At 44.9% G+C, this 57,671-nt stretch carries 58 protein-coding genes and 1 pseudogene (1 of these 59 running past the window's edge); 46 read left to right on the top strand and 13 right to left on the bottom strand.

Going from position 1 to position 57,671, the window contains the following annotated elements; genetic code table 11:
* From spoIIIAG to spo0A, 16 genes are all read left to right on the top strand, one after another.
* Positions 1 to 390, top strand: partial view of a stage III sporulation protein AG gene (gene spoIIIAG / locus MHB62_RS12025; RefSeq protein WP_014477307.1) — the 3' portion only. It extends 300 nt beyond the left edge of the window; 390 of the gene's 690 nt are visible here — the last part of the coding sequence; the start codon falls outside the window, past its left edge; it ends in the stop codon at positions 388 to 390.
* Positions 391 to 1,047, top strand: a complete 657-nt coding sequence (gene spoIIIAH, locus MHB62_RS12020) for a stage III sporulation ratchet engulfment protein SpoIIIAH (protein WP_003230250.1) — start codon at positions 391 to 393, stop codon at positions 1,045 to 1,047.
* Between the two features lie 154 nt (positions 1,048 to 1,201).
* Positions 1,202 to 1,681: an acetyl-CoA carboxylase biotin carboxyl carrier protein gene (gene accB / locus MHB62_RS12015; RefSeq protein ID WP_003230252.1), complete on the top strand. Its 480-nt coding sequence runs from the start codon at positions 1,202 to 1,204 to the stop codon at positions 1,679 to 1,681.
* An 11-nt stretch (positions 1,682 to 1,692) separates the two neighbouring features.
* Positions 1,693 to 3,045: an acetyl-CoA carboxylase biotin carboxylase subunit gene (gene accC / locus MHB62_RS12010; protein ID WP_003230253.1), complete on the top strand. Its 1,353-nt coding sequence runs from the start codon at positions 1,693 to 1,695 to the stop codon at positions 3,043 to 3,045.
* A gap of 20 nt (positions 3,046 to 3,065) precedes the next feature.
* Positions 3,066 to 3,473 (top strand): fatty acid biosynthesis protein YqhY, encoded by a 408-nt coding sequence (gene yqhY / locus MHB62_RS12005; RefSeq protein WP_003230254.1) that lies wholly within the window; start codon positions 3,066 to 3,068, stop codon positions 3,471 to 3,473.
* Between the two features lie 263 nt (positions 3,474 to 3,736).
* Positions 3,737 to 4,132: a transcription antitermination factor NusB gene (gene nusB / locus MHB62_RS12000; RefSeq protein WP_003230256.1), complete on the top strand. Its 396-nt coding sequence runs from the start codon at positions 3,737 to 3,739 to the stop codon at positions 4,130 to 4,132.
* 11 nt (positions 4,133 to 4,143) lie between these two features.
* Positions 4,144 to 4,995 carry a bifunctional methylenetetrahydrofolate dehydrogenase/methenyltetrahydrofolate cyclohydrolase FolD gene (gene folD, locus MHB62_RS11995; protein ID WP_003230259.1) on the top strand — a complete coding sequence of 284 codons (852 nt, stop codon included), beginning with the start codon at positions 4,144 to 4,146 and terminating at the stop codon, positions 4,993 to 4,995.
* Positions 4,996 to 5,132: 137 nt separating this feature from the next.
* Positions 5,133 to 6,479 (top strand): exodeoxyribonuclease VII large subunit, encoded by a 1,347-nt coding sequence (xseA, locus tag MHB62_RS11990; protein ID WP_003246103.1) that lies wholly within the window; start codon positions 5,133 to 5,135, stop codon positions 6,477 to 6,479.
* A complete protein-coding gene (locus MHB62_RS11985; RefSeq protein ID WP_003226409.1) occupies positions 6,476 to 6,730 on the top strand; it encodes an exodeoxyribonuclease VII small subunit in 255 nt (84 codons plus the stop codon). Before xseA ends, MHB62_RS11985 begins: the two co-directional genes overlap by 4 nt.
* Positions 6,720 to 7,610, top strand: a complete 891-nt coding sequence (locus MHB62_RS11980) for a polyprenyl synthetase family protein (protein ID WP_003230262.1) — start codon at positions 6,720 to 6,722, stop codon at positions 7,608 to 7,610. Before MHB62_RS11985 ends, MHB62_RS11980 begins: the two co-directional genes overlap by 11 nt.
* Positions 7,611 to 7,784: 174 nt before the next feature.
* Positions 7,785 to 9,686 (top strand): 1-deoxy-D-xylulose-5-phosphate synthase, encoded by a 1,902-nt coding sequence (dxs, locus tag MHB62_RS11975; RefSeq protein ID WP_003245985.1) that lies wholly within the window; start codon positions 7,785 to 7,787, stop codon positions 9,684 to 9,686.
* On the top strand, positions 9,683 to 10,528 hold the full coding sequence (locus MHB62_RS11970; RefSeq protein ID WP_003230264.1) for a TlyA family RNA methyltransferase: 846 nt from the start codon (positions 9,683 to 9,685) through the stop codon (positions 10,526 to 10,528). Before dxs ends, MHB62_RS11970 begins: the two co-directional genes overlap by 4 nt.
* A gap of 97 nt (positions 10,529 to 10,625) precedes the next feature.
* The gene (argR, locus tag MHB62_RS11965) at positions 10,626 to 11,075 is read left to right on the top strand and encodes an arginine repressor ArgR (protein WP_003230265.1); all 450 of its coding nucleotides are present in this window, start codon (positions 10,626 to 10,628) and stop codon (positions 11,073 to 11,075) included.
* Positions 11,076 to 11,111: 36 nt separating this feature from the next.
* Positions 11,112 to 12,842, top strand: coding sequence for a DNA repair protein RecN (gene recN / locus MHB62_RS11960; protein WP_029317928.1), 1,731 nt, complete (start codon positions 11,112 to 11,114; stop codon positions 12,840 to 12,842).
* 174 nt (positions 12,843 to 13,016) lie between these two features.
* On the top strand, positions 13,017 to 14,297 hold the full coding sequence (gene spoIVB / locus MHB62_RS11955; RefSeq protein WP_032722092.1) for a SpoIVB peptidase: 1,281 nt from the start codon (positions 13,017 to 13,019) through the stop codon (positions 14,295 to 14,297).
* 275 nt (positions 14,298 to 14,572) lie between these two features.
* Entirely contained in the window at positions 14,573 to 15,376 is an 804-nt protein-coding gene (gene spo0A, locus MHB62_RS11950; RefSeq protein WP_003226427.1) for a sporulation transcription factor Spo0A, read from the top strand.
* Positions 15,377 to 15,840: 464 nt separating this feature from the next.
* Here spo0A and MHB62_RS11945 read toward each other — a convergent pair whose 3' ends face one another.
* Together MHB62_RS11945 and MHB62_RS11940 are read right to left on the bottom strand one after the other, a co-directional pair.
* Positions 15,841 to 16,959 (bottom strand): NADH-dependent flavin oxidoreductase, encoded by a 1,119-nt coding sequence (locus MHB62_RS11945; protein ID WP_032722090.1) that lies wholly within the window; start codon positions 16,957 to 16,959, stop codon positions 15,841 to 15,843.
* Between the two features lie 72 nt (positions 16,960 to 17,031).
* A complete protein-coding gene (locus MHB62_RS11940) occupies positions 17,032 to 17,184 on the bottom strand; it encodes a hypothetical protein (protein ID WP_003230276.1) in 153 nt (50 codons plus the stop codon).
* Between the two features lie 307 nt (positions 17,185 to 17,491).
* Between MHB62_RS11940 and MHB62_RS11935 the strand changes: the two genes are divergently transcribed.
* The 9 genes from MHB62_RS11935 to prpB all read left to right on the top strand — a co-directional run bounded on the left by MHB62_RS11935 (position 17,492) and on the right by prpB (position 26,100).
* Positions 17,492 to 17,785: a lipoprotein gene (locus tag MHB62_RS11935; RefSeq protein ID WP_003230284.1), complete on the top strand. Its 294-nt coding sequence runs from the start codon at positions 17,492 to 17,494 to the stop codon at positions 17,783 to 17,785.
* Between the two features lie 14 nt (positions 17,786 to 17,799).
* Complete coding sequence (locus MHB62_RS11930; protein ID WP_010886565.1) at positions 17,800 to 18,420, top strand: N-acetylmuramoyl-L-alanine amidase; 621 nt, start codon at positions 17,800 to 17,802, stop codon at positions 18,418 to 18,420.
* Between the two features lie 78 nt (positions 18,421 to 18,498).
* Entirely contained in the window at positions 18,499 to 19,230 is a 732-nt protein-coding gene (locus MHB62_RS11925; protein WP_015714234.1) for a glycerophosphodiester phosphodiesterase, read from the top strand.
* A 126-nt stretch (positions 19,231 to 19,356) separates the two neighbouring features.
* Positions 19,357 to 20,538 carry an acetyl-CoA C-acetyltransferase gene (locus MHB62_RS11920; RefSeq protein ID WP_003230291.1) on the top strand — a complete coding sequence of 394 codons (1,182 nt, stop codon included), beginning with the start codon at positions 19,357 to 19,359 and terminating at the stop codon, positions 20,536 to 20,538.
* Positions 20,539 to 20,562: 24 nt separating this feature from the next.
* Positions 20,563 to 21,426, top strand: a complete 864-nt coding sequence (locus tag MHB62_RS11915) for a 3-hydroxybutyryl-CoA dehydrogenase (protein ID WP_003230294.1) — start codon at positions 20,563 to 20,565, stop codon at positions 21,424 to 21,426.
* A gap of 27 nt (positions 21,427 to 21,453) precedes the next feature.
* Positions 21,454 to 22,593 (top strand): Acyl-CoA dehydrogenase, encoded by a 1,140-nt coding sequence (locus MHB62_RS11910; RefSeq protein WP_003245999.1) that lies wholly within the window; start codon positions 21,454 to 21,456, stop codon positions 22,591 to 22,593.
* Positions 22,594 to 22,626: 33 nt separating this feature from the next.
* A complete protein-coding gene (gene mmgD, locus MHB62_RS11905; RefSeq protein WP_003230298.1) occupies positions 22,627 to 23,745 on the top strand; it encodes a citrate synthase in 1,119 nt (372 codons plus the stop codon).
* Between the two features lie 14 nt (positions 23,746 to 23,759).
* Complete coding sequence (locus MHB62_RS11900; RefSeq protein ID WP_003230300.1) at positions 23,760 to 25,178, top strand: bifunctional 2-methylcitrate dehydratase/aconitate hydratase; 1,419 nt, start codon at positions 23,760 to 23,762, stop codon at positions 25,176 to 25,178.
* Positions 25,179 to 25,194: 16 nt separating this feature from the next.
* Positions 25,195 to 26,100, top strand: a complete 906-nt coding sequence (prpB, locus tag MHB62_RS11895) for a methylisocitrate lyase (RefSeq protein WP_003230302.1) — start codon at positions 25,195 to 25,197, stop codon at positions 26,098 to 26,100.
* A 41-nt stretch (positions 26,101 to 26,141) separates the two neighbouring features.
* Here prpB and MHB62_RS11890 read toward each other — a convergent pair whose 3' ends face one another.
* On the bottom strand, positions 26,142 to 26,378 hold the full coding sequence (locus MHB62_RS11890) for a DUF2627 domain-containing protein (RefSeq protein ID WP_003230304.1): 237 nt from the start codon (positions 26,376 to 26,378) through the stop codon (positions 26,142 to 26,144).
* Between the two features lie 152 nt (positions 26,379 to 26,530).
* On the opposite strand from MHB62_RS11890, the gene MHB62_RS11885 reads away from it, so the two are divergent.
* The 8 genes from MHB62_RS11885 (at position 26,531) to bfmBB (ending at position 36,602) form a co-directional block, all read left to right on the top strand.
* Entirely contained in the window at positions 26,531 to 28,609 is a 2,079-nt protein-coding gene (locus MHB62_RS11885) for a sigma-54-dependent Fis family transcriptional regulator (protein ID WP_015714230.1), read from the top strand.
* A gap of 124 nt (positions 28,610 to 28,733) precedes the next feature.
* Positions 28,734 to 29,633: a phosphate butyryltransferase gene (gene yqiS / locus MHB62_RS11880; protein ID WP_015714229.1), complete on the top strand. Its 900-nt coding sequence runs from the start codon at positions 28,734 to 28,736 to the stop codon at positions 29,631 to 29,633.
* 11 nt (positions 29,634 to 29,644) lie between these two features.
* Positions 29,645 to 30,739 (top strand): branched-chain amino acid dehydrogenase, encoded by a 1,095-nt coding sequence (gene bcd / locus MHB62_RS11875; protein WP_003230309.1) that lies wholly within the window; start codon positions 29,645 to 29,647, stop codon positions 30,737 to 30,739.
* Between the two features lie 18 nt (positions 30,740 to 30,757).
* Positions 30,758 to 31,849, top strand: coding sequence for a butyrate kinase (gene buk, locus MHB62_RS11870; RefSeq protein ID WP_003230311.1), 1,092 nt, complete (start codon positions 30,758 to 30,760; stop codon positions 31,847 to 31,849).
* Between the two features lie 20 nt (positions 31,850 to 31,869).
* Positions 31,870 to 33,294, top strand: a complete 1,425-nt coding sequence (gene lpdA, locus MHB62_RS11865) for a dihydrolipoyl dehydrogenase (protein WP_015714228.1) — start codon at positions 31,870 to 31,872, stop codon at positions 33,292 to 33,294.
* Between the two features lie 21 nt (positions 33,295 to 33,315).
* The gene (gene bfmBAA, locus MHB62_RS11860) at positions 33,316 to 34,308 is read left to right on the top strand and encodes a 3-methyl-2-oxobutanoate dehydrogenase subunit alpha (RefSeq protein ID WP_015251748.1); all 993 of its coding nucleotides are present in this window, start codon (positions 33,316 to 33,318) and stop codon (positions 34,306 to 34,308) included.
* A gap of 13 nt (positions 34,309 to 34,321) precedes the next feature.
* The gene (gene bfmBAB, locus MHB62_RS11855; RefSeq protein ID WP_004398638.1) at positions 34,322 to 35,305 is read left to right on the top strand and encodes a 3-methyl-2-oxobutanoate dehydrogenase subunit beta; all 984 of its coding nucleotides are present in this window, start codon (positions 34,322 to 34,324) and stop codon (positions 35,303 to 35,305) included.
* Positions 35,306 to 35,327: 22 nt separating this feature from the next.
* Positions 35,328 to 36,602: a branched-chain alpha-keto dehydrogenase complex dihydrolipoyllysine-residue (2-methylpropanoyl)transferase gene (gene bfmBB, locus MHB62_RS11850; protein ID WP_032722087.1), complete on the top strand. Its 1,275-nt coding sequence runs from the start codon at positions 35,328 to 35,330 to the stop codon at positions 36,600 to 36,602.
* A gap of 54 nt (positions 36,603 to 36,656) precedes the next feature.
* On the opposite strand, the gene bmrR is transcribed toward bfmBB, so the two are convergent.
* From bmrR to MHB62_RS11835, 3 genes are all read right to left on the bottom strand, one after another.
* The gene (gene bmrR / locus MHB62_RS11845; protein ID WP_003230325.1) at positions 36,657 to 37,493 is read right to left on the bottom strand and encodes a multidrug efflux transcriptional regulator BmrR; all 837 of its coding nucleotides are present in this window, start codon (positions 37,491 to 37,493) and stop codon (positions 36,657 to 36,659) included.
* Positions 37,494 to 37,565: 72 nt separating this feature from the next.
* Entirely contained in the window at positions 37,566 to 38,735 is a 1,170-nt protein-coding gene (gene bmr / locus MHB62_RS11840; RefSeq protein WP_003230328.1) for a multidrug efflux MFS transporter Bmr, read from the bottom strand.
* A gap of 100 nt (positions 38,736 to 38,835) precedes the next feature.
* On the bottom strand, positions 38,836 to 39,729 hold the full coding sequence (locus MHB62_RS11835) for a diacylglycerol kinase family lipid kinase (RefSeq protein ID WP_032722084.1): 894 nt from the start codon (positions 39,727 to 39,729) through the stop codon (positions 38,836 to 38,838).
* Positions 39,730 to 39,889: 160 nt separating this feature from the next.
* Here MHB62_RS11835 and brxB point away from each other — a divergent pair, with 160 nt between their 5' ends.
* The 6 genes from brxB to MHB62_RS11805 all read left to right on the top strand — a co-directional run bounded on the left by brxB (position 39,890) and on the right by MHB62_RS11805 (position 44,438).
* Positions 39,890 to 40,327 carry a bacilliredoxin BrxB gene (gene brxB / locus MHB62_RS11830; protein ID WP_003226477.1) on the top strand — a complete coding sequence of 146 codons (438 nt, stop codon included), beginning with the start codon at positions 39,890 to 39,892 and terminating at the stop codon, positions 40,325 to 40,327.
* Between the two features lie 267 nt (positions 40,328 to 40,594).
* Positions 40,595 to 41,362, top strand: a complete 768-nt coding sequence (artP, locus tag MHB62_RS11825; RefSeq protein ID WP_004398706.1) for an arginine ABC transporter substrate-binding protein ArtP — start codon at positions 40,595 to 40,597, stop codon at positions 41,360 to 41,362.
* Positions 41,363 to 41,442: 80 nt separating this feature from the next.
* Positions 41,443 to 42,102 carry an arginine ABC transporter permease ArtQ gene (gene artQ / locus MHB62_RS11820; protein WP_003230340.1) on the top strand — a complete coding sequence of 220 codons (660 nt, stop codon included), beginning with the start codon at positions 41,443 to 41,445 and terminating at the stop codon, positions 42,100 to 42,102.
* Positions 42,095 to 42,817, top strand: coding sequence for an arginine ABC transporter ATP-binding protein ArtR (gene artR / locus MHB62_RS11815; RefSeq protein WP_003230342.1), 723 nt, complete (start codon positions 42,095 to 42,097; stop codon positions 42,815 to 42,817). The genes artQ and artR overlap by 8 nt, the downstream gene beginning before the upstream one ends.
* 70 nt (positions 42,818 to 42,887) lie before the next feature.
* Positions 42,888 to 43,856 carry an aromatic acid exporter family protein gene (locus tag MHB62_RS11810; protein WP_032722082.1) on the top strand — a complete coding sequence of 323 codons (969 nt, stop codon included), beginning with the start codon at positions 42,888 to 42,890 and terminating at the stop codon, positions 43,854 to 43,856.
* A 51-nt stretch (positions 43,857 to 43,907) separates the two neighbouring features.
* Positions 43,908 to 44,438, top strand: coding sequence for a L,D-transpeptidase (locus MHB62_RS11805; RefSeq protein WP_017696449.1), 531 nt, complete (start codon positions 43,908 to 43,910; stop codon positions 44,436 to 44,438).
* A 19-nt stretch (positions 44,439 to 44,457) separates the two neighbouring features.
* Here MHB62_RS11805 and prli42 read toward each other — a convergent pair whose 3' ends face one another.
* Positions 44,458 to 44,550, bottom strand: a complete 93-nt coding sequence (gene prli42, locus MHB62_RS11800) for a stressosome-associated protein Prli42 (protein ID WP_003226489.1) — start codon at positions 44,548 to 44,550, stop codon at positions 44,458 to 44,460.
* 89 nt (positions 44,551 to 44,639) lie between these two features.
* On the opposite strand from prli42, the gene mce reads away from it, so the two are divergent.
* The 3 genes from mce to MHB62_RS11785 are packed head-to-tail and all read left to right on the top strand — an operon-like array spanning position 44,640 to position 47,711.
* Entirely contained in the window at positions 44,640 to 45,062 is a 423-nt protein-coding gene (gene mce, locus MHB62_RS11795; RefSeq protein ID WP_004399095.1) for a methylmalonyl-CoA epimerase, read from the top strand.
* Positions 45,055 to 46,578 carry an acyl-CoA carboxylase subunit beta gene (locus MHB62_RS11790; RefSeq protein WP_074794484.1) on the top strand — a complete coding sequence of 508 codons (1,524 nt, stop codon included), beginning with the start codon at positions 45,055 to 45,057 and terminating at the stop codon, positions 46,576 to 46,578. The genes mce and MHB62_RS11790 overlap by 8 nt, the downstream gene beginning before the upstream one ends.
* 17 nt (positions 46,579 to 46,595) lie before the next feature.
* Positions 46,596 to 47,711: a tripeptidase T gene (locus MHB62_RS11785; RefSeq protein WP_003230352.1), complete on the top strand. Its 1,116-nt coding sequence runs from the start codon at positions 46,596 to 46,598 to the stop codon at positions 47,709 to 47,711.
* A 40-nt stretch (positions 47,712 to 47,751) separates the two neighbouring features.
* Here MHB62_RS11785 and MHB62_RS11780 read toward each other — a convergent pair whose 3' ends face one another.
* The 3 genes from MHB62_RS11780 to mifM all read right to left on the bottom strand — a co-directional run bounded on the left by MHB62_RS11780 (position 47,752) and on the right by mifM (position 49,807).
* Positions 47,752 to 48,480 carry a YqjF family protein gene (locus MHB62_RS11780; protein ID WP_003230354.1) on the bottom strand — a complete coding sequence of 243 codons (729 nt, stop codon included), beginning with the start codon at positions 48,478 to 48,480 and terminating at the stop codon, positions 47,752 to 47,754.
* Positions 48,481 to 48,661: 181 nt separating this feature from the next.
* Positions 48,662 to 49,489 (bottom strand): membrane protein insertase YidC, encoded by an 828-nt coding sequence (locus MHB62_RS11775; protein ID WP_003230359.1) that lies wholly within the window; start codon positions 49,487 to 49,489, stop codon positions 48,662 to 48,664.
* A gap of 30 nt (positions 49,490 to 49,519) precedes the next feature.
* A complete protein-coding gene (mifM, locus tag MHB62_RS11770) occupies positions 49,520 to 49,807 on the bottom strand; it encodes a membrane protein insertion/folding monitor MifM (protein ID WP_010886563.1) in 288 nt (95 codons plus the stop codon).
* Positions 49,808 to 49,879: 72 nt separating this feature from the next.
* Between mifM and MHB62_RS11765 the strand changes: the two genes are divergently transcribed.
* Together MHB62_RS11765 and gndA are read left to right on the top strand one after the other, a co-directional pair.
* Positions 49,880 to 51,124 carry a DNA polymerase IV gene (locus MHB62_RS11765; RefSeq protein ID WP_004398755.1) on the top strand — a complete coding sequence of 415 codons (1,245 nt, stop codon included), beginning with the start codon at positions 49,880 to 49,882 and terminating at the stop codon, positions 51,122 to 51,124.
* 109 nt (positions 51,125 to 51,233) lie between these two features.
* Positions 51,234 to 52,643: an NADP-dependent phosphogluconate dehydrogenase gene (gndA, locus tag MHB62_RS11760; protein ID WP_003230365.1), complete on the top strand. Its 1,410-nt coding sequence runs from the start codon at positions 51,234 to 51,236 to the stop codon at positions 52,641 to 52,643.
* A gap of 124 nt (positions 52,644 to 52,767) precedes the next feature.
* Here the strand turns inward: gndA and zwf are convergent, their stop codons facing one another.
* Entirely contained in the window at positions 52,768 to 54,237 is a 1,470-nt protein-coding gene (gene zwf / locus MHB62_RS11755) for a glucose-6-phosphate dehydrogenase (protein WP_014480196.1), read from the bottom strand.
* A gap of 226 nt (positions 54,238 to 54,463) precedes the next feature.
* Between zwf and rnz the strand changes: the two genes are divergently transcribed.
* Complete coding sequence (rnz, locus tag MHB62_RS11750; protein ID WP_004398681.1) at positions 54,464 to 55,387, top strand: ribonuclease Z; 924 nt, start codon at positions 54,464 to 54,466, stop codon at positions 55,385 to 55,387.
* 81 nt (positions 55,388 to 55,468) lie between these two features.
* Positions 55,469 to 55,619 (top strand): annotated as a pseudogene (gene rpmG, locus MHB62_RS11745) (50S ribosomal protein L33).
* Between the two features lie 43 nt (positions 55,620 to 55,662).
* Here the strand turns inward: rpmG and MHB62_RS11740 are convergent.
* On the bottom strand, positions 55,663 to 56,424 hold the full coding sequence (locus MHB62_RS11740) for an alpha/beta fold hydrolase (protein ID WP_003230373.1): 762 nt from the start codon (positions 56,422 to 56,424) through the stop codon (positions 55,663 to 55,665).
* Between the two features lie 109 nt (positions 56,425 to 56,533).
* Positions 56,534 to 57,550, bottom strand: a complete 1,017-nt coding sequence (gene namA, locus MHB62_RS11735) for an NADPH dehydrogenase NamA (protein ID WP_003230377.1) — start codon at positions 57,548 to 57,550, stop codon at positions 56,534 to 56,536.
* Positions 57,551 to 57,671: the final 121 nt, after the last annotated feature.

Here is a 57,671-nt window from a genome sequence, read left to right as displayed (position 1 = left end):
GAAAATCAGCTGAAAGAAATTCTTGAAACAATCATTGGTGTGGACGATGTCTCGGTTGTCGTGAATGTAGATGCAACGTCGCTGAAAGTATACGAAAAAAACAAATCAAACAAAAATACAACCACTGAAGAAACTGACAAAGAAGGCGGAACAAGAAGCGTTACAGACCAAACATCGGAGGAAGAAATCGTCATGATCAAAAACGGCGATAAAGAAACACCTGTCGTCGTCCAAACGAAAAAACCTGATATACGCGGTGTACTCGTTGTTGCTCAAGGAGTGGACAACGTTCAAATAAAACAAACCATTATCGAAGCGGTGACACGGGTCCTGGATGTTCCAAGCCACCGGGTTGCGGTTGCCCCTAAAAAAATAAAGGAGGATTCATAAATGCTTAAAAAACAAACCGTTTGGCTATTAACAATGCTCAGTCTTGTCGTGGTGTTAAGCGTCTACTATATCATGTCGCCGGAAAGCAAAAACGCCGTGCAGATGCAAAGTGAAAAAAGCGCGTCTGACAGCGGAGAGGTCGCAACTGAAAAAGCGCCTGCCAAGCAAGACACGAAGGAAAAAAGCGGTACAGAAACTGAAAAAGGAAAAGAAGATGGAACAAAGGGAACGAAAGATTCATCAGCAGACAAGGAAACATCCGCTGAAGCCAGTGAAAAAGGAACTGTTGTTACGGAAACAGCCGATGATGATTTGTTTACAACGTACCGTCTTGATTTAGAAGATGCCAGAAGCAAAGAAAGAGAAGAGCTGAATGCCATTGTGTCAAGCGATGATGCAACAGCCAAGGAGAAAAGCGAAGCATACGATAAAATGACGGCTCTCAGTGAAGTGGAAGGAACAGAAAAACAGCTGGAAACGCTGATTAAAACACAAGGTTACGAGGATGCGCTTGTTAATGCTGAAGGAGATAAAATCAATATTACAGTCAAATCAGACAAACACTCCAAATCGAAGGCGACAGCCATTATAGACCTTGTGGCAAAAGAAATCAAAACAATGAAAGATGTCGCTGTCACATTTGAACCCTCTAAATAAGAATGAGGGAAAAAAGCCCGCTAAACAAGCGGGCTTTTTGCGTTGCTGTCATATTAGAGTTGAATTCAAAAGTCCGCTCCTGTAAGATGAACATAGTATGTACTTTTAGTAGTAACCTATAAAAAAGAAATTTCATACATAGGAGTGCGATTGAATGTTAAATATCAAAGAAATCCACGAGCTGATTAAAGCAATTGACGAGTCTACAATTGACGAATTCGTATATGAAAATGAAGGTGTATCCTTAAAACTGAAAAAACACGAAGCAGGCACGGTTCAAGTCATGCAGCAGGCACCGGCAGCACCTGTACAAGCACAGGCTCCGCAGGCAGTTCAGCCGCAAGCGCAGCAAGCAGCGGCACCTGCCCAAGAAGCACCAAAGCAAGATGAGAATCTGCATAAAATCACTTCACCAATGGTAGGAACATTTTATGCTTCTTCATCACCGGAAGCTGGCCCGTATGTAACAGCCGGTTCAAAAGTAAATGAAAACACAGTTGTCTGCATTGTAGAAGCGATGAAGCTTTTCAACGAAATCGAAGCAGAAGTGAAAGGCGAAATCGTTGAAGTATTAGTAGAAAACGGCCAGCTGGTCGAATACGGACAACCTCTATTTCTTGTAAAAGCGGAGTAAGGAGACTTAACATGATTAAAAAGCTATTGATCGCCAACAGAGGAGAAATTGCTGTCAGAATCATCAGAGCCTGCAGAGAGCTCGGAATTGAGACTGTCGCTGTTTATTCAGAAGCTGATAAAGATGCCCTTCATGTTCAAATGGCCGATGAAGCTTTTTGTATCGGACCGAAAGCATCAAAAGACAGCTATTTAAACGTTACAAATATTGTGAGTGTTGCAAAGCTGACTGGCACGGACGCCATTCATCCGGGATACGGATTTTTAGCTGAAAATGCTGATTTCGCTGAATTATGTGAAGAAGTGAATGTCACGTTTGTCGGCCCGAGCGCTGACGCCATTTCAAAAATGGGAACAAAAGACGTTGCGCGGGAAACGATGAAACAGGCCGGCGTGCCAATCGTACCGGGTTCACAGGGAATTATAGAAAATGTGGAAGAAGCGGTTTCGCTTGCTAATGAAATTGGGTATCCTGTAATTATAAAAGCCACCGCAGGCGGAGGCGGAAAAGGAATTAGGGTTGCCCGCACTGAAGAGGAATTGATTAATGGCATTAAGATTACACAGCAGGAAGCGGCAACTGCATTTGGGAATCCAGGTGTATACATCGAAAAATACATAGAAGATTTTCGCCACGTTGAGATCCAAGTGCTTGCTGATAACTACGGAAATACGATCCATTTGGGCGAACGCGACTGCTCGATCCAAAGACGCCTGCAAAAGCTTTTGGAAGAATCACCATCTCCTGCCCTTGATTCAGAAATCAGGGAGCAAATGGGAGATGCAGCGGTAAAGGCTGCAAAAGCGGTTGGCTATACAGGTGCTGGAACAGTTGAATTTATCTATGACTACAATGAACAGCGCTATTACTTCATGGAAATGAACACCAGAATTCAGGTGGAGCACCCAGTCACAGAAATGGTGACGGGAACTGACCTGATCAAGGAACAAATCAAAGTGGCATCAGGAATGGAACTGAGCCTCAAGCAAGAAGATGTTGAATTTGAAGGCTGGGCCATCGAATGCCGAATCAACGCAGAAAACCCAAGTAAAAATTTCATGCCGTCACCTGGTGAAATTAAAATGTACCTGCCTCCTGGCGGTCTTGGTGTCCGTGTCGATTCAGCTGCGTACCCTGGCTATTCCATCCCACCGTACTATGACAGCATGATTGCAAAGGTAATCACATACGGAAAAACGAGGGATGAAGCGATTGCCCGCATGAAGCGCGCATTGAGCGAATTCGTCATCGAAGGCATTGAGACAACAATCCCTTTCCATTTAAAACTGCTTGAACACGAAACATTTGTGAGCGGAGAGTTTAATACGAAATTTTTAGAAACATATGATGTAATGGGCTCATAATTTTTACGGAGGTGAATTGAATGAAAGACAACAGCTTGCTTAAAATGGATCACGAAGATACGCATTTGGGTAAGGTTGAGATTGCACCGGAGGTCATTGAGGTCATTGCCGGCATTGCAGCATCAGAAGTTGATGGGGTTGCCGAAATGCGCGGAAACTTTGCGACAGGCGTCGTCGAGCGCTTTGGCAAAGTGAATCATGGCAAAGGTGTCAAAGTCGACCTAGCGGATGACGGAATTACGATCGATGTATACTGTGTCGTTACATTTGGCGTTTCGATTCCGAAAGTTGCAGCATCCGTTCAGGAAAACATTCGTCAAACCTTATTAAATATGACGTCTCTTTCGATTAACGAGATCAATATTCACATCGTCGGCATTCAATTTGACACAAAAGCCCAAGAAGTCCAAATCGACGAAGAAATGTAAATGGCTTAACACGAAACCAAGGGGAGGGCGGCCCTTTGGTTTTTTTACACGTTACCCTTTATTTCAAAGCATGAAGAAAGCCGGCTTACATAGCCGAGTTTCTTCATGAACGTGAAATCCGAATAATCATATTAAGGTGTGTGAAAATATTCGGTAATAGGGTAAAAAAACCTTGATTTCAATATGCGGATACGAAAAAAATATGTTATGATCTCTTTGTGGCTTAACGACAAGCGGATAAAGAGGATCAAAGGAGAAAGAAAATGAAAAGAAGAACAGCAAGAGAAAAAGCTTTGCAGGCACTATTTCAAATTGATGTCAGCGATATTGCAGTGAATGAAGCCATAGAACACGCACTGGATGAAGAAAAAACAGATCCTTTCTTTGAACAGCTTGTACACGGGGTATTGGAACACCAAGACCAGCTGGATGAAATGATCTCCAAGCATCTGGTGAATTGGAAGCTCGATCGGATTGCCAATGTTGACCGTGCGATTTTGCGCCTGGCAGCATATGAAATGGCATATGCCGAAGACATTCCGGTGAATGTCTCCATGAACGAAGCGATTGAGCTGGCAAAACGGTTTGGTGATGACAAAGCGACAAAGTTTGTAAACGGGGTTCTTTCTAACATTAAATCTGATATTGAACAATCATAGGAGGAAAGAAAATGACTGCAACAATCATCGACGGAAAAGAAACGGCTAGAGAAAAACGCGAACAATTGGCAAAAGAGGTAGAAGAGCTTAAAAAGCAAGGCGTCACTCCCGGACTGGCGGTTATTTTGATTGGAGATGATCCTGCTTCTCACTCTTACGTGCGAGGAAAGAAAAAAGCGGCAGAAACAATGGGAATGAATTTCAAGCTCGATCAATTTGACAGCAGCCTCACAGAAGCTGAACTGCTTTCCATTATTGATCAATATAACCAAGACCCTGAGTTTCATGGCATTCTCGTTCAGCTTCCGCTCCCAGACCATATTTCTGAAAAAGCGGTGATCGAACGTATCTCCCCTGATAAAGATGTAGACGGTTTTCATCCGTTAAACGTAGGGAAAATGCTGCTTGGCGAAGATACGTTTCTTCCTTGCACGCCTCATGGAATTGTTGAGCTTTTGAAGAAAACCAATATTGACCTTTCCGGTAAAGAGGTTGTTGTAGTCGGCCGAAGCAACATTGTCGGCAAACCTGTCGGCCAGCTTTTATTAAATGAAAACGCGACGGTTACTTACTGTCATTCAAGAACAGAAAATATTACTGAACATACGAAAAAAGCGGACATCCTGGTGGTGGCAGTCGGCAGAGCCAACTTCATCAGTGCAGACCAGATCAAAGAGGGCGCTGTTGTCATTGACGTCGGCGTTAACCGTCTGGAAAACGGAAAGCTTTGCGGAGACGTTGAATTTGAAGGGGCAAAGGAAAAAGCGTCCTTCATCACGCCGGTTCCGGGCGGAGTAGGTCCGATGACCATCACGATGCTTGCGCATAATACTGTTAAATCTGCGAAACGTACGTTATCATAGATAATTGGAGATATTCACAGGCGAAATGTTTACCCGCCTTGAATATGAGCACGATACCCGCTTCTTCAGGCTCCTAAAGCCAGAGCGGGTTTTCTTTAGTTATGGTGCAGGAATGCTTAGGAGAGGAGTTTTTAGACATGGGTGAAGCAGCGTATGTGACCGTCTCAGCGCTGACAAAGTATATAAAACGAAAATTCGATGTAGATCCTCACCTTGAAAATATTTGGATTAAAGGCGAATTGTCGAATGTAAAGATACACACACGAGGGCATATTTATTTCACTTTAAAAGACGAAAACGCAAGAATGCAGTCGGTGATGTTCGCGAGACAAAGCGAGCGTCTGCCTTTTAAACCTGAAAACGGAATGAAAGTGCTGGTAAGAGGCGGAATTTCCGTATATGAACCGAGCGGAAACTATCAATTATATGCCAAAGAAATGCAGCCTGACGGGGTTGGAGCGCTTTATTTAGCGTACGAAGAATTAAAAAAGAAGCTTGCCGGAGAAGGTTTATTTGACGACCGCTACAAAAAACAAATCCCCGCATTTCCAGCCACAATCGGGGTTGTGACATCTCCAACGGGTGCCGCTGTCAGAGACGTTATTACAACTCTAAAAAGAAGATATCCCCTTGTAAAAGTCATTGTTCTTCCAGCGCTCGTACAAGGTGAAAATGCGAGCAGATCCATCGTTACGCGCATTGAAGAGGCAAATGAAAAAGAGATTTGCGACGTATTAATTGTCGGGAGAGGCGGCGGTTCGATAGAAGAACTGTGGGCATTCAATGAAGAAATTGTAGCACGCGCCATCTTTGCTTCCAATATTCCGATTATATCGGCAGTCGGACATGAGACGGATTTTACGATTAGTGATTTTGTCGCCGATATCAGAGCTGCGACGCCGACAGGAGCAGCTGAGATTGCTGTGCCTCATACCACTGATTTAATCGAACGGACAAAAACAGCGGAAGTCAGAATGACAAGAGCAATGCAGCAGCATCTCGGCCAGAAAAAAGAACGGATACAAACGCTGCAATCGTCCTATGCCTTTCGTTTTCCAAAGCGTTTGTATGCGCAAAAAGAGCAGCAGTTTGACCTCGCGTACCAGCAGTTTCAAGCACAGCTGACCGCTCTTTTAGATCGGAAAAGCAGACAGCTGGAGCGTGAAACGTACAGATTAGAGGCATTGCATCCTCATGAACAGCTGAAACAAGCGAGAACACGATACCAGGAACAAACAAATCAGCTGAGAAAAAATATGAATATCCAAATGAAGCAGCTGCATTCCCAATTTCAAACCGTTCTTGGCAAGCTGAATGCACTAAGTCCTCTTCAAGTGATGGAAAGAGGATACAGCTTGGCTTATAAAGAAGATAAACTCATTAAAAGTGTCAGTCAAATAGAAGAGCAGGACCGGCTTGAAATCAAGCTGAAGGATGGCGTGCTGACCTGTGAAGTATTAGAAAAGAGAGGGGAAGAAAAATGACAGACGTGAAAAAAAATGAAAACATGACATTTGAAGAAGCGATGAAAGGGCTTGAGAGCATTGTATCAAAGCTTGAAGAGGGAGATGTGCCTCTAGAGCAAGCCATTAACTATTTCCAAGAAGGCATGGCTCTGTCAAAAATGTGCCATGAAAAGCTGCAAAAAGTCGAAAAGCAAATGGACTTCATTTTAAAAGAAGACGGCGAACTGGCACCTTTCAGTGTTCAGGAGGAAGACGAAGGTGACAAATAAATTAACGAGCTTTCTGGCGGACCGGAAAAAAACAATTGAAAATCAGCTTTCTGTCTATACAGAAAAGCTTGATATGCCGGACTCATTAAAGAAATCTATGCTATATTCTCTACAGGCCGGCGGAAAGCGGTTGCGGCCTCTGATTGTACTGGCTGTTTTAAATGCATATGGAAAAAGCGAAAAAGACGGCATTCCGGTGGGCTGTGCTGTCGAAATGATTCACACGTATTCGTTAATTCATGATGATCTTCCATGCATGGATGATGACGATTTGCGCCGCGGGAAGCCGACAAACCATAAAGTGTTTGGTGAAGCGACGGCAGTATTAGCGGGTGACGGGCTGCTCACAGAAAGCTTTAAGCTGATTACCTCCCACGTGTCAGACGAGGTGTCAGCAGAAAAGCGCCTGCGGCTTGTGAATGAACTGATTTCAGCGGCAGGCACCGAAGGCATGGTCGGTGGGCAAGTAGCTGATATGGAAGCGGAAAACCGACAAGTCACGCTTGAAGAGCTCGAATCCATTCATGAACGGAAAACTGCCAAGCTCCTTGGCTTTTGTGTAATCGCCGGTGCTATTTTGGCTGATGCGCCTGAGGAAGACATTGAAACACTGCGTACCTTCAGCAGCCACATTGGAATCGGATTTCAAATCAGAGACGATATTTTAGATTTAGAAGGCAGTGAAGAGAAAATCGGCAAACGTGTCGGCTCAGATACCACAAATGACAAATCGACATACCCGTCGCTTCTTTCATTGGAAGGGGCCAAACATAAATTGGATGTTCATATAAAAGAGGCGAAGCGATTGATCGGCGGACTCTCTCTTCAAAAAGACCTTTTATATGAGCTTTGTGATTTAATTGCGGCAAGAGATCACTAAAACGATCCTAATTTGAAGCGGCTGCACGAGATATGGTAAAATGTAAGCAGTTTATATGAAAAATGAAAAGGAAAAGCGCGTTTGTCTTTTTTTATGTCTGAGATTATTGTCAGCTCGGCATGCAAAAGACATGTATCATTGCAGAAATTCATGCTGAAAGTGAGTTGATCCGCTTTGGATCTTTTATCAATACAGGACCCGTCGTTTTTAAAAAACATGTCCATTGATGAATTAGAGAAATTAAGTGATGAAATCCGTCAGTTTTTAATTACAAGTTTATCCGCTTCCGGCGGCCACATCGGCCCAAACTTAGGTGTCGTAGAGCTTACTGTTGCCCTGCATAAGGAATTTAACAGCCCGAAAGACAAATTTTTATGGGATGTAGGCCATCAGTCGTATGTCCATAAGCTGCTGACAGGACGCGGAAAAGAATTTGCGACGCTTCGCCAGTACAAAGGGCTTTGCGGATTTCCAAAGCGGAGTGAAAGCGAGCACGATGTTTGGGAAACCGGGCACAGCTCGACTTCTCTGTCAGGCGCGATGGGAATGGCAGCTGCCCGTGATATTAAAGGAACGGATGAATATATTATTCCGATCATTGGTGACGGCGCGCTGACTGGCGGTATGGCGCTCGAAGCCCTTAACCACATCGGCGACGAGAAAAAAGACATGATTGTCATCCTTAATGATAATGAAATGAGTATTGCGCCAAACGTCGGTGCCATTCACTCTATGCTCGGACGGCTCCGCACTGCGGGGAAATACCAGTGGGTCAAAGATGAGCTTGAATACTTATTTAAAAAGATTCCGGCAGTTGGGGGCAAGCTTGCCGCCACGGCGGAACGGGTCAAAGACAGCCTGAAATACATGCTCGTCTCCGGAATGTTTTTCGAGGAGCTCGGTTTTACGTATTTGGGCCCAGTGGACGGACATTCTTATCATGAGCTGATTGAGAATCTTCAATACGCCAAAAAAACGAAAGGCCCTGTTCTTCTGCACGTCATTACGAAAAAAGGGAAGGGGTACAAACCGGCTGAGACCGATACGATTGGGACATGGCATGGTACCGGACCATATAAAATTAATACCGGTGACTTTGTAAAGCCGAAAGCCGCAGCTCCTTCGTGGAGCGGTCTTGTCAGCGGAACTGTGCAGCGAATGGCGCGCGAGGACGGACGCATTGTAGCCATTACGCCGGCTATGCCTGTCGGTTCAAAGCTTGAAGGCTTCGCAAAGGAATTCCCTGACCGGATGTTCGACGTAGGAATCGCAGAACAGCATGCCGCAACGATGGCGGCAGCTATGGCAATGCAGGGTATGAAGCCGTTTTTGGCGATTTACTCAACCTTCCTGCAAAGGGCATATGACCAAGTTGTTCATGACATCTGCCGCCAAAACGCCAATGTGTTTATTGGAATTGACCGTGCAGGACTCGTTGGCGCTGATGGAGAGACACATCAAGGCGTGTTTGATATTGCGTTTATGCGCCACATTCCAAACATGGTCTTAATGATGCCGAAAGACGAAAATGAAGGCCAGCACATGGTTCATACAGCACTTAGCTATGACGAAGGCCCGATAGCGATGCGTTTTCCGCGCGGAAACGGACTCGGCGTAAAAATGGATGAACAGTTGAAAACGATTCCGATCGGTACGTGGGAGGTGCTGCGTCCAGGGAACGATGCTGTCATCTTAACATTCGGCACAACAATCGAAATGGCGATTGAAGCAGCCGAAGAGCTGCAGAAAGAAGGCCTTTCCGTGCGCGTTGTGAATGCGCGTTTTATTAAGCCGATTGATGAAAAGATGATGAAGAGTATCCTAAAAGAAGGCTTGCCAATTTTAACAATTGAAGAAGCGGTCTTAGAAGGCGGTTTCGGAAGCTCGATTTTAGAATTCGCTCATGATCAAGGTGAATATCATACTCCGATTGACAGGATGGGTATACCTGATCGGTTTATTGAACACGGAAGTGTAACAGCGCTTCTTGAGGAAATTGGACTGACAAAACAGCAGGTGGCAAATCGTATTAGATTACTGATGCCGCCAAAGACACACAAAGGAATTGGATCATGACGTCAAAGAAAGAACGATTAGATGTATTATTAGTGGAAAGAGGGCTGGCGGAAACGCGTGAAAAAGCCAAAAGAGCCATTATGGCGGGGATCGTCTATTCAAACGAAAACCGCTTGGACAAGCCTGGAGAAAAAATTGACCGCGACCTTCCGTTAACTGTCAAAGGAAACCCGCTGAGGTATGTGAGCAGGGGCGGCTTAAAGCTCGAAAAAGCGTTGAAGGAATTTCCCGTCTCTGTCAAAGATAAAATTATGATTGATATTGGCTCCTCCACCGGCGGTTTTACGGACTGCGCTTTGCAAAATGGAGCTAAACAGTCATACGCTGTGGATGTAGGCTATAATCAGCTTGCATGGAAGCTTAGACAGGATGAACGGGTCGTCGTGATGGAACGGACGAACTTTCGTTATGCAACACCGGCAGACTTTACAAAGGGCATGCCGGAGTTTGCCACAATTGATGTGTCCTTTATTTCACTGCGGCTCATCCTGCCTGTCCTAAGGACTTTGCTCGTACCGGGCAGCGACTGCATGGCTTTAGTTAAGCCTCAGTTTGAAGCGGGACGGGAATCCGTCGGCAAAAAAGGGATTGTCAGAGATCCTAAAGTGCATGCTGATGTGCTCAAGCGAATGATCAGTTTTTCTGCCGCTGAAGGCTATATCTGTAAAGGCTTGTCATTTTCTCCAATCACGGGAGGAGACGGAAATATTGAGTTTCTCCTTCATTTGCATTGGCCGGGAGAGGGACAGGAAGGCCAGGAGCTGCCGGAAGAAGAGATCATGCGCGTTGTAGAAGAAGCACATAAGACGTTAAAAGAAAAAAAAGCAGATGTACCGGAATAATAGGGCGCTATTATTCCTTTTTTCTGCATTCATGTACAATGTGCAGAGAATCATATAACATAAAAGAACAGATAAGCTTGGAAATAGAGGTGCTTACATGAACAAAGGCCAGAGGCATATTAAAATCAGAGAGATCATTACAAGCAATGAAATCGAAACGCAGGATGAATTGGTCGACATGCTAAAGCAGGATGGATACAAAGTAACGCAGGCCACGGTATCACGGGATATTAAAGAACTTCACCTTGTGAAAGTGCCTACGAATAATGGTTCTTACAAATACAGTCTTCCGGCGGACCAGCGTTTCAATCCGCTGTCAAAGCTAAAGCGGGCATTGATGGACGCATTTGTGAAAATAGACTCAGCAAGCCATATGATTGTGCTGAAAACGATGCCGGGCAACGCCCAGGCAATCGGGGCGCTGATGGACAATTTGGACTGGGATGAAATGATGGGGACCATTTGCGGAGATGATACGATTTTAATTATTTGCCGGACTCCTGAAGATACAGAAGGCGTAAAAAATAGGCTCCTTGAACTGCTGTAACAGAAAATCTAACAAAGATAAGAGGTGTAATGCTGTTTGTTAGCTGAACTATCGATTAAAAACTTTGCCATTATTGAGGAACTGACGGTTTCTTTTGAACGCGGGCTTACGGTTTTAACAGGAGAAACCGGAGCCGGCAAATCCATCATCATAGATGCCATTTCTCTTTTAGTCGGAGGCCGCGGATCATCTGAATTTGTTAGATATGGGGAAGCAAAAGCCGAACTTGAAGGGCTGTTTCTGTTGGAGAGCGGCCATCCTGTTTTAGGCGTATGCGCTGAGCAGGGAATCGACGTTTCAGACGAAATGATCGTCATGAGAAGGGATATCAGCACGAGCGGGAAAAGCGTTTGCCGTGTCAATGGCAAGCTTGTCACGATTGCTTCGCTAAGAGAGATCGGCAGGCTTTTATTAGATATTCACGGGCAGCACGATAACCAGCTGTTAATGGAAGACGAAAATCATCTCCAGCTTTTGGACAAGTTTGCCGGGGCCGAAGTGGAAAGCGCGCTCAAAACGTATCAGGAAGGGTACCAGCGGTATATGAAGCTGCTCAAAAAGCTTAAGCAGCTTTCTGAAAGCGAACAGGAAATGGCCCATCGTCTTGATCTTATTCAATTTCAGCTCGAAGAAATCGAATCGGCAAAGCTTGAGCTTAACGAAGATGAACAGCTCCAAGAAGAGCGCCAGCAAATTTCAAACTTTGAGAAGATATATGAGTCGCTGCAAAATGCATATAACGCGCTTCGCAGTGAGCAGGGCGGATTGGACTGGGTTGGAATGGCATCAGCGCAGCTTGAAGATATATCTGATATAAACGAACCGCTGAAAAAAATGTCTGAAAGTGTTTCGAACTCCTACTATTTGCTTGAGGATGCCACATTTCAGATGAGAAATATGCTGGATGAGCTTGAATTTGATCCGGAACGCCTGAACTATATTGAGACGCGACTTAATGAAATCAAACAGCTGAAACGAAAATACGGTGCCACTGTTGAAGACATTTTGGAATATGCTTCTAAAATTGAAGAAGAGATTGACCAAATTGAAAACAGGGACAGCCACCTTCAAAGCTTGAAAAAGGAGCTTGACTCCGTCGGCAAAGATGTCGCAGTGGAAGCGGCAAATGTGTCACAAATCCGAAAAACATGGGCGAAAAAGCTGGCTGATGAGATTCATCGGGAATTAAAAAGCCTGTACATGGAAAAATCAACTTTTGATACGGAATTTAAGGTCAGAACAGCGTCACGCAATGAAGAGGCGCCGCTTGTAAACGGCCAGCCCGTTCAGCTGACTGAACAAGGGATTGACCTGGTGAAGTTTTTAATTTCAACCAATACAGGCGAGCCGCTGAAATCCCTTTCGAAAGTCGCTTCAGGTGGAGAGCTGTCACGGGTGATGCTTGCCATAAAAAGCATTTTTTCCTCACAACAGGATGTGACATCGATCATTTTTGACGAGGTTGATACCGGTGTAAGCGGCAGGGTCGCACAGGCAATTGCTGAGAAGATCCATAAGGTGTCAATAGGATCACAAGTGCTGTGCATTACACACCTGCCTCAGGTGGCTGCCATGGCCGATACGCATCTTTATATTGCGAAGGAGTTAAAAGACGGCAGAACGACGACACGTGTCAAGCCGCTCTCTAAGCAGGAAAAGGTAGCGGAAATCGGGCGCATGATTGCAGGTGTCGAAGTAACCGACTTAACGAAACGCCATGCGAAAGAACTTTTAAAACAAGCGGATCAAGTCAAAACAACTGGGTAAGCTGCGCGAGAAGCGCAGCTTATTTTTTTCGTGCACATCCATTCGTTCATCAGTATATCCAATGTTTTTCTTCATATGACAGTTATAAATAAGCCGTCAGAAGGCAAAATTAAATGATGTAGCAGCAAGTCATAAAGAAGGTGTGGGATAGGAGCGAGGAGAGTGAAGTAGTGAATGCCCGATAACATCAGAAAAGCAGTAGGTTTAATTCTCCTTGTTTCGTTATTAAGTGTAGGTTTATGCAAACCGCTAAAAGAATATTTACTGATTCCAACGCAAATGAGAGTATTTGAAACCCAAACACAAGCGATTGAAACGAGTTTATCGGTAAACGCTCAGACATCAGAATCCTCAGAAGCGTTTACAGTAAAGAAAGATCCGCATGAAATCAAGGTGACGGGCAAAAAATCAGGTGAGTCAGAATTGGTATATGATCTTGCCGGATTTCCAATTAAAAAAACAAAAGTGCATGTTCTTCCTGATTTAAAAGTTATACCTGGCGGACAATCAATCGGTGTAAAACTTCATTCCGTCGGTGTTCTTGTCGTCGGATTTCATCAAATCAATACAAGTGAAGGCAAAAAATCTCCGGGAGAAACGGCAGGAATTGAAGCGGGCGACATCATTATTGAGATGAATGGACAGAAAATTGAAAAAATGAATGATGTAGCCCCATTTATTCAAAAGGCTGGGAAAACTGGTGAATCTTTAGACTTACTGATCAAACGTGATAAACAGAAAATCAAAACGAAGCTGATCCCAGAAAAGGATGAAGGAGAAGGCAAATACAGAATCGGGTTATATATCAGAGATTCTGCTGCTGGCATCGGCACTATGACCTTTTATGAACCGAAAACAAAAAAATACGGAGCACTTGGCCACGTGATTTCCGATATGGACACAAAGAAACCAATTGTAGTGGAGAATGGAGAAATCGTTAAATCCACTGTAACATCAATTGAAAAAGGGACAGGCGGTAATCCGGGAGAAAAACTGGCGCGATTTTCCTCAGAACGCAAAACGATCGGGGATATTAACAGAAACAGCCCGTTTGGGATTTTCGGCACACTGCATCAGCCGATTCAAAACAACATATCAGATCAAGCATTGCCGATTGCGTTTTCTACCGAAGTCAAAAAAGGGCCGGCTGAAATTTTAACGGTTATTGATGATGACAAAGTAGAAAAATTCGATATTGAAATCGTCAGCACAACGCCGCAAAAATTCCCTGCGACAAAAGGAATGGTGTTGAAAATTACCGATCCAAGACTGTTGAAAGAAACAGGAGGCATCGTACAGGGGATGAGCGGAAGCCCGATCATTCAAAATGGAAAAGTGATCGGTGCTGTCACCCATGTATTTGTAAATGACCCGACAAGCGGCTACGGTGTTCATATTGAATGGATGCTGTCAGAAGCAGGAATCGATATTTATGGAAAAGAAAAAGCAAGCTGACTGCCGGAGTTTCCGGCAGTTTTTTTATTTTGATCCCTCTTCACTTCTCAGAATACATACGGTAAAATATACAAAAGAAGATTTTTCGACAAATTCACGTTTCCTTGTTTGTCAAATTTCATTTTTAGTCGAAAAACAGAGAAAAACATAGAATAACAAAGATATGCCACTAATATTGGTGATTATGATTTTTTTAGAGGGTATATAGCGGTTTTGTCGAATGTAAACATGTAGCAAGGGTGAATCCTGTTAACTACATTTGGGGAGGAAGAAACGTGGAGAAAATTAAAGTTTGTGTTGCTGATGATAATCGAGAGCTGGTAAGCCTGTTAAGTGAATATATAGAAGGACAGGAAGACATGGAAGTGATCGGCGTTGCTTATAACGGACAGGAATGCCTGTCGCTGTTTAAAGAAAAAGATCCCGATGTGCTCGTATTAGATATTATTATGCCGCATCTAGACGGACTTGCGGTTTTAGAGAGGCTGAGGGAATCAGATCTGAAAAAACAGCCGAATGTCATTATGCTGACAGCCTTTGGGCAGGAAGATGTCACGAAAAAGGCCGTCGATTTAGGCGCGTCCTACTTTATTCTCAAACCGTTTGATATGGAAAACCTTGTCGGCCATATCCGCCAGGTCAGCGGAAATGCCAGCAGTGTGACGCATCGTGCGCCATCATCGCAAAGCAGTATTATACGCAGCAGCCAGCCTGAACCAAAGAAGAAAAATCTCGACGCGAGCATCACAAGCATTATCCATGAAATCGGCGTCCCAGCCCATATTAAAGGCTATCTCTATCTGCGCGAAGCAATCTCAATGGTATACAATGACATCGAATTGCTCGGCAGCATTACAAAAGTCCTCTATCCGGACATCGCCAAAAAATTTAACACAACCGCAAGCCGTGTAGAAAGAGCGATCCGCCATGCAATTGAAGTGGCATGGAGCAGAGGAAACATTGATTCCATTTCCTCGTTGTTTGGTTATACTGTCAGCATGACAAAAGCTAAACCTACCAACAGTGAATTCATTGCAATGGTTGCGGATAAGCTGAGGTTAGAGCATAAGGCTTCTTAAACATGAGCTTATTAAGTGGTCATTAAATCAAACGTCTTTTATTTATTAGTTTGCGCTGATAAATAGGAGGCGTTTTGTTTTGGGGACATTTGTAGTATGGGAGAAGAATATTAAGTATCCGCATATAGTAAAGGATAGGTTTGAAAAGTAAGGAAAGCAAATGGCGGTATTACCTGCACTCTTGGTCCATTCATACATCTTATAGGATCACGAAGCATGATCGACCCTAGATGTGTCCGTTATAAAATGAAACCTTTCTCCTGCAAAATCGTAAGTAAGGCGTATTCATGTAAAAAGGAGACGTACGAATGAAAAAGAAAAAAGCAAGAAAGCGTGAGGGGTTTTTCCTGGATTTTCTTTTCGAAGTTGGTGGGGAGCTCTTTCTTTTGCTGTTTAGATGTGTACACAAACTATTTATATAAAGGGAAAAAAGACTGCCGAATCGTTTCGGCAGTCTTTGCACATTAATCTTTATAAGGCACCCAGCCTTGTGTGTTCACAATTGCTTGCCATAGCGGTTCAGGCAAATGATATTTTTCTTTATCTGTGCCTTTGATCACTGTTTCGATTTGCTTTTCACGGCCTTCTTTTACTTTTACCGTCCAGTTAGGGTCAACTAGAATTTCGCGTCCCATAGCGACCAGTGGAATACCGTTTTCGATGACGGCAAGCGCGTCATCAGCGGAATGGATGGAACCGACGGCGATCAGCGGCACTTTGTTTCCGACACGTTCATTCAATAAGTCCATGCGTGTGCGAGTCGGATCTGCACCGCGGCGCGCTTTTGAGTTCACGTCCATCAGTGAGATATGAAGATAATCCAATTCTTTATCCCCTAAAGCATCAACAAGCGTATAAGTTTCAGTCATTGTCAATCCCGGTGTCTCAGGTTCTTCCGGAGACAGGCGGTAGCCGACTAAGAATGCACCCTTCGCATGTTCTGAAGCGGCTTTTTTCACTTCATCGACAATAGCGAGCGGGAAGGCTAATCGTTTTTCATCGCTTCCTCCCCAGCGATCCGTGCGCTGGTTGGTTTTCGGAGAATAAAACTGCTGAATTAAGTAGCCGTTTGCACCGTGAATTTCGACACCGTCAAAGCCGGCTTCAATGGCGCGTATTGTCGCTTCTCCAAACGCCTTCACAATGTTTTCCACTTCTTCTTCTGTTAATGCGCGAGCAATTTGTTTGCCGTTATCAAACACGTCACTTGGCCCCACAACATCCTGTTGAGGAACGAGCTCAGACGGGCACTCAATACCGCCGTGATGAATTTGTACAACAGCTTTAGCGCCTTGTGCCTGAATGGCTTGTGCTAACTTTTTTAAACCTGGAATGTTGGAATCGTCATGGATGGCCGGCTGCCCGGGGAATGCTTTTCCGTCCGGTGTAACATTTGCGCAGGCTGTAATCACCATTCCCATCTCTTTTGAACGGGGGATGATGTAGTCGAGCTCCGCTTCAGATATTGTACCGTCTTCATTAGAAGCGTAATGAGTCATCGGTGCTACTGCGATCCGGTTGTTGATTGTAACGCCGCTTTTAAACGTAAATGGTTCAAAAAGTGGCTTATACTTAGGATTCATTTGATCATCTTCTTTCGTTTGGATTCGCACATATTCTAGCCTATATGTAAAAATTAATGCAATTGATCTGCTTTACCGACTGAATATCTTGAGTGCAGAGTGATGTTTTGGCCGCTCTTTTTCGGGGCCTTTGTAGCCGCCACTGATTTGGTGGCCGATGGAGCATGTGATGACAGCTGCCGCCAGCAGCAGAACGAATTTTTTCATGGCTTTAACTTCTTTCAATAAAGTAAATATCCTTTAAAAGGTTACGCTTGGCTGACCCACCCGTCAAACGATTTGCTCACCCTATTCTCAAATTTTTTAAAATGAATAAAAAGTTGCTTCTTTCCGCTAATTTTTTCTAATTGGCGCCTCAATTAGAGCCATCCTCATAGACAAATCTGCTCGTTATCTTTCTAACAACAGGAAATGATCGGGTCGTATAGCCCTTTTGAAAATCATGGAACTTGCTCGCCTGCATTCGCGTTGTCTTTACAAATTCTCCATTCTGGTCAAAGATAAAAGCCAAACATCAGGAAGAGGTGGTCATGTGAAACAAACGGTTCTTTTGCTGTTTACTGCGCTCTTTCTTTCGGGGTGCAGTGTTGCAAGTGCGGATGACTCAGTGCCGAGGTTTACCGAAGAGGGAAAATACATTGGCTCGGCTGATCCTCATACGATTGCGGTTTCTCTTAATGGAGAAGAAACCATGATACAAGTTCCGAAGGATAAACGTGATGAATGTGAATCACTGCCAGATCAGACACATGTCCTGGTGAAATATACAAAGAAGGATAATGGAACTTTACAGCTGGAAGATATTCAGCTGCGAAAGAACTCGTGACCGGAGGGAGTAAGTTGAGAATGTTATGGAGGAGCTTGGCGCTGTGCGGATTGGCTTTGACGCTCGCGCCTTGTGCACAGGCAGCAGAGCCGATAGAAGGGAAAACAGTGTATATTGATGCCGGACACGGCGGTGAAGACAGTGGAGCGGTCGGAAACGGGCTCTTTGAAAAGGATATTAATTTGGCTGTCTCAGAGCATGTGACAGACAAACTAAAAGAGGAGGGAGCCAATCCTGTTGCATCCCGGTCTGACGATCATTTTCTGACCTTGGAGGAAAGAGTGGCTAAGGCAAGTGCCAATCAGGCTGACCTTTTTGTCAGCATTCATGTGAATTCAGGGGTTGCTTCAGCTTCAGGAACAGAAACGTATTTTCAATCTGATTATGAAGGGGAGAACAGCCGGCGTCTGGCATCCGATATTCAGTCACAGCTCGTTTCTTCCTTACAAACGAGAGACAGGGGCGTGAAAGAATCAGACTTTTACGTCATTACATATTCACAAATGCCAAGTGTGTTGGCGGAGCTTGGGTTTATCACGAACAGCTCTGACGCGGACAAGCTGGGAAGTGAAGAATACCAGCAAAAGGCCGCAGATGCGATTGTCAATGGCATTGATTCTTATTATGATCAGTAGATTGATACAGCCTTAATCCTAGAGTGGAGCCGACAAAATAAGTATAATGGAGAAAACTTTAGGGTTTGAGGTGAAACGATGACAAAGATTTTTGCCCACCGGGGGGCATCAGGTCAATTTCCCGAAAATACAATGCTTGCATTTGAAAAAGGAATTGAAGCCGGAGCGGATGGGATAGAGCTTGATGTACAGCTGACGAAAGACGGACGCATTGTTGTAATTCATGATGAAAGACTTAATCGCACGACATCACTTAAAGGATTCGTGAAGGATACAGCCTATGATGAGGTAAAGACTGCGAATGCGGCCGCTGGTCACGATCAAGCGTACAGCGATATAAAAGTGCCGCTGCTAGAAGATGTGCTCTCGTGGGCGGTAAAAAAGGATTTTCTCATCAACATTGAATTAAAAAACAGCGTGATCCGCTATGAGGGAATGGAAGAAAAAGTGCTGGAGGCAGTGAAGCGATTTAATGTAGAGGACAGAGTCATCCTATCCACGTTTAATCATGACAGCTTGGCGCTGTGCGCCCGGCTTGCACCGCATATCGAACGGGCAGTATTAACTTCAGATGTGCTTTATCAGGCAGATCGATATATCGCGTCTATTCCGGCTTCCGGCTATCACCCGAAGTTAAACAGCCCAGGGGTCACAGATGAAGTACTGAAGAAAATGAGGAACGGTTTGATTAAGGTAAGGCCGTATACAGTCAATCGTCCGGAAGATATGAAGCGTCTCATTGAAGCGGGAGCAGACGGCATGTTTACCGACTTTCCAGAAAAGGCTTCGGCATTGCTGAAAAATGAATAGTTGTTAGAAGGAGGCTGTTTGACGCAGCCTTCTTTTTTCATTCATTCATGCCCGTTTCAAAGCATACATTCATAGAAGACAACTAGAAATTGTAAGCGCTGTCTATCTTCTGAATGAGGTGAAACCATGAGGAAAACAGTCATTGTAAGTGCTGCAAGAACTCCATTTGGCAAATTCGGCGGAGTTTTGAAAGAGGTGAAAGCTGCTGAGCTTGGGGGCATTGTGATGAAGGAGGCGCTGCAACAGGCTGGAGTCTCTGGAGATGATGTAGAAGGAAACGTCATGGGCATGGTTGTCCAGGCCGGCTCAGGGCAGATACCTTCCCGTCAAGCTGCCCGTCTGGCGGGAATGCCTTGGAGTGTGCCGTCAGAAACACTGAATAAAGTCTGTGCTTCCGGCCTTCGCGCTGTCACTTTATGTGATCAAATGATTCGGGCGCAGGATGCGGACATACTTGTTGCGGGGGGGATGGAAAGCATGAGCAATATTCCGTATGCCGTTCCCGCCGGGCGCTGGGGAGCACGGATGGGGGACGGCGAGCTTAGGGACTTAATGGTGTATGACGGATTAACGTGCGCATTTGACGAGGTGCACATGGCTGTTCACGGAAATACAGCTGCCAAGGAATATGCAATCTCACGAAGAGAGCAGGACGAATGGGCGTTGAGAAGTCATGCAAGGGCAGCTAAGGCCGCCGATGAAGGGAAGTTTCAGGATGAAATTGTTCCCGTCAACTGGATCGGTCGAAAAGGAAAACCAAACGTTGTTGATAAAGATGAAGCGATTCGCCGTGACACAAGTCTGGATCAGCTCGCAAAACTTGCTCCGATTTATGCAAGTGACGGTTCTATCACAGCCGGCAATGCTCCTGGAGTCAATGACGGAGCCGGCGCGTTCGTGCTGATGTCTGAGGAAAAAGCTGCTGAGCTTGGCAAACGGCCTCTGGCTACAATTCTTGGTTTTTCAACTACGGGAATGCCAGCGCACGAGCTGGCGGCAGCGCCAGGGTTTGCTATTAACAAGCTCCTGAAAAAGAATGGTTTAACTGTCCAAGATATTGACTTGTTTGAAGTAAATGAAGCTTTTGCTTCAGTTGTTTTGACATGTGAAAAAATCGTAGGTTTCGATCTTGAAAAAGTAAATGTGAATGGCGGTGCGATCGCGCTCGGCCACCCGATCGGCGCGAGCGGTGCGAGAATTCTCATGACGCTTGTTTATGAATTAAAGCGACGGGGAGGGGGTCTGGGCGTTGCCGCTATTTGCAGCGGGGCAGCACAGGGAGACGCCGTCTTAGTGCAGGTTCATTAAAACATGATGAAAAAGGGGATTTGAATGGAAATCAAACAAATCATGGTAGCTGGCGCAGGTCAGATGGGGAGCGGAATTGCTCAAACAGCCGCCGACGCGGGCTTTTATGTGCGGATGTATGATGTGAATCCAGAGGCCGCGGAGGCAGGATTGAAACGGCTGAAGAAACAGCTGGCCCGTGATGCTGAGAAAGGAAAAAGGACCGAGACGGAAGTGAAGAGCGTAATCAACCGCATTTCGATTTCTCAAACGCTTGAGGAGGCAGAGCATGCGGACATTGTGATTGAGGCTATCGCAGAAAACATGGCGGCAAAAACTGAGATGTTTAAAACACTTGATCGCATTTGCCCGCCTCATACGATTTTGGCCAGCAATACATCTTCCTTGCCTATTACAGAAATCGCTGCTGTAACAAACCGGCCTCAACGGGTTATTGGCATGCATTTTATGAATCCCGTCCCTGTAATGAAGCTGGTAGAAGTGATTCGAGGCTTGGCTACATCAGAAGAAACGGCCTTAGATGTTATGGCATTAGCGGAAAAGATGGGGAAAACAGCGGTAGAAGTCAATGATTTTCCTGGGTTTGTTTCCAACCGTGTGCTTCTTCCAATGATTAATGAAGCCATCTATTGCGTGTATGAGGGAGTGGCGAAGCCGGAGGCAATAGATGAAGTGATGAAGCTGGGCATGAATCATCCGATGGGTCCGCTTGCATTAGCGGATTTTATCGGACTGGATACGTGTTTATCAATTATGGAAGTCCTTCACTCAGGCCTTGGCGATTCCAAATACCGTCCTTGCCCGCTGCTCCGCAAGTATGTCAAAGCAGGCTGGCTTGGCAAAAAGAGCGGACGCGGTTTTTATGACTATGAGGAGAAGACTTCCTGAAGTCTATTCCATCCGGGGGTGGCCGAGTTGCATGTAACCCAAGAGCAAGTCATGATGCGAAAAATGGTGCGTGATTTTGCACGAAAAGAAATTGCTCCCGCTGCGGAAATCATGGAGAAAACGGACGAATTTCCCTTTCAGCTGATCAAAAAAATGGGTAAACACGGACTGATGGGAATACCGGTGCCGGAACAATACGGCGGTGCTGGAGCGGACGTTGTTTCTTATATTTTGGCAATTCATGAGATTTCTAGAATCAGCGCGGCTGTCGGCGTGATTCTCTCCGTTCATACCTCAGTCGGCACGAATCCGATTCTGTATTTCGGCAACGAAGAACAGAAGATGAAATATATACCAAATCTCGCGTCAGGAGACCATTTGGGCGCATTTGCACTAACGGAGCCTCACTCGGGGTCGGATGCCGGGAGCCTCCGCACAACAGCAATCAAAAAGAACGGCAAATACCTATTAAACGGATCGAAAATATTCATAACGAATGGCGGAGCAGCTGATATCTATATCACATTTGCTTTAACAGCTCCAGATCAAGGCAGGCACGGGATTTCGGCTTTTATTGTTGAAAAAAACACACCCGGTTTTACCGTTGGAAAAAAAGAAAGAAAGCTGGGGCTTTATGGCTCCAATACTACGGAACTGATTTTTGATAATGCAGAAGTGCCTGAAGCCAATTTGCTTGGCAAAGAGGGGGATGGCTTTCACATTGCCATGGCGAATTTAAATGTCGGCCGGATCGGCATTGCGGCACAGGCCCTCGGAATTGCAGAGGCGGCTCTTGAGCATGCCGTTGATTATGCGAAGCAGCGAGTGCAATTTGGAAGGCCGATTGCAGCCAATCAAGGCATATCATTTAAGCTGGCTGATATGGCGACTAGAGCTGAGGCGGCAAGACATCTTGTCTACCACGCTGCAGACCTTCATAACCGCGGCCTAAACTGTGGAAAAGAAGCGTCTATGGCTAAACAATTTGCTTCCGATGCAGCCGTAAAGGCGGCGTTAGACGCCGTTCAAATTTATGGGGGATATGGCTATATGAAGGATTATCCAGTTGAGCGCCTGCTTCGCGATGCAAAGGTGACGCAAATTTATGAAGGGACGAACGAGATTCAAAGACTGATTATTTCCAAGTATTTGCTTGGCGGAACCTGATAGACAAAAAACGCAAAAACGGAGGTTGAGGATATGGAGGAGAAACAGCATTATTCTCCAGGGTTGGACGGTGTGATTGCGGCAGAAACTCATATTTCTTATCTTGACACGCAGTCCAGCCAGATTTTGATAAGAGGCTATGATTTAATAGAACTTTCTGAAACAAAAAGCTATCTGGAGCTTGTCCATTTATTGCTGGAGGGCAGGCTGCCAGAAGAAAGTGAAATGGAAACGCTGGAACGTAAAATAAACAGTGCCTCAAGCCTGCCTGCTGATCATCTCCGTCTGCTTGAGCTGCTCCCTGAGGACACTCATCCAATGGATGGTCTGCGTACCGGCCTGTCGGCACTTGCTGGCTATGATCGGCAAATTGATGATCGGTCTCCTTCCGCAAACAAAGAACGCGCCTATCAGCTTCTTGGGAAAATGCCTGCCCTCACTGCTGCCAGCTACAGGATCATTAATAAGAAAGAACCGATTCTTCCGCTTCAAACCCTATCCTACAGTGCGAATTTTCTCTACATGATGACAGGGAAATTGCCGTCTTCATTGGAAGAACAGATTTTTGACCGGTCGCTCGTCCTGTACAGTGAGCATGAGATGCCGAATTCAACCTTTGCGGCCAGGGTCATTGCATCTACACATTCAGATCTTTATGGGGCTTTGACTGGGGCTGTCGCTTCCCTGAAAGGGAATCTTCACGGAGGAGCAAACGAAGCTGTGATGTATTTGCTTTTGGAGGCAAAAACGACATCTGATTTTGAGCAGCTTTTGCAAACAAAACTGAAAAGAAAAGAAAAAATCATGGGCTTCGGCCACCGGGTGTATATGAAAAAAATGGACCCGAGAGCACTCATGATGAAAGAGGCGCTGCAGCAATTATGCGATAAAGCCGGTGACCATCGTTTATATGAGATGTGCGAAGCGGGTGAGCGGCTGATGGAGAAGGAAAAAGGGCTTTACCCGAATTTGGATTACTATGCTGCCCCAGTGTATTGGATGCTCGGCATACCGATTCCTTTATATACGCCGATCTTTTTCAGCGCGAGAACGTCCGGTTTATGCGCCCATGTGATCGAACAGCATGCCAATAATCGGCTCTTCCGTCCCCGTGTCAGTTACATGGGCCCGCGATATCAAACAAAATCATGAAAGGAGCTGGTAGAATGCCGAAAACGGATCGTGTTATCGAAGAAATCACAGACTATGTGCTTGAGAAAGAGATTACTAGTGCCGAAGCGTATACAACAGCGGGGCATGTATTGCTGGATACCCTGGGCTGCGGAATCTTGGCGCTACGGTATCCGGAATGCACAAAGCTGCTTGGCCCGATTGTTCCAGGAACGACTGTGCCGAATGGAAGCAAAGTGCCGGGAACGTCATATGTTCTCGATCCTGTGAGGGCAGCGTTTAATATTGGCTGCATGATTCGCTGGCTCGATTACAACGATACGTGGCTGGCGGCGGAGTGGGGGCATCCATCCGATAACTTGGGAGGAATCCTTGCCGCTGCTGATTATGTATCAAGAGTGAGGCTGTCTGAAGGAAAAGAGCCGTTAACGGTACGCGACGTACTTGAGATGATGATCAAAGCACACGAGATCCAAGGTGTGCTGGCGTTAGAAAACAGCTTAAATCGAGTTGGCCTTGACCATGTGCTGTTTGTCAAAGTTGCGACAACTGCTGTTGCAGCAAAGCTTTTGGGCGGCGGAAGAGAAGAAATCAAAAATGCGCTTTCGAATGCATGGATTGACAATGCAGCATTGAGGACATACCGCCATTCACCGAATACAGGCTCGCGTAAATCATGGGCGGCAGGAGATGCAACGAGCAGAGGTGTTCATTTGGCGCTGATGTCGTTAAAAGGGGAAATGGGTTATCCGACAGCCTTGAGTGCACCGGGTTGGGGGTTCCAAGACGTTTTATTCAATAAGAAAGAGATCAAGCTTGCCCGTCCGCTCGACGCTTATGTCATGGAAAATGTGTTATTTAAAGTGTCTTATCCTGCGGAATTTCACGCCCAGACAGCGGCGGAGTCCGCCGTCATTCTTCACCCGCAGGTAAAGAACCGGATTGACGAGATTGACCGAGTTGTCATCAGAACGCATGAATCAGCTATCCGAATCATTGATAAAAAAGGCCCGCTCCACAATCCGGCAGACCGTGATCACTGCCTCCAATACATTACAGCAATCGGTTTGCTTTTTGGTGATATCACCGCACAGCATTATGAAGCTGAAACAGCGAGTGATCCGAGGATAGATAAACTTCGTGATAAAATGGAAGTGACTGAAAATAAAACATATACCGAGGATTATTTAAAACCTGATAAACGTTCCATCTCAAATGCCGTTCAGGTTCATTTTAAAGACGGAACGAGCACGGAAATGGTGGAATGTGAGTTTCCCCTCGGCCATCGTTTTCGAAGAGAGGAAGCAGTGCCGAAACTGCTGGAAAAGTTTTCTGACAATCTCAAAACCCATTTTCCTGATAAACAGCACAAACACATTTATGAGCGCTGTACCAGCTATGAGACATTACAAACGATGCGCGTAAATGAATTCGTAGACATGTTCTGCATGTAAAAGGGGGATTTGTTTCATGTCGTGGATCGTCAATAAGCAATCGTCACAAGAGGAGCTTGCCGGGCGTTTCCGCAAGCTGATGTCAGCACCGGACATTCTTCAAATTCCCGGCGCCCATGACGGGATGGCCGCTTTGCTTGCGAAAGAAGCCGGTTTTTCTGCTATTTATTTGTCCGGTGCTGCCTATACAGCCAGCAGGGGGCTGCCTGATTTAGGGATCATCACATCGGCAGAGATAGCTGAACGGGCCAAAGATCTTGTGCGTGCAGCTGATCTGCCTCTGCTTGTGGATATCGATACGGGATTTGGCGGTGTCTTAAATGCCGCCCGAACAGCCCGGGAGATGCTTGAAGCAAGGGTAGCAGCCGTTCAAATAGAAGACCAGCAGCTCCCAAAAAAATGCGGACATTTAAATGGCAAACAGCTAGTTCCGATAAAGGAAATGGCGCAAAAAATAAAAGCCATTAAACAAGCGGCACCCTCCCTTATTGTTGTTGCCCGTACTGATGCCAGGGCGCAGGAAGGGCTTGCTGCCGCAATAAAACGTTCAGAGGCTTACATTGAGGCGGGAGCGGACGCAATTTTCCCGGAAGCGCTACAGGCGGAGAATGAATTCCGCCAGTTTGCTGAGCGTATCCCCGTTCCGCTCCTTGCGAATATGACTGAATTTGGGAAAACGCCATATTATCGTGCCGATGAATTCGAAGATATGGGGTTTCACATGGTGATATATCCTGTCACCTCGCTTCGAGCGGCGGCAAAAGCTTGTGAGCGGATGTTTGGTTTGATGAAGGAGCACGGCTCACAAAAAGAAGGACTTCATGATATGCAGACACGAAAAGAACTGTACGATACGATTTCTTATTATGACTATGAAGCGTTAGATAAAACGATTGCCAAGACCGTTTTGCCTGACGAATAATGCAACAAAAAAAGCCGGAGCATTCTCCGGCTTTTTTTCAGCTATCGTTTTCTGAATCGCGGGCTGACTTGATTGCGTTTTCTGTCTCTGTATAAAATGAACCCGGCCAGCACATAGAGGCCGATCGCAAAAAAGATGAATCCTGACAACCCTTGGAGCCAAAGAGCTGAAAATGGCTTGATTGTATGACCGAAAAGTGTATCTCTCATCAGTTTAATGCCTAAAGCAGAAATAGCCCCGGGGATGACTAATATTAAAAGCGCAAGAAGTCGGCTCATCTTCAGAAAACCCCTTTATCTTTTCATTTCCTTTATTGTCCAGCGGAAAAAATATTTTGTCAAGAGAAGAAAACGTGGTAACATAGGGTTGTGCAAATTATTGCAACGGAATAAATAGGTATGCAAATTTTTTCATACAAAGGGGTATCGGGATGCAAAAGGTACTGATAGTAGGTGCCGGCAAAAGGGGAACGGCGTTATTACATATTCTGATTAAAACAGCCATCATAGATATAATTGCCGTAGTTGACAAAGACTCCGAGGCGCCGGGATTGAAAGAAGCAGAACAGTATGGGATTGCCGTTTCATCTGATTGGAAACCTTACATACAACAAAAACCGGATATCGTCATTCATACTACCGGCGATCAAGCCGTGTTTGACGAGCTCCTTCAAAGAAAGCATGAAGATACCATTGTCATGCCGGGAAAAATGGCATACATCGTTTTTCAGCTGATGGAAGAAAAGCAGCACCTGATTCAAATGCTAAAAGAGCAAACCTATAAATATGACAGAATTTTTAATTCCACCCATGATGGAATGATTTTTATTGATATCAATGAAGAAATCATTCTCTTTAACCATATGGCCGAAAAAATGGTCGGGAAAAAACGTGAGGAAGTCATTGGGCGCCCAATAAAAGAAGTGATTCCGAGCACTAAGATGCCGCGGATTTTAAAAACAAGAGTGCCTGAATACAACCAGAAGCAGCTGTTAGGCGATCATTTGCAAATTGTGACCACAAGGCTGCCGATTATTGATGAAGGCGGACGTCTGCTCGGGGCTCTTTGTGTGTTTAAAGATATCACTGATGCGGTCGAGCTGGCAGAGGAAGTGACCAACTTAAAGCAGGTCCGTACGATGCTGGAGGCGATTATTCAATCCTCCGATGAGGCGATTTCTGTCGTTGATGAAAACGGCATCGGCCTGCTAATCAATAAAGCGTATACGAAAATGACGGGGCTTTCTGAAAAAGAAGTCATCGGCAAGCCTGCAAACACTGATATTTCCGAAGGCGAAAGCATGCATTTAAAGGTGCTTGAAACAAGACGTCCTGTCCGCGGTGTCAGAATGAAGGTCGGCCCGAATGAAAAAGAGGTCATCGTTAATGTAGCACCGGTGATTGTGGACGGGATTTTGAAAGGCAGCGTCGGCGTGATTCACGATGTTTCCGAAATTAAAATGCTGACAGCGGAGCTTAATCGCGCCAGACAAATTATTCGCACGCTTGAAGCGAAATACACGTTTGACGACATTATCGGCAAAAGCGAGCAAATGCTGGTTGCGCTTGAGCAGGCGAAGCTCGGTGCGAAAACACCGGCAACCATCTTGCTGCGCGGGGAATCAGGAACAGGAAAAGAACTGTTCGCCCATGCCATCCATAACGAAAGTGACCGGAAATACAATAAATTTATTCGCGTGAATTGTGCAGCCCTTTCTGAAAACCTGCTCGAATCAGAATTGTTCGGCTATGAGGATGGCGCGTTTTCAGGAGCGAAGCGCGGCGGTAAAAAGGGTTTATTTGAGGAAGCAAATAACGGCAGTATTTTCTTAGATGAAATCGGTGAGCTGACACAAAATATGCAGGCCAAATTGCTACGCGTCCTTCAAGAAAAGGAAATCGTCAGAGTGGGCGGCACGAAAGCGATCCCTGTCAACGTCAGAGTGATCGCGGCGACAAATGTAAATATTGAAAAGGCGATGGCGGACGGAACGTTCCGGGAAGACCTGTATTACCGGATCAACCGCTATCCGATCTCCATCCCGCCTTTGCGTCAGCGGTTGGAGGACATTGAAGCACTGAGCGTCAGACTTATCCAAAAGATCAACCGGGATTACGGCAGGAATGTAAAAGGGCTCTCACAGCAAGCCTTGCGCGCCTTATCTGCCTACCATTGGCCTGGGAATGTCCGGGAGCTTGAAAATGTCCTTGGACGAGCCATGATTTTTCTGAATCCGCATATGGAATGGATTGAAAAAGATCACTTGCCTGTATTCGAACTTGAGCAAAAAGAAAATGACACAGACCAGGGAACAGGTTTTGATTTTCCGGATATTGAAGGCGAAAAGCTGTCTGTCGCAGTAGAAAAATTTGAAGCACATTTGATCCAGCAAACGCTTGAAAAGCATCATTTTAACCGGACAAAAACAGCAAAAGCTCTCGGTGTCAGCATTCGGAACTTATATTACAAAATGGATAAATATGGCCTTGCAAATGAAGGCATGCAATAATTTGCAGAATAAACGCAAACATCTGCACGAATGTTTCAATATACCTGGTATGACAGCACCCTTAAGAGCTGGCATGGAACTTGCATAATAAAAGGCGGAGTCGAAACAAGAAAGGTGGTAACAGATGAAGCTGAAAGATTTAATCGGCAAAGCGTCGATACACAAAAATAAGACCATTGCGGTTGCTCATGCTGAGGATGAGGAAGTGATCCGGGCTGTAAAGCTGGCAGCCGAGCACCTATCTGCCCGTTTCTTGTTAACGGGCGACAGCACAAAACTGAACGAGCTGACATCATTCATGCAAGGGCATCAAGTGGAAATCGTCCATGCCGATACTCCTGAGGAATCGGCGAAATTAGCGGTTCGTGCTGTGCATCATAAAACAGCGGACGTTTTAATGAAAGGCAATGTGCCGACTTCTGTTTTGCTTAAAGCGGTATTGAACAGACAGGAGGGGCTTCGGTCAGCAAGTGTCCTTTCTCACGTGGCTGTATTCGATATACCGGATTTTGACCGGCTGATGTTTGTGACAGATTCGGCAATGAATATTGCTCCTTCGCTGGAAGAGCTTCGGCAGATTTTGCAAAATGCCGTTCATGTGGCCCATGCAGTGGGGAACAATATGCCAAAAGCAGCTGCCCTTGCAGCGGTCGAAACGGTGAACCCAAAAATGGAAGCAACCGTGAATGCAGCTGCTCTAGCTCAAATGTACAAAAGGGGACAGATCAAAGGCTGCATTGTTGATGGACCGCTTGCTTTGGATAACGCAGTTTCACAAATTGCCGCGGCTCAGAAAAAAATTTCGGGAGACGTAGCGGGCAACGCAGATATCCTTCTCGTCCCAACAATTGAGGCCGGCAATATTTTATATAAATCACTGATTTATTTTGCCAAGGCCAGCGTGGCGGCTGTCATTACAGGAGCAAAAGCACCGATTGCTTTAACAAGCAGAGCGGACTCTGCTGAAAATAAACTGTATTCCATTGCGCTGGCAATATGCGCATCTGAAGAATACACACATTAGGAGGAACGAACATGGAACTTTTTAAATATATGGAGAAATACGATTACGAACAATTGGTATTCTGCCAGGATGAACAATCTGGATTAAAAGCGATTATCGCGATTCATGATACAACGCTTGGTCCGGCGCTTGGCGGAACGAGAATGTGGACATATGAAAATGAAGAAGCGGCAATTGAAGATGCGCTCAGATTGGCTAGAGGCATGACCTATAAAAACGCGGCGGCCGGCTTAAACCTTGGCGGCGGAAAAACAGTCATTATCGGCGATCCGCGCAAAGACAAAAATGAAGAAATGTTCCGCGCGTTTGGCCGCTATATTCAAGGGCTGAACGGCAGATACATCACGGCTGAAGATGTGGGCACAACGGTCGAGGATATGGATATCATTCATGATGAGACAGACTATGTCACAGGGATTTCTCCTGCTTTCGGCTCTTCTGGAAATCCGTCCCCAGTCACAGCGTACGGGGTGTACAGAGGAATGAAGGCAGCAGCTAAAGCTGCTTTCGGAACCGACTCTCTTGAAGGAAAAACCATTGCTGTACAGGGTGTTGGGAACGTAGCCTATAACCTTTGCCGCCACCTGCATGAAGAAGGAGCAAACTTAATCGTTACGGATATCAACAAACAATCTGTACAGCGTGCAGTTGAAGATTTTGGCGCCCGTGCGGTAGATCCTGATGACATTTATTCACAAGACTGCGATATTTATGCGCCGTGTGCCCTTGGTGCGACTATTAACGACGATACCATTAAACAGCTGAAGGCGAAAGTGATCGCAGGTGCGGCTAACAACCAATTAAAAGAGACACGCCATGGTGATCAAATTCACGAAATGGGCATCGTTTATGCACCGGATTACGTGATTAACGCGGGTGGTGTCATCAACGTGGCAGATGAGCTTTACGGCTATAATGCAGAACGTGCATTGAAAAAAGTTGAAGGCATTTACGGCAATATCGAGCGTGTACTTGAGATTTCTCAGCGTGACGGCATTCCTGCATATTTAGCGGCTGACCGCTTAGCAGAGGAACGGATTGAACGCATGCGCCGCTCAAGAAGCCAGTTTTTGCAAAACGGCCACAGTGTATTAAGCAGACGTTAAGAAATTGATCTGGAGGTTATGAAAGTGCTACATGACGAAAAACGCATTCTCACAATTAATCCAGGCTCAACTTCAACGAAAATCGGTGTTTTTCATAACGAAAGAAGCATTTTTGAAAAAACATTGAGACACAACATAGAAGAGCTGCAGCGATTTGACCGAATTATTGATCAGTATGAATTTCGTAAAAACCATATTCTCGAAACGCTTCATGAACAGGGAATCAATATTTCAAAGTTTGATGCAGTCTGCGCAAGAGGCGGCCTTCTCCGGCCAATTGAAGGCGGGACCTACGTAGTGAATGATGAGATGATTGAGGATTTGAAAAGCGGCTACGCCGGTCAGCATGCTTCTAATCTCGGCGGCATTATCGCGCGGGAAATCGCTGACGGCCTGAATATCCCTTCGTATATCGTCGACCCTGTTGTCGTAGACGAAATGTCAGTGCTTGCGAAAGTTTCAGGCATGCCTGAAATTGAAAGGAAAAGCATTTTCCATGCGTTAAACCAAAAAGCTGTCGCTCGTAAAGCGGCAGCCTCCCTTGGCAAACGATATGAGAACATGAAAATGATTATTACCCATATGGGCGGAGGTATTACAATTGGCGTCCATGACCGCGGGCGAGTGGTGGATGTCAATAACGGCCTGCACGGCGAGGGACCATTCAGTCCTGAACGAGCAGGAACAGTGCCTGCGGGAGATCTTGTTGATCTATGTTTTTCAGGGGAATATACAAAAGAAGAAATCATGAAAAAGCTTGTTGGCACCGGCGGACTTTTAGGCTATCTCGGTACAAATGATGCAGTAAAAGTGGAACAGATGATTCAAGGGGGCGATGAAAAAGCCCGCTTCATTTATGATGCCATGGCATATCAGGTAGCAAAGGAAATCGGGGCAGCCAGCGCGGCGTTAAAAGGCGAAGTTGAAGCGATTGTGCTGACGGGAGGCCTTGCGTACGGAAAAAGCTTTGTTTCTGCTATCAGATCATACATAGATTGGATTTCAGACGTTTTAGTTTATCCGGGTGAAAATGAACTGCAGTCTCTTGCCCAAGGGGCGCTAAGAGTATTGCAGGGCGAAGAGCAATCCAAACAATATCGTATTGAATAGACAGACAGGAGTGAGTCACCATGGCAACTGAGTATGACGTAGTCATTCTGGGCGGCGGTACCGGCGGTTATGTTGCGGCCATCAGAGCCGCTCAGCTCGGCTTAAAAACAGCCGTTGTGGAAAAGGAAAAACTCGGGGGAACATGTCTGCATAAAGGCTGTATCCCGAGTAAAGCGCTGCTTAGAAGCGCAGAGGTATACCGGACAGCTCGTGAAGCCGATCAATTCGGAGTGGAAACGGCTGGCGTGTCCCTCAACTTTGAAAAAGTGCAGCAGCGTAAGCAAGCCGTTGTTGATAAGCTTGCAGCGGGTGTAAATCATTTAATGAAAAAAGGAAAAATTGACGTGTACACCGGATATGGACGTATTCTTGGACCGTCAATCTTCTCTCCGCTGCCGGGAACAATTTCTGTTGAGCGGGGAAATGGCGAAGAAAATGACATGCTGATCCCGAAACAAGTGATCATTGCAACAGGATCAAGACCGAGAATGCTTCCGGGTCTTGAAGCGGACGGTAAGTCTGTACTGACTTCAGATGAGGCGCTCCAAATGGAGGAGCTGCCACAATCAATCATCATTGTCGGCGGAGGGGTTATCGGTATCGAATGGGCGTCTATGCTTCATGATTTTGGTGTGAAGGTAACGGTTATTGAATACGCGGATCGCATATTGCCGACTGAAGATCTAGAGATTTCAAAAGAAATGGAAAGTCTTCTTAAGAAAAAAGGCATCCAGTTCATAACAGGGGCAAAAGTGCTGCCTGACACAATGACAAAAACATCAGACGATATCAGCATACAAGCGGAAAAAGACGGAGAAACCGTTACCTACTCTGCTGAGAAAATGCTTGTTTCCATCGGCAGACAGACAAATATCGAAGGCATCGGCCTAGAGAACACCGATATTGTTACTGAAAATGGCATGATTTCAGTCAATGAAAGCTGCCAAACGAAGGAATCTCATATTTATGCAATCGGAGACGTAATCGGTGGCCTGCAGTTAGCTCACGTTGCTTCACATGAGGGAATTATTGCTGTTGAGCATTTTGCAGGTCTCAATCCGCATCCGCTTGATCCGACGCTTGTGCCGAAGTGCATTTACTCAAGCCCTGAAGCTGCCAGTGTCGGCTTAACAGAAGACGAAGCAAAGGCGAACGGGCATAATGTCAAAATCGGCAAGTTCCCATTTATGGCGATTGGAAAAGCGCTTGTATACGGTGAAAGCGACGGTTTTGTCAAAATCGTGGCGGACCGAGATACAGATGATATTCTCGGCGTTCATATGATCGGCCCGCATGTCACCGACATGATTTCTGAAGCGGGTCTTGCCAAAGTGCTGGACGCAACGCCGTGGGAGGTCGGGCAAACGATTCACCCGCATCCAACGCTTTCTGAAGCAATTGGAGAAGCAGCGCTTGCCGCAGATGGCAAAGCCATTCATTTTTAAAAGCATAAAGGAGGGGCTTGAATGAGTATAAACCGACATCAAGCACTAGGGCTGACTGATCAGGAAGCCGTTGATATGTATAGAACCATGCTGTTAGCAAGAAAAATCGATGAAAGAATGTGGCTGTTAAACCGTTCTGGCAAAATTCCATTTGTAATCTCTTGTCAAGGACAGGAAGCAGCACAGGTAGGAGCGGCTTTCGCACTTGACCGTGAAATGGATTATGTATTGCCGTACTACAGAGACATGGGTGTCGTGCTCGCGTTTGGCATGACAGCAAAGGACTTAATGATGTCCGGGTTTGCAAAAGCAGCAGATCCGAACTCAGGAGGCCGCCAGATGCCAGGACATTTCGGACAAAAGAAAAACCGCATTGTGACGGGATCATCTCCGGTTACAACGCAAGTGCCGCACGCAGTCGGTATTGCGCTTGCGGGACGTATGGAGAAAAAGGATATCGCAGCCTTTGTTACATTCGGGGAAGGGTCTTCAAACCAAGGCGATTTCCATGAAGGGGCAAACTTTGCCGCTGTCCATAAGCTGCCGGTTATTTTTATGTGTGAAAACAACAAATACGCAATCTCAGTGCCTTACGATAAGCAAGTCGCATGTGAGAACATTTCCGACCGTGCCATAGGCTATGGGATGCCTGGCGTAACTGTGAATGGAAATGATCCGCTGGAAGTTTATCAAGCGGTTAAAGAAGCACGCGAAAGGGCACGCAGAGGAGAAGGCCCGACATTAATTGAAACGATTTCTTACCGCCTTACACCACATTCCAGTGATGACGATGACAGCAGCTACAGAGGCCGTGAAGAAGTAGAGGAAGCGAAAAAAAGTGATCCCCTGCTTACTTATCAAGCTTACTTAAAGGAAACAGGCCTGTTGTCCGATGAGATAGAACAAACCATGCTGGATGAAATTATGGCAATCGTAAATGAAGCGACGGATGAAGCGGAGAACGCCCCATATGCAGCTCCTGAGTCAGCGCTTGATTATGTGTATGCGAAGTAGGGAGGAAGAACAAATGTCAGTAATGTCATATATTGATGCAATCAATTTGGCGATGAAAGAAGAAATGGAACGAGATTCTCGCGTTTTCGTCCTTGGGGAAGATGTAGGAAGAAAAGGCGGTGTGTTTAAAGCGACAGCGGGACTCTATGAACAATTTGGGGAAGAGCGCGTTATGGATACGCCGCTTGCTGAATCTGCGATCGCAGGAGTCGGTATCGGAGCGGCAATGTACGGAATGAGACCGATTGCTGAAATGCAGTTTGCTGATTTCATTATGCCGGCAGTCAACCAAATTATTTCTGAAGCGGCTAAAATCCGCTACCGCAGCAACAATGACTGGAGCTGTCCGATTGTCGTCAGAGCGCCATACGGCGGAGGCGTGCACGGAGCCCTGTATCATTCTCAATCAGTCGAAGCAATTTTCGCCAACCAGCCCGGACTGAAAATTGTCATGCCATCAACACCATATGACGCGAAAGGGCTCTTAAAAGCCGCAGTTCGTGACGAAGACCCCGTGCTGTTTTTTGAGCACAAGCGCGCATACCGTCTGATAAAGGGAGAGGTTCCGGCTGATGATTATGTCCTGCCAATCGGCAAGGCGGACGTAAAAAGGGAAGGCGACGACATCACAGTGATCACATACGGTCTGTGTGTCCACTTCGCCTTACAAGCTGCAGAACGTCTCGAAAAAGATGGCATTTCAGCGCATGTGGTGGATTTAAGAACAGTTTACCCGCTTGATAAAGAAGCCATCATCGAAGCTGCGTCCAAAACTGGAAAGGTTCTTTTGGTCACAGAAGATACAAAAGAAGGCAGCATCATGAGCGAAGTAGCCGCAATTATATCCGAGCATTGTCTGTTCGACTTAGACGCGCCGATCAAACGGCTTGCAGGTCCTGATATTCCGGCTATGCCTTATGCGCCGACAATGGAAAAATACTTTATGGTCAATCCTGATAAAGTGGAAGCGGCGATGAGAGAATTAGCGGAGTTTTAAAGACGTAAGGGAGGATACAATCATGGCAATTGAACAAATGACGATGCCGCAGCTTGGAGAAAGCGTAACAGAGGGGACGATCAGCAAATGGCTTGTCGCCCCCGGTGATAAAGTGAACAAATACGATCCAATCGCGGAAGTCATGACAGATAAGGTAAATGCAGAGGTTCCGTCTTCTTTTACTGGTACGATAACAGAGCTTGTGGGAGAAGAAGGCCAAACCTTGCAAGTCGGAGAAGTGATTTGCAAAATTGAAACAGAAGGCGCGAATCCGGCTGAACAAAAACAAGAACAGCCAGCTGCTTCAAAAGCCGCTGAGACGCCTGCTGCAAAAAGTGCCGAAGCAGCTGATCAGCCCAATAAAAAGCGCTACTCGCCAGCTGTACTCCGTTTGGCCGGAGAGCACGGCATTGACCTCGATCAAGTAACAGGAACAGGTGCCGGCGGGCGCATCACACGAAAAGATATTCAGCGCTTAATTGAAACAGGCGGCGTACAAGAACAGAAGGCTGAGGAGCCGAAAACAGCAGCTCCTGCACCGAAGTCTGCATCAAAACCTGAGCCAAAAGAAGAGACGTCATATCCTGCGTCTGCAGCCGGTGATAAAGAAATCCCTGTCACAGGTGTAAGAAAAGCAATTGCTTCCAATATGAAGCGAAGCAAAACAGAAATTCCGCATGCTTGGACGATGATGGAAGTCGACGTCACAAATATGGTTGCATATCGCAACAGTATAAAAGATTCCTTTAAGAAGACAGAGGGCTTTAATTTAACGTTCTTCGCCTTTTTTGTAAAAGCGGTCGCTCAGGCGTTAAAAGAATTCCCGCAAATGAATAGCATGTGGGCGGGCGACAAAATTATTCAGAAAAAGGATATCAATATTTCAATTGCAGTTGCCACAGAGGATTCTTTATTTGTTCCGGTGATTAAAAACGCTGATGAAAAAACAATTAAAGGCATTGCGAAAGAAATTACCGGTCTTGCCAAAAAAGTAAGAGACGGAAAACTCTCAGCAGATGACATGCAGGGAGGCACGTTTACCGTCAACAACACAGGTTCGTTCGGGTCTGTTCAGTCGATGGGCATTATCAACTACCCTCAGGCTGCGATTCTTCAAGTAGAATCCATCGTCAAACGCCCGGTTGTCATGGACAATGGCATGATTGCTGTCAGAGACATGGTTAATCTGTGTCTGTCCTTAGATCACAGAGTGCTTGACGGTCTCGTATGCGGACGATTCCTGGGACGAGTGAAACAAATTTTAGAATCGATTGACGAGAAGACATCTGTTTACTAAATAAGAAAAAAGAGCATTTTTTGAAGTTTTGTTTCAAAAAATGCTCTTTTTCTATTATTCAGCGATTCGTATTTTCATTTCGACACGATATTCTTCTTGTTTTTTCGGGGAGTAATGAATCGGTATGATTAACTCGTATACATCACTGACAACTGTTAATTGGCGGTCTGCGATATATTTGATAAGCTTCTGTAAGTTGAGAAAATAATGTTCAGGCGAAAAATTATACGCGATACACGCATACCTCCCTTTAGGGATCGTTGTGATTTCCATATCCGGCGTAATTGATGAAATCTGTTTATTCGTCAATACAGGCGTGAAAATATGACGGTAAGTCATTTCATCAATGCTGGTGTAGGGCTGAAAAGAGAAAGTAGCGCCGTAGCTATTGTTCGTAAATCCATCTGCTGACTCGATAAATTTTTTTAATTTGCTGTAGGAGGCGTTGAGCACGTTTTCAGGCCCGATTCCTTCTGCCTCTGTCTGAATGATCCGTATTTCTTCTTCATCTAAAACAAACACCTCACCGAGCGCGGGATATTCCATCTGCCGTTTCATCCGCTTTTTCACCAATGAAATGGTTTGCTCCAGGGCTGATAAAAAGTCTAATTTCTCCCTGATTTGCCTCTCCTGCTCTGTATAAAAAGCAAACAGTTCTTCCATCTCTAAGTCCTGTGCTTTTTTCATCTCTTCTAAAGGTGTGCCGATATATTTCAATGATTTGATCAAATCCAGATGAATGAGCTGAGAATCTGTATAATAGCGGTAGCTGGTATCCGGGTCGACGTAGGCTGGTTTAAATAAATCAATTTTATCGTAATAACGGAGCGCTTTTATCGACACGTTTGCCAGTTTTGATACTTCCCCAATTGAGTAATACGATTCCTTCATGCCATCACTCCTTCTATCATCAGTATAAAGAAGAAGCGCATTCTTTGCAGTACACAAAGAATGCGCTTCTTATCACGTGCTGGCTTTAAGATGTGCAGGCGCTTTCCAAGCAATGGTCAGTGCAATCCCTATGGCTAAGGTGACCGTTGCAAAGTAGAAAGGATAGTTTACATCTATATCGAACAGCATTCCGCCGATAATAGGCCCGAATACATTGCCGATACTTGTAAACATTGAATTCATACCGCCGGCAAACCCCTGTTCATTTCCCGCAATCTTTGACAGGTAAGTCGTTACCGCAGGCCGCATGAGATCAAATCCGACAAATACGGTGACTGTCACCAACAGAATCGCAACATATGAATGTACTGTTGTCAGCAAGAATACCAGACTCGTAGAGAGAATTAAGCTGTACCGAATTAAATGGATTTCGCCAAACCATCTTGTGAAGCGGTCGAATAAGACGACTTGCGTAATGGCGCCAACAATCGCTCCTCCTGTAATCATAATGGCAATGTCGCTGGCCGTAAATCCGAATTTATGATCCACGAATAATGCAAATAAAGATTCAAATGATGCTAAACCAAAAGACGAAATTAAGATAATGAGAAAAGCTATGAAATACATGGGGGCAAAAATTCGTTTAAAGCCTGTCTTCTGTCCTTTTATTTCCTGATTTTCAGGGTTTCGTTCCGGCTCGCGCAGCGTGAGGATTGATAAAATGGCTGCTAACAGTGCAAAAGCTGCCGCAAAGAAAAAAGGCAGCCGGGAATGGACTTCTGCTAAAAATCCCCCGATGCCGGGGCCGATAATAAATCCTGTTGAAATAGCGGCTGACATATAACCGAGCGCTTTTGGCCGTGTTTTAATGGTCGTGATATCTGCAATAAAAGCCGTGACCCCGGGCATAATGAAGGCTGCGCTGATACCGCCCAGCATACGGGAGATAAATAACATCTCAACTGTTTTTCCAATGCCGAACAAAAACTCCGACACACTAAAGAACAACAGGCCGATCACGATCATGATCTTGCGCCCGAAGCGATCAACCCATCGTCCGGCTATTGGTGAGACAATGAGCTGTGTAATAGCGAAGCAGGCAACCATATAGCCGACCGCGGTCCCCGATAAATGTAATTCATTCATAATGGTCGGCGTTACTGGAATCACAAGCCCGATCCCCAAAAAAGCAATAAATAAATTGGTTAATAATATAGTTAAGGTAATATTTTTCTTCTCCATATGACTTCCCCTTTTTCAAGTGTGTATCCCTTATACTGTAAGACCTCCTCCTAGGGGAGAGTCAACGGATTTGCAAAATCTTTCTAAAGCCTTATGACAGTTATTCATTTGCGGGAACAAGCATGTCGATATGCTGAGGCAGGACCTGAATGACTGCGGGTGTATATGTATAAACTTCTCCATCCATATCCGCCTTTTTGGCAGTGTCTGTTTCAATCTCGATACGGGAGGCCTGGACATAGGACAGCTCTCCGGTAAAACGATCAATTGAGCCCTGTTCCATGCTCATCAGCTCCCTCAGCGCGGTGAGGTTGGTATTGCGGCATATGAGAACATCGAGTAAGCCGTCTTCAATACTGGCATCGGGCAGAGGAATTCGATTCGTTCCAATGTATTGGCCATTCATCACAAGCAGCATAACGGCTTCTTCTTTAATTTCTTCTCCATCAATTTTCAATGTCATCGGAAACGATGCAGCGGATGAGACGGTTCGCAAGGCACTTGTAAAATAGCTGATTTTTCCCAATAATGCTTTTTCCGTTTCGTTGATTTGATTCGACGTTTCTGCAATTAAGCCGATCCCCCAGAAATTCAAAAAATAACGGTCATTCATCTGACATACGTCTACGCTGGTTTTTTTTCCTGCCATAAGTGCTTCCGCGGCCTTTGCAAGATTTTGAGGGATGCCAAGCACTCTTGAAAAGTCGTTGCACGTGCCGCCAGGTAAAATTCCGACCGCGGGTTTTCTTTCTAGAGCGCTGATAGCATTTATGCATTGATGGATCGTGCCGTCGCCGCCGAGAATGAAGACGGTGTCGACAGAATCATCAATGGATTGGCAAAAATGATACGCATCATCCTTTTTCTTTGTCTGCTTAATAATCACCTCATCTAAATGGTGAGATAAAACCGGCACCACAGCACCAAGTGCTTTTTCTATATTTTTGTTACCGGCATTTCCGTTATGAATCAGTAACGCTTTCCTGTGGCTCATATACAACTGCTCCTTTATTTTACTTCTAGTTATATAATCCCCTTTTTCTGTAAGCAGTAAACGAAGAGCAAAAAAAGTGCACGGCGAAGCAAAGTCATTTGCCGATATGGACGTTTCCTTGCTATCATAAGAACAGATGATGAAAAAGGAGAGGTCTTCATTGAACATGGACTTTAATTTATTTATGAATGATATTGTTCGCCAAGCGAGACAAGAAATAACAGCTGCCGGATACACCGAGCTTAAAACAGCCGAAGAGGTGGATGAGGCACTTACGAAAAAAGGAACGACGCTCGTCATGGTAAACTCTGTTTGCGGATGCGCCGGAGGAATTGCAAGACCGGCAGCCTACCATTCCGTTCACTATGATAAAAGACCTGATCAGCTCGTCACCGTTTTTGCCGGACAGGATAAAGAAGCGACAGCGCGTGCGCGAGACTATTTTGAAGGTTATCCGCCATCTTCTCCGTCCTTTGCGATTTTGAAAGACGGAAAGATCATGAAAATGGTAGAGCGTCATGAAATTGAAGGCCACGAGCCGATGGCCGTAGTGGCAAAGCTGCAGGAAGCCTTTGAAGAATATTGTGAAGAAGTATAAGACGAACAACCCGGATGCTCAAAGCAGCCCGGGTTTTTTTGTGCATAAATTTCCAAGGATATATGAATAAATATTAAGGGATTATTCAATCGGATTGTACAGCGATTTAATTTTTATCTAGTAATATCAGAAGAGATCACTGGAAAGATAAGCTTAAAGATAATTTTTAAAAATAGTATTGCATAAAAATGAGAAACTGTTTAAAATACAAATTAACGAATAAATATTCAAACACACCAAAAGTAATGAATACGGGGGAAATGGATCATGAAAAAATGGCTCTTATTACTTGTAGCTGCTTGCATCACCTTTGCATTAACTGCGTGCGGCTCAAGCAATTCAGGTTCAGAAAGCGGAAAGAAAAAATTAATTATGGGTACTTCGGCGGATTACAAACCGTTTGAATATAAAGAAGGAGATAATATTGTCGGCTTTGATGTAGAGCTGGCAAAAGCTCTGGCAAAGAAGGCAGGCTATGAAATTGAAGTGCAGGATATGGACTTCAACAGCTTAATTACAGCGCTTAAATCAAAACAGGTGGATCTCGTTCTGTCAGGAATGACACCAACGCCTGAGCGTAAAAAACAAGTTGATTTTTCCGATGTGTATTACACAGCGAACCATATGATTGTCAGCAAAAAAGACAGCGGCATTCAATCTTTGAAAGACCTGAAAGGAAAAACAGTTGGCGTTCAGCTTGGCTCTATTCAGGAAGAGAAGGGGAAAGAGCTTTCTCCGGAATATGGTTTTAAAACAGAAGACCGCAACAGAATTTCTGATTTGGTGCAGGAAATCAAATCTGACCGTTTCGATGCCGCGATAATTGAAGACATTGTTGCAGAAGGGTATTTCAAATCAAATGATGACCTGCAAGGCTTCGTGATTCCTGATGCGAAAGCGGAAGAGGCCGGTTCAGCAATTGCTTTCAGAAAGGACAGTGAACTGACAGACAAATTCAATAAAGCGCTCAAGGAAATGGAAGATAACGGAGAGCTTGAGAAATTGAAGAAAAAATGGTTCACTGGCGAGAAGTAAAAAAAAGCGGCTCAACTTTTTCGTTGAGCCTTTTTATTGAATAGGAAACTTTTTTCCTGTAAGAAAAGGAGACAAAGGCTATGAATTTGGATTTTTCAGCAACGATCCCCCAAATTCCTTTTATATTAGAAGGCTTGGCAATTACATTAAAAATTGTTGTTGTATCTGCTATTATCGGACTTATACTCGGTATTGTGCTAAGCTTATGCAAGATCAGCACATTCCGCCCGTTTATCTGGATCGCTGATTTTTATACATCAGTGTTCCGAGGCACGCCTTTAGTGCTGCAGCTTATGATTGTCTATTTTGGCCTTCCTCAGCTGCTCGGATTTCAAATTGACCAGTTTTGGGCTGCGGTTGTCGCATTGTCTTTGAATTCCGCCGCTTATGTATCGGAAATTATCAGAGCCGGAATCAATGCCATTGATAAAGGGCAAAAAGAAGCTGCTGTTGCACTCGGTGTCCCGTATGGAAAAATGATGAAGGATCTGCTGCTGCCGCAGGCCTTCAAAAATATATCACCTGCAATTGTGAATGAATTAATTACGTTAACAAAAGAATCGGCGATCGTCACCGTCATCGGGCTTGGTGATGTCATGAGACGCGCATATCAAGCTGGCGCCGCCACTTACAATTACCTTGAGCCGCTCATTATCGCGGGATTGATTTATTATGTGCTTGTCCTGATTTTAACGTTTATCGGCAAGGCTGTAGAAAGGAAGCTGAAATCCAATGATTAAGGTTGAAAAGCTGTCAAAATCATTTGGGAAACACGAAGTATTAAAAAACATTTCAACAACAATCGCTGAGGGTGAGGTTGTTGCCGTGATCGGTCCTTCAGGCTCAGGCAAATCAACGTTCTTACGCTGTTTAAACCTGTTGGAAAAGCCTAACGGCGGAACCATTACAATAAAAGACACAGAGATTACGAAGCCAAAAACCAACACATTAAAGGTCCGGGAAAACATCGGGATGGTTTTTCAGCATTTTCATCTCTTTCCGCACAAAACGGTTCTCGAAAACATCATGTACGCGCCTGTCAATGTAAAAAAAGAAACAAAACAGGCTGCACAGGAGAAAGCTGAGGACCTGCTCCGCAAAGTCGGTTTGTTTGAAAAGCGAAATGACTATCCAAACCGTTTGTCTGGCGGACAAAAACAGCGTGTCGCGATTGCCAGGGCTCTTGCGATGAATCCGGACATCATGCTGTTTGACGAGCCGACCTCCGCCCTTGATCCAGAGATGGTTAAAGAAGTGCTACAGGTGATGAAAGAGCTGGTCGAAACCGGCATGACCATGGTGATTGTCACACATGAAATGGGCTTCGCAAAAGAAGTGGCAGACCGCGTGCTGTTTATGGACCAAGGAATGATTGTCGAGGATGGCAATCCGAAGGAATTTTTTATGTCGCCAAAATCCAAAAGAGCGCAGGACTTTTTAGAGAAAATATTATAGAATATAAAAAAGAAGAAGGCTGGCCGCCTCTTCTTTTTTATTGAAGAAACAAATAGAAATGGAGTCCGACATGTTTAAAATTGGTTACCGCACAATAAAGACCGCGCTAGGAACAGCTTTGGCTATTTATATAAGCCAGTTATTGCATTTGCAAAACTTCGCATCAGCAGGAATCATCACCATTTTGTGTATACAAATCACACAAAAACGGTCGCTTCAGGCCTCATGGGCCCGCTTTGCGGCATGCTGTCTGGCAATTGCTTTTTCTTATCTCTTTTTCGAGCTTATTGGCTACCACCCGTTTGTGATCGGAGCGCTTCTTTTGATATTCATTCCGATAACGGTTCTGTTAAAAATTAACGAGGGTATCGTCACCAGTTCTGTTATTATCCTTCATTTATACATGTCCGGCGGCATTACGCCTACTTTCATCTGGAATGAAGTTCAGCTGATTACGGTCGGCATCGGCGTCGCTCTATTGATGAACTTGTATATGCCGAGTCTTGATCGGAAGCTGATTGTTTACCGTAAAAAGATAGAGGATAACTTTGCTGTCATTTTTGCAGAAATCGAACGGTATTTGTTAACTGGTGAGCAAGATTGGTCAGGAAAAGAAATTCCGGAAACGCACCAGCTTATTACGGAGGCTAAAAACCTGGCATATCGAGATGTGCAAAACCACATTTTACGTTACGAAAATCTGCATTATCATTATTTTAAAATGAGAGAAAAGCAATTTGAAATTATTGAACGCCTTCTCCCTAAAGTGACATCGATCTCCATCACGGTAGATCAGGGAAAAATGATCGCTGAATTTATTCATGATTTGCGGGAGGCGATACACCCTGGGAATACAGCGTACAAATTTCTGAAAAGACTTGCTGACATGAGAAAAGAATTTGAGGAGATGCCGCTTCCGGCGACTAGAGAGGAATTTGAAGCGAGGGCCGCTCTCTTCCACCTTCTCGGCGAAATGGAACAATATTTAGTGATTAAAAGTTATTTTAAAGGAATAAAAGCGCAAAAATCACTCGGATGATTCGCATGAGCTCTTCCTTCATTGGTCAACCTAATGAAAAAGGAGGAGCTTATGCGTTTTTTCTTATGTTCGATTTTCATGATGATTTCACCGATTTGGCCGCTCGGCGAAAATCCGCTGCCGGGTGATCCGTATGTTATTGTCAACAAGCGAACAAATGAACTTGCTGTTATCCTCGACAACAAAGTAGAAGGCGTGTATAGTGTGGCGACTGGAAAAACAGATGATTTGACGCCTGAAGGAGAGTTTTCGGTAACGGTAAAAGCGGAAAATCCTTACTACAGAAAGAAAAATATTGAAGGGGGATCTCCTGATAACCCGCTTGGGGCAAGATGGATCGGATTTGACGCGAAAGGAACGGACGGGCGGATTTATGGAATTCATGGGACAAACCGAGAGGAATCAGTAGGAAAATTTGTGTCTAACGGCTGTATACGTATGCATAACGATGAGGTCGTTCATTTGTTTCAAACGATACCAATAGGAACGAGAGTACTGATCACGGACGACAACCGCTCTTTTGAGGAGATTGCCATCGAGCATAAAGCTCTGATAAAAAAGCAGGATATTCCCATTGAATAAGGCGCCTGCTTTTTTATCGTTATAGAAACATGACGATTCCTGAGAGTACAGTTGAAAGAATAAAAACTCCCAAAATCACGATCAAAACGCTTTTCATCAGTTTTTGAGACATGATTTTCACTCCTTAAACAATCTGTCTATATTTTAGCGTGTTTTGAATGGGCGGACAAGCGATATCTATTAGCGAAAGCAGGGATGAAAATGAACAGGCTTGACCATATCGGGATAGCCGTTTTTTCGATAAAAGATGCAAGAAGCTTTTATGAAAATGTATTGGGGCTTGCATTTCTTCATCAAGAAACGGTTGAAGAGCAAAAGGTGAATGTTGCTTTTTTTCAAGCTGGTAGCGTCAAACTTGAGCTGATAGAGCCGTTGACAGCTGACAGCCCCGTCCATTTATTTTTGGAGAAGAAAGGGCAGGGACTGCATCATATTGCGTTTTTGTGCAACTGCCTATCTGAACAGCTTCAAGCATTGTCTGATCAGCATGTTCAATTGATTGACAGGTTTCCAAGACAGGGAGCGAACGGGAAAAAGATCGCGTTTATTTCCCCTCGGGAAACAAACGGTGTTCTTGTAGAGCTTTGTGAACCGAAAGGAGACCAACACAATGAGCATGAATGAGCACATGGATCATTTATACACGAAACGCAAGCAGGCAGAAGAAGGCGGAGGACGGGAAAAGCTGGCTCAGCAGCGGCAAAAGGGCAAGCTCACTGCTCGGGAAAGGATCATATTTCTTCTAGATCAGGACAGCTTTATCGAATTACACCCCTTCATGGAAAGTCAAGTGTTAACAAGAGAACAGCGCATGTTAGGGGATGGGGTCGTGACAGGGTACGGCACAATTGACGGTCGCTCAGTTTATGTATTTGCGCAAGACTTCACAGTGTACGGAGGGGCGCTTGGCGAAACCCATGCCAGGAAAATCTGCGCTTTGATGGATCTGGCAGCAAAAAATAAGGCGCCGATTATCGGGCTGAATGACTCAGGTGGTGCGAGAATTCAAGAGGGTGTGTTATCATTAGATGGATACGGTCACATATTTTACCGAAACGTCTTATATTCCGGAGTCATTCCGCAAATATCGGTTATTTTAGGGCCGTGCGCTGGAGGCGCTGTATATTCTCCGGCACTCACAGATTTTATATTTATGGCTGAACAGACCGGCCGGATGTTTATTACCGGCCCGAAGGTGATTGAAAAAGTGACAGGGGAACAGGTTGATGCGGAGAGCTTAGGCGGAGCGGGGATACATAATGCCGTCAGCGGAAACGCCCACTTTTCCGGGCATACGGAGAAGGAGGTTCTGACAGGGGTGAGAAAACTGCTGTCTTATTTGCCGCTGAATGGCCGGACAACAGAGCCGAAGCCAGAGAAAGAGGCGTCCAGACCGTTATTAAACCGTCTTGTCCCTGCTGATACGACAAAGCCTTATGATGTTCGGAAGGTGATTAGGGAGCTGGCTGACCCGCAATCTTTTTTTGAGATTCAGCCATTTTTTGCGAAGAACATTGTCATTGGGTTTGCAAGGCTGGGTGAAAAAGCAATCGGCATCGTGGCGAGCCAGCCGAAGCATCTGGCGGGAAGCCTGACGATTGACGCTGCTGATAAAGCAGCAAGGTTCATCCGTTTTTGTGACGCATTTGATATCCCGCTATTGACTGTCGAAGATGTCCCGGGGTTTCTGCCGGGTATTCAGCAAGAGCACAATGGAATCATCAGGCATGGAGCAAAATTATTGTTTGCTTATGCTGAAGCGACTGTCCCAAAAGTCACACTTATCATTAGAAAAGCGTACGGCGGCGCCTATGTGGCCATGAACAGCAAAGCGATCGGAGCGGACCTTGTGTTTGCATGGCCGAATGCTGAAATCGCAGTGATGGGTCCAGAAGGTGCGGCATCGATTTTGTATGAAAAGGAAATCAAAGCTTCAGCTGACCCGCAAAAGACGAAACGCGAAAAAACAGCTGAATACAAAAAGCAAAACGCCGGCCCATACAAAGCGGCCGCTTGTGGAATGGTCGATGACATCATTTTGCCGGAAGAATCAAGGGGAAAACTGATTCAAGCTTTTCATATGCTTGCACATAAGACAGAAGAGAGACCGAAAAAAAAGCACGGTAACATACCGCTTTAATATGGAGGGACTTACAAATGGTGAATGAAAAACGTCTGCTGGAAGAATTTTTAGAGCTTGTCCAAATTGACTCAGAAACAAAGCACGAAGCTGAAATCTGCAAAGTGCTGAAACGAAAATTTTCTGATTTAGGTGTGGACGTTAAAGAAGACGATACAATGGATATCACGGGCCACGGAGCCGGTAACCTGATTTGCACGCTAAAAGGGACAAAACAAACAGATACGATCTATTTTACATCTCATATGGACACAGTTGTACCCGGAAACGGCGTAAAACCAGTTGTAGAGAACGGTTACGTCAAAACTGACGGCACGACGATTTTAGGCGCTGATGATAAAGCGGGATTGGCTGCAATGTTTGAGGCGATTAAGGTGCTGAAAGAAGAAAACATTGAACACGGCACGATTGAATTCATCATCACAGTAGGGGAAGAATCGGGTCTGATCGGAGCGAAGGCTCTTGACCGTTCTATGATCACTGCATCCTACGGCTATGCTCTTGATTCAGACGGAAAAGTCGGAAATATCATTGTGGCCGCGCCGACACAGGCGAAGGTAAGAGCGGCAATTTTCGGGAAAACCGCGCACGCCGGGGTTGAACCTGAAAAAGGCATTTCAGCGATTACAATCGCTAGCAAAGCCATTTCAAAAATGCCATTGGGCCGTATCGATGAAGAAACAACAGCTAATATCGGCCGGTTTGAAGGCGGCACACAAACAAACATTGTGTGCGACGAAGTTCATATTCTTGCTGAAGCGCGCTCTTTAGTTCCTGAGAAAATGGAAGCTCAGGTTCAAAAAATGAAAGCTGCTTTTGAAGAGGCAGCTGCTGATATGGGCGGACGCGCAGAAGTCGAAATTGAGGTTATGTATCCGGGCTTTAAATATCAAGACGGCGACCAAGTTGTTGAAATCGCGAAAAAAGCGGCTGCTAAAATCGGACGTCCAAGCGAGCTGCAAACGAGCGGCGGCGGAAGCGACGCGAACGTAATCGCTGGTCATGGCATCCCGACGGTCAATCTTGCTGTCGGTTATGAGCAAATCCATACAAAAAATGAAAAAATGCCGATCGAAGAGCTCGTTAAAACGGCAGAAATGGTTGTTGCCATTATTGAAGAGGCGGCAAAATAAAAAAAGAAAACCCGAGTGCGATTTCCCGCATCAGGTTTTTTTAGCTCCATTTCCTAAGCGGCCAAAATAACACATCCTGTTTTTTAGCATAATGAAGCAAGGGGTCTGACTCTGGCAATGTAATGCCGTGAGCATCAGTCACCGTATTGACTGAAATTTCCGCTTCGGCGTTTTGCAGCAGCCATGGATGATGATGGATGTCTTCGTAATAGAGTTTGTTTTGATTGGTAGTATAGAGTCTATACCGTTCTGTCAGCCAGTAATCGAGCGAATCCTTTTCTGCTGTAAAAGGCGCTGAAATGGGCCGGTATGCGGCGTGGAATGCTGCTTCTTTGTCATTTTTCCGCTTGCTGACATAGTCAATGGCATCACCGTTTTTTTCGGACTTCATATCCGCGTAAAAATAAGGCAGATGAAAGAATGTGCGAGCGCCAAGGACCGCCAGACGATGATCGGCATCTAAGCTAAAAAAATAAATGCCGGGCTTGCCTTTATACGTGACATAGGTGCGGAGGTTAAGCTCAGGAAATGCACGCGCACCGGGAATGACAGGAAGATAACGCGCCCTCAGGTTCGTGAGCATAAAGGGAAGCATGCTGATCCAAGCTTGCCCGTTATATGTATCTAATTCTAAAACGGACGGTACCAAAGCGCGAAGGATAGAAACATCAACAGGCCAGTGAGCAAATAAGACATCATTCCAGGTTTGTCTCATGATCCAGATTCCATCAGGTACAGAAATATTTTTTTGCTGAAAGCGTTCCGTCAACGTATATGCTCCTTTCGGTTGGAGGTGAGTAAAGGTATTCCCGATTTCCTTCTTTTTAAACGATACGGCTATTTTTTAGGATGGCCATTTCTGCTTCAGCCATGATAAACAAGACTGTTTGGCGCGGTATGCTTTGCAAGTAACAAAAAACAACCCCGGCTTTTCGCACGGGGTTGCTTTTTTATTTCACCGACTCAGTAAGAGCGGCTGTTTTTTTACTTTTATGATGCGTCATCTGAAGGACGATGTTTTGCACTGTCAAAAACAGTCCGCTTGTAAACCAGTACAGCGGAAGGGCTGCCGGCACATTAAGCGAGAAAATCGTCATCATCACAGGGAAGATGAACACCATCAATTTTGCGGATTGCTGTGCCGCAGGGTTTTGCGGGACAGCGGAATATTTCGCGCTCAGTTTTTGAGCGATATAGGCTTGGACAAAATACATAATCCCTGCACTAAGGGACATGAGAATATCAGATTGCCCTAAACTGAACCATAGAAACGAGTGTGACGCAATTTCAGGTGTTGAGCGAATCGCGTAATAAAGCCCAATCATAATCGGAGACTGAATCAGCATTGGAAGACAGCCCATCGCAAGCGGGTTGATATTATGCTCCTGATACAGCTTCATCATTTCCATTTGCAGCTCTTTTTGCTTTTCCGGGTCCTTCGTCTTTTTCAACTTAACCTGGATACTGTCAACCTGAGGTTTAATAACGGCCATTTTCTCTTGGAAGATGCGCTGTTTTTTGAACTGATTGACAAACAAAGGCAATACAACTATACGCACAATAATGGTTACGAGGATAATAGAGAGTCCGTATTCTCCGTGAAACAGCCCGGCAACACCCTTAAGCAGAGCGGAAAACGGTTCGATTAAATAATCGTGGAAAAAACCTACGTTGCTGAGGCCTCCCACCTGATTAGTCGCTGCAAATGCAGCATTGCCCGAGCATAATACGATCAAAAAGATACCCATAGCCAAAAGTTTTTGATATGTTTTTAACAATTTTGTTCTCCTCCTTTTTATAAATGCGGTTTATAAAAGAAGAGAACCGGCGTCTTCCTCATCGTTCACAGGCGAATTCATGCGGAAGACTTTACGTATCCAAGTTGTAATGCGATGATATATAATAATAAGAAAGTCTGTTCGGTTAATGTGAAAGACCGTCTGATGTTCATCTGTTCGTTTTGATTTCCATTGCTCGCCCGCACGGCACTCCCGTAAGAGAAATGCAATCCCGATTGCCGTTAGAGCAGGAAGAATAATTGTGAAAAAATCGACTAAGAATAAAACGTCATTTATCGATTCCACAAACATTGTCATCACATCCATTCAATAGCTTCATTTTACTATATGTACAAGCTGTTGTCTAATGACCGAAAAGGAGATTTGTTTATGCCGGGAAAGAGCCGAATTATTTTCCATATTGATATGAATAGCTTTTATGCGTCGGTTGAAATGGCATATGATCCGGCTCTCCGGGGAAAGCCGGTCGCAGTTGCCGGAAACGTAAAGGAGCGAAAGGGCATTGTGGTAACATGCAGCTACGAAGCAAGAGCGCGCGGCGTCAAAACAACGATGCCGGTTTGGCAAGCGAAGCGCCATTGTCCTGAGCTCATCGTTCTTCCGCCGAACTTTGACCGCTATAGAAACTCTTCACGAGCGATGTTTACCATTCTTCGTGAATATACTGACCTAGTGGAGCCTGTCTCCATCGACGAAGGCTATATGGACATGACCGATACACCATACAGCAGCCGCGCTCTAGAGACGGCAAAAGAAATCCAAAGCAGGCTGCAAAAAGAGCTGCTGCTCCCGTCAAGCATAGGGATTGCACCGAATAAATTTCTCGCTAAGATGGCGTCTGATATGAAAAAACCGCTTGGAATTACGATCTTAAGAAAGAGGCAAGTGCCCGATATCCTGTGGCCGCTTCCTGTTGGAGAGATGCACGGAGTCGGCAAAAAGACAGCGGAAAAACTGAAGGGACTCGGCATCCATACAATCGGAGAGCTAGCTGCAGCTGATGAACACTCGCTGAAGCGCCTGCTTGGCATCAACGGTCCGCGCCTTAAAAATAAAGCAAATGGCATTCACCATGCGCCGGTTGACCCGGAGCGCATTTACGAATTTAAAAGCGTCGGCAACTCATCGACACTTTCCCATGATTCCAGTGATGAAGAAGAGCTGTTAGGCGTTTTTAGAAAGCTTGCCGCTTCTGTGAGTGACCGTTTACAGCGCAAGGAAGTCATGGCTTCGAAGCTTTTTATTATGATTAGATATGCGGATTGGAGAACCATCACAAGAAGCACTACGCTGAGAAACCCGATTGATCAAAAAAATGACATTTTGAAAGAAGCGGAGCACCTCTTTTTTAAACATTGGAATAAAAATCCTGTCAGGCTGCTTGGCATTACCGGAACGGATTTAGTAGAAAAAGAGCAGGCCTATAAACAGCTCGATTTGTTCAGCTTTAATGAAGATGCGAAGGATGAGCCCATTCAGCAGATGATGGAAAAGCTGAATAAAAAGTACGGTACCAAACTGATCAGAAAAGGGGCAACGTTAAAAAAAGAGGAGAGCAAAACAAAGGGAACAAGCTTTAATAAAGATTTTTTTCAAGATGAAAAGAAAAGCTGAATCGCTTGAAAAAAAGGGTGAATGTATGGTAATTTCTTTATTATAAATATCATTTTATTTTAATTTAAATTTTAAAATGATTAAACGTTTGCAGAAGGGACGTTAGAATATGTCAAAACAACAAATCGGCGTTATCGGACTTGCGGTCATGGGTAAAAATCTGGCTTTAAATATCGAAAGCCGGGGATTTTCTGTTTCTGTTTACAACAGATCAAGCAGTAAAACTGAGGAGTTTTTACAGGAGGCAAAAGGAAAAAATGTTGTTGGCACTTACAGCATTGAAGAATTTGTCCAATCCTTGGAAACACCGCGCAAAATCTTATTAATGGTTAAAGCGGGAACTGCAACAGATGCGACAATTCAATCTCTTCTTCCTCATCTAGAGAAGGATGATATTTTAATTGACGGCGGTAATACATACTATAAAGATACACAGCGCCGTAACAAAGAACTCGCTGAAAGCGGCATTCATTTTATCGGAACAGGCGTTTCCGGCGGAGAAGAAGGAGCGCTTAAAGGACCTTCTATCATGCCTGGCGGACAAAAAGAAGCACATGAGCTTGTAAAACCGATTCTTGAAGCCATTTCTGCAAAAGTTGACGGAGAACCTTGTACGACATATATCGGTCCGGACGGCGCCGGCCATTACGTAAAAATGGTGCACAACGGAATTGAATACGGAGATATGCAGCTGATCTCTGAATCATATTTCATTCTGAAACAGGTGCTGGGCCTTTCTGCTGATGAGCTTCATGAAGTTTTCGCTGAATGGAATAAAGGTGAGCTTGATAGCTACCTGATTGAGATTACGGCTGACATCTTCACAAAAAAAGACGAAGAGACAGGCAAACCGCTTGTTGATGTGATTCTTGATAAAGCAGGCCAAAAAGGAACAGGAAAATGGACAAGCCAAAGCGCACTTGACTTAGGCGTTCCGCTTCCGATTATTACTGAATCTGTATTCGCACGCTTTATCTCAGCTATGAAGGAAGAGCGTGTAAAAGCGAGCGGACTTCTTTCAGGACCAGAAGTGAAGCCTGTTACAGAAAATAAAGAAGAGCTGATTGAAGCGGTCAGAAAAGCGTTGTTCATGAGTAAAATCTGTTCATACGCGCAAGGATTTGCCCAAATGAAAGCTGCTTCTGAAGAATACAACTGGGATCTGAAATATGGTGAAATCGCTATGATCTTCCGCGGTGGTTGCATCATTCGCGCGGCATTCCTTCAGAAGATCAAAGAAGCTTACGATCGCGAGCCTGAGCTTGACAACCTGCTTCTTGACAGCTATTTCAAGAATATTGTAGAAAGCTATCAAGGAGCGCTTCGCCAAGTGATTTCACTTGCAGTTGCCCAAGGTGTGCCGGTGCCATCATTCTCAAGCGCATTAGCCTACTATGACAGCTACCGCACAGCCGTACTGCCTGCAAACTTAATCCAAGCACAGCGCGACTACTTTGGCGCTCATACTTATGAGCGTACTGACAAAGAAGGCATCTTCCATACTGAATGGATGAAGTAATCAATAGAAACCCCCAAAGCTATAGAGCTTCGGGGGTTTTGTTATTAATGAGAGTGCTATACCTCTGTGACAGCTGCAAAAAAGCCGAAAATGCTTGTAAACATTTTCGGCTTTTTTCTTCTTATTATATATTCCACCAGTGTAAGCCGTCTTTCGCCAAAAGATCATCAGATACTTTCGGTCCCATTGAGCCTGATTCGTAGTTAGGAGATAAGGTTTTGTTTGCTGCCCATGTTTCAGAAATAGAGTCGACAAAGCTCCAAGAAAGGGCAACTTCATCCCAGTGTGCAAAGTTTGTTGCATCGCCAAGAAGACAGTCGTGAATTAGTTTTTCATATGCTTCAGGGGTGTTCAACTCGTCATTGCAATTGCTGCAATAATCGAGTTTGATTGGCTGTGCGTGTGCTGCTCCGCCAAGCTTTTTAGCATTTAAGTAAAGCGTAATGCCTTCGTCAGGCTGAATATGAATGACAAGCAAGTTCGGATTCATGTTGTTTTCATTACCGTAGTACAGGTTCATCGGAATGTCCTTAAATTGAACGACAATTTTTGTGGACTTTTCTTTCATTCGTTTTCCGGTTCTGATGTAGAATGGAACACCAGCCCATCTGAAGTTGTCGATCAGGAGCTTGCCGGCAACAAAGGTTTCTGTATTGGAGTCAGGAGCGACATTATCTTCATCTGTATAAGCAGGAACCGGTACACCGTCAATTTCACCAGCTTGATATTGTCCGCGCACAAAGTATTCATCCACTTCGTCTTTTGCAATAGGACGCAGTGCTCTCAGCACCTTCACTTTTTCGCTGCGGATTTCTTCTGTGTTCAATTTGATAGGCGGCTCCATTGCAAGAAGGGCAACCATCTGCATAATATGGTTTTGCACCATGTCGCGAAGGGCGCCTGATTTTTCGTAATATCTTGCGCGGTCTTCAACGCCTAGTGATTCGCTAGATGTGATTTGAATGTTTGAAATGTAGCGGTTTGTCCAAAGCGGTTCGAAAATCGCATTGGCAAATCGAATCACTTCAATGTTCTGAACCATTTGTTTGCCTAGATAATGGTCGATTCTGTAAATTTGATCTTCCGTAAATGCTTCGCGGATTTCTTTATTCAATGCCTGTGCGCTTGGCAGATCATGGCCGAACGGTTTTTCGATGACAAGGCGGGACCAGCCGGTTGTAGCTGTTACACCCTCTGATTTTAATGTTTTTGCAATCGTTCCGAAGAATTCAGGAGCCATTGCCAAGTAGAACATTCTGTTGTTAGGAATTTGATATGTATCTTCCAGCTGGTTAAGCAATACGTTTAGCTCTTGATAAGAACCAGGGTTTGTCACGTCAAACGGGTGATAGTAAAAATGAGACGTGAAATCATCTATATGCTTATCTGCAGATGAGGAAATGGATGTTTTAACAGTTTGGCGAAGATCCTCATTAGACCAAGGTCTTCTTCCAACTCCTACCACTGCAAACTCTTCTCCGATTTGTCCGTTTTGATATAAACGGTGAATAGACGGATACAATTTTCGTTTTGCTAAATCTCCAGTTGCACCGAATATGACAATTACTGCTTTTGGTTGTTGGTTTGTTTTCACTAAAAGTACCTCACTTTATTCGAAGCTTTATTTTAGTACACCCCGTATATTTCCTTCATTTTAAATCTAAAATTCAACGAAAGCAAACATTTAAGCCCTTTTTTAAGCAGAATGCTGAAAAAATGTTTCTAGCACGAAAGGATTGTTCTTTTCAGAGGCAAGATTCACATTTTCCGCTTGATCCTGTATTCTTGTAGGTATCTGGTTCTAGTAGGAGGAAGGAAACGTGGAATTACTTTTTTTAGGGACGGGAGCCGGCATCCCCGCCAAGGCGAGAAATGTAACGTCGGTGGCATTAAAATTGCTTGAAGAAAGGCGTTCGGTATGGCTTTTTGACTGCGGGGAAGCCACACAGCATCAAATTTTACATACAACGATTAAACCTCGTAAAATAGAGAAAATCTTTATTACACACATGCACGGCGATCATGTATACGGACTTCCGGGGCTTCTGGGGAGCCGTTCCTTTCAAGGCGGAGAGGACGAGCTGACAGTGTACGGACCTAAAGGGATCAAGGCGTTTATTGAAACAAGCCTTGCCGTCACGAAAACCCATTTGACATATCCGCTTGCGATCCAGGAAATTGAAGAAGGAATCGTGTTTGAGGACGATCAGTTTATTGTCACAGCGGTATCTGTTATTCATGGAGTGGAAGCCTTCGGGTACCGTGTGCAGGAAAAAGACGTACCGGGTTCCTTGAAGGCTGACGTATTAAAAGAAATGAACATCCCGCCCGGACCTGTATATCAGAAAATCAAAAAAGGCGAAACGGTAACGCTTGAAGACGGACGAATCATCAATGGGAATGATTTTCTGGAGCCTCCTAAAAAGGGAAGATCTGTTGTGTTCTCCGGTGATACGAGAGTAAGTGACAAACTAAAAGAGCTTGCGAGGGATTGTGATGTGCTTGTTCATGAAGCAACCTTTGCTAAGGAAGACCGTAAACTTGCTTATGATTATTATCACAGTACAACGGAACAAGCGGCTGTAACAGCGAAAGAAGCAAGAGCGAAGCAGCTCATTTTAACCCATATCAGCGCAAGATATCAGGGAGATGCTTCTTTGGAGCTTCAAAAAGAAGCGGTTGACGTTTTCCCCAATAGCGTGGCGGCATATGATTTCTTAGAGGTAAACGTCCCGCGAGGCTGAAGGCGGAGCTCTTATTTGACAATTTGTGATGACGTTGTATAATAAAACGTAATCATTACGTTTTATAAGGAGATGTTAATTATGAGAGTAAATGTTACTTTAGCTTTGCACTGAAACGGGAGACCGAAATTACATCACAACAAAAAATAAACGCACCAATCCAGACCGTTTGGAGCTGAAAAAATATTCACCGCGTTTAAAGAAATATACCCTTCACCGTGAAACAAAATAATATAAAAGACCGGGAATCCCTTACGGCCCGGTCTTTTTTTACGTTAATTGACTGCCTGGTAAAGAGGAGCGGCCTGCTGGCACGCTGCGCACCATACGTCATAAATAGCCAAGTGAACGATATGAGGTTCATCATGATGGATGTTGTGGGAGCTGTTTTTAGCTTGAATCCAGCCGCTTTGGTTAGATAGAGACAATATGCTGCTGTGCAAGTTTTGCCACTCCTGTTCAGCAGCGAATTTCTCAGTCCGTTCTCCTGATGACAACACAAGAAGAGGCATGTTTCCTAAGTGGACTTGCCGCTTTTTGAGCTCCTGCAGACTTTTTGAAAACTCTGCATGTGTGCCCTCAAGCATCATCTTTCTCGTATGTGATTTGTGCATTTCTTCGGGTATAAAGGTAAAGCTGGCGCAATCGCCTAAAGCTGGGTCAAGAAGGACCATGCCGATAATATCATGCTTGTTTTTGCAGGCCCATAAACCGGTGATGACAGCTCCGTATGAGTGTGAAACAGCCAAATAAGGAGGTTTTACATCAGCTGCTTTAAGCAAACTCTCCAATTCTTTCACTTGTTGATCAGCTGTTCGTTTAGCTCTGCTTTGCCCGCTTTTTCCTATGCCTGCCCGATCATATGTGAAAATGCCAAATTCATCATCAATGTCCGCCATTAATGGTTTCCACGTCTCAGAAGAAGTACCATAGCCGGCCTCAAAGACAATCGTTACACCGCTTGATCCTTTCCGGTGCTGTGTATGAAACGCACATCCGTCAATTGTATATGTCTTTTCCATCCAAGCTGATTTCATTGGAGTCATCTCCTCTAATTGGTTCTACTAGGGAGACGGAGAACCTTAGCCGATCGTTTCTCTAAAAATAAAAAAAGAGATATCCTCTACAGGATATCTCTTATGGGCATTACCAGCCTCTTTCGTATTGAACAGGGGCCGGAATCTCTGTATTGAGCTGTTTCGCAGCAGTTCTTGCAAAAAATGGATCCCGCAAAAGCTCTCTGCCGATAAAGATGAGGTCGGCACGTCCGTTTTGCAGAATTTCTTCAGCCATTGAACCGTCTGTAATCATGCCGACGGCACCAGTAGCCATGTCCGCCTGTTCACGGATTTTCTCAGCGAAGCTGACCTGATAGCCAGGGAATACGTTAATGTCTGCGTGAACAAGGGCGCCTGAGCTGCAGTCAATTAAGTCAACACCCTGCTCCTTCATCCATTTTGCAAAACCGATGTGATCGGCAATGTCTAAGCCTTTATCAGTGTAGTCAGAAGCAGATACACGGACAAATAAAGGACCGTCCCATACTTGTTTGACTTCATCAATGATCTCTCTCAAGAAACGATAGCGGTTTTCAGGTGAGCCGCCATATTCATCTGTTCGATGGTTGGAAAGCGGAGACAAAAATTCATGAATTAAATATCCGTGCGCCGCATGAATTTCAATCACATCAAAGCCGGCTTCTTTTGCGCGGGCAGCCGCTTGCTTGAACTCCTGGACCGTTTCTTTTACTTTTTCTGCTGACATTTCTACAGGTGTTGCTGATTGTTCGTCAAACGCAATCGCCGATGGAGCGAAGATATCTCCTTCAAGCTCAGCTTTACGTCCGGCATGGGCAAGCTGAATGCCGATTTTTGAACCTTGTTCTTTGACCTGCTCAGTCAGTTTTGCAAAGCCTTCAATATGCTCGTCGCTCCAAATGCCTAAGTCTTGGTCAGTGATTCGTCCTTGAGGGTTAACCGCTGACGCCTCTACAATAATCAGTCCGACCTGGCCGATTGCGCGCGATATGTAATGTGCCATGTGGAACGGTGTTAATTTTCCGTCCTTTTCATGAGAAGAATACATGCACATTGGCGACATGACAATGCGGTTTTTTAACGTCATATCTTTAATTGTAATAGGTGTAAATAATTTTCTGGCCATTTCTTTCGCCTCCCGTAAGGTTTTTAGAGATTGATTATATCAAGTCATTTCTTTCCCGTCATATAAACTGCTCAAATGAACCGCTTTTGTCAAACATTTCTGTATAATAGACGAGAAATCA

This window comes from Bacillus sp. FSL K6-0255 (assembly GCF_045040725.1).
GTDB classification, from domain to species: Bacteria; Bacillota; Bacilli; order Bacillales; family Bacillaceae; genus Bacillus; species Bacillus subtilis.
Note: the sequence above shows the minus strand (reverse complement) of the source record. Positions and strands in the feature narration are given on the sequence as shown.

What these genes read in the sequence shown, in the direction of transcription:
- spoIIIAH (WP_003230250.1), top strand. Translation starts at nt 391, where the DNA reads ATGCTTAAAAAACAAACCGTTTGGCTATTAACAATGCTCAGTCTTGTC.
- accB (WP_003230252.1), top strand. Translation starts at nt 1,202, where the DNA reads ATGTTAAATATCAAAGAAATCCACGAGCTGATTAAAGCAATTGACGAG.
- accC (WP_003230253.1), top strand. Translation starts at nt 1,693, where the DNA reads ATGATTAAAAAGCTATTGATCGCCAACAGAGGAGAAATTGCTGTCAGA.
- yqhY (WP_003230254.1), top strand. Translation starts at nt 3,066, where the DNA reads ATGAAAGACAACAGCTTGCTTAAAATGGATCACGAAGATACGCATTTG.
- nusB (WP_003230256.1), top strand. Translation starts at nt 3,737, where the DNA reads ATGAAAAGAAGAACAGCAAGAGAAAAAGCTTTGCAGGCACTATTTCAA.
- folD (WP_003230259.1), top strand. Translation starts at nt 4,144, where the DNA reads ATGACTGCAACAATCATCGACGGAAAAGAAACGGCTAGAGAAAAACGC.
- xseA (WP_003246103.1), top strand. Translation starts at nt 5,133, where the DNA reads ATGGGTGAAGCAGCGTATGTGACCGTCTCAGCGCTGACAAAGTATATA.
- MHB62_RS11985 (WP_003226409.1), top strand. Translation starts at nt 6,476, where the DNA reads ATGACAGACGTGAAAAAAAATGAAAACATGACATTTGAAGAAGCGATG.
- MHB62_RS11970 (WP_003230264.1), top strand. Translation starts at nt 9,683, where the DNA reads ATGACGTCAAAGAAAGAACGATTAGATGTATTATTAGTGGAAAGAGGG.
- argR (WP_003230265.1), top strand. Translation starts at nt 10,626, where the DNA reads ATGAACAAAGGCCAGAGGCATATTAAAATCAGAGAGATCATTACAAGC.
- spoIVB (WP_032722092.1), top strand. Translation starts at nt 13,017, where the DNA reads ATGCCCGATAACATCAGAAAAGCAGTAGGTTTAATTCTCCTTGTTTCG.
- MHB62_RS11945 (WP_032722090.1), bottom strand. Translation starts at nt 16,959, where the DNA reads ATGAATCCTAAGTATAAGCCACTTTTTGAACCATTTACGTTTAAAAGC.
- MHB62_RS11925 (WP_015714234.1), top strand. Translation starts at nt 18,499, where the DNA reads ATGACAAAGATTTTTGCCCACCGGGGGGCATCAGGTCAATTTCCCGAA.
- MHB62_RS11920 (WP_003230291.1), top strand. Translation starts at nt 19,357, where the DNA reads ATGAGGAAAACAGTCATTGTAAGTGCTGCAAGAACTCCATTTGGCAAA.
- MHB62_RS11915 (WP_003230294.1), top strand. Translation starts at nt 20,563, where the DNA reads ATGGAAATCAAACAAATCATGGTAGCTGGCGCAGGTCAGATGGGGAGC.
- mmgD (WP_003230298.1), top strand. Translation starts at nt 22,627, where the DNA reads ATGGAGGAGAAACAGCATTATTCTCCAGGGTTGGACGGTGTGATTGCG.
- MHB62_RS11900 (WP_003230300.1), top strand. Translation starts at nt 23,760, where the DNA reads ATGCCGAAAACGGATCGTGTTATCGAAGAAATCACAGACTATGTGCTT.
- prpB (WP_003230302.1), top strand. Translation starts at nt 25,195, where the DNA reads ATGTCGTGGATCGTCAATAAGCAATCGTCACAAGAGGAGCTTGCCGGG.
- MHB62_RS11890 (WP_003230304.1), bottom strand. Translation starts at nt 26,378, where the DNA reads ATGAGCCGACTTCTTGCGCTTTTAATATTAGTCATCCCCGGGGCTATT.
- MHB62_RS11885 (WP_015714230.1), top strand. Translation starts at nt 26,531, where the DNA reads ATGCAAAAGGTACTGATAGTAGGTGCCGGCAAAAGGGGAACGGCGTTA.
- yqiS (WP_015714229.1), top strand. Translation starts at nt 28,734, where the DNA reads ATGAAGCTGAAAGATTTAATCGGCAAAGCGTCGATACACAAAAATAAG.
- bcd (WP_003230309.1), top strand. Translation starts at nt 29,645, where the DNA reads ATGGAACTTTTTAAATATATGGAGAAATACGATTACGAACAATTGGTA.
- buk (WP_003230311.1), top strand. Translation starts at nt 30,758, where the DNA reads ATGAAAGTGCTACATGACGAAAAACGCATTCTCACAATTAATCCAGGC.
- lpdA (WP_015714228.1), top strand. Translation starts at nt 31,870, where the DNA reads ATGGCAACTGAGTATGACGTAGTCATTCTGGGCGGCGGTACCGGCGGT.
- bfmBAA (WP_015251748.1), top strand. Translation starts at nt 33,316, where the DNA reads ATGAGTATAAACCGACATCAAGCACTAGGGCTGACTGATCAGGAAGCC.
- bfmBAB (WP_004398638.1), top strand. Translation starts at nt 34,322, where the DNA reads ATGTCAGTAATGTCATATATTGATGCAATCAATTTGGCGATGAAAGAA.
- bfmBB (WP_032722087.1), top strand. Translation starts at nt 35,328, where the DNA reads ATGGCAATTGAACAAATGACGATGCCGCAGCTTGGAGAAAGCGTAACA.
- bmrR (WP_003230325.1), bottom strand. Translation starts at nt 37,493, where the DNA reads ATGAAGGAATCGTATTACTCAATTGGGGAAGTATCAAAACTGGCAAAC.
- bmr (WP_003230328.1), bottom strand. Translation starts at nt 38,735, where the DNA reads ATGGAGAAGAAAAATATTACCTTAACTATATTATTAACCAATTTATTT.
- MHB62_RS11835 (WP_032722084.1), bottom strand. Translation starts at nt 39,729, where the DNA reads ATGAGCCACAGGAAAGCGTTACTGATTCATAACGGAAATGCCGGTAAC.
- artP (WP_004398706.1), top strand. Translation starts at nt 40,595, where the DNA reads ATGAAAAAATGGCTCTTATTACTTGTAGCTGCTTGCATCACCTTTGCA.
- artQ (WP_003230340.1), top strand. Translation starts at nt 41,443, where the DNA reads ATGAATTTGGATTTTTCAGCAACGATCCCCCAAATTCCTTTTATATTA.
- artR (WP_003230342.1), top strand. Translation starts at nt 42,095, where the DNA reads ATGATTAAGGTTGAAAAGCTGTCAAAATCATTTGGGAAACACGAAGTA.
- MHB62_RS11810 (WP_032722082.1), top strand. Translation starts at nt 42,888, where the DNA reads ATGTTTAAAATTGGTTACCGCACAATAAAGACCGCGCTAGGAACAGCT.
- MHB62_RS11805 (WP_017696449.1), top strand. Translation starts at nt 43,908, where the DNA reads ATGCGTTTTTTCTTATGTTCGATTTTCATGATGATTTCACCGATTTGG.
- prli42 (WP_003226489.1), bottom strand. Translation starts at nt 44,550, where the DNA reads ATGTCTCAAAAACTGATGAAAAGCGTTTTGATCGTGATTTTGGGAGTT.
- mce (WP_004399095.1), top strand. Translation starts at nt 44,640, where the DNA reads ATGAACAGGCTTGACCATATCGGGATAGCCGTTTTTTCGATAAAAGAT.
- MHB62_RS11790 (WP_074794484.1), top strand. Translation starts at nt 45,055, where the DNA reads ATGAATGAGCACATGGATCATTTATACACGAAACGCAAGCAGGCAGAA.
- MHB62_RS11785 (WP_003230352.1), top strand. Translation starts at nt 46,596, where the DNA reads ATGGTGAATGAAAAACGTCTGCTGGAAGAATTTTTAGAGCTTGTCCAA.
- mifM (WP_010886563.1), bottom strand. Translation starts at nt 49,807, where the DNA reads ATGACAATGTTTGTGGAATCGATAAATGACGTTTTATTCTTAGTCGAT.
- MHB62_RS11765 (WP_004398755.1), top strand. Translation starts at nt 49,880, where the DNA reads ATGCCGGGAAAGAGCCGAATTATTTTCCATATTGATATGAATAGCTTT.
- gndA (WP_003230365.1), top strand. Translation starts at nt 51,234, where the DNA reads ATGTCAAAACAACAAATCGGCGTTATCGGACTTGCGGTCATGGGTAAA.
- MHB62_RS11740 (WP_003230373.1), bottom strand. Translation starts at nt 56,424, where the DNA reads ATGAAATCAGCTTGGATGGAAAAGACATATACAATTGACGGATGTGCG.
- namA (WP_003230377.1), bottom strand. Translation starts at nt 57,550, where the DNA reads ATGGCCAGAAAATTATTTACACCTATTACAATTAAAGATATGACGTTA.